Below are 49,958 nucleotides of genomic sequence, written 5' to 3'. Positions count from 1 at the left end.
CTGCAAGAACACCATTCTTCATAGCTTCTTGTAAACCTTGGTCAACTGAAGGAATGAATTCACGAGGAACAACACCACCAACGATGGCATCTTCGAATTCGTAACCCTTACCTTCTTCGTTAGGAGTAAAGTCAATCCAAACGTCACCGTATTGACCTTTACCACCTGATTGACGAACGAACTTACCTTGTGCCTTAGCTTCCTTGGTGAAGGTTTCACGGTAAGCAACTTGTGGTTCACCGATCTTAGCATCAACGTTAAATTCACGTCTCATACGGTCAACCATGATGTCCAAGTGAAGTTCACCCATACCTGAGATCAAAGTTTGACCAGTTTCTGGGTTAGTTTCAGCACGGAAAGTTGGGTCTTCTTCAGTAAGCTTTTGCAAAGCAACGTCCATCTTATCACGGTCAGCCTTTGACTTAGGTTCAACTGATACTTGGATAACTGGATCTGGAACTTTCAAGCTTTCCAAAATAAGTGGGTGATCTGGGTCAGTTAATGAGTCACCAGTAGTGGTGTTCTTCAAACCGATGGCACCAGCGATATCACCTGAGAATACTTCTGGAATTTCAGTACGTGAGTTGGCGTGCATTTGAAGCAAACGACCTACACGTTCACGACTGTTCTTTGAAGCGTTCAATACGTATGAACCTGATTCAAGAGAACCAGTGTAAACACGGATGAAAGTCAAACGACCTACGAATGGGTCAGTAGCGATCTTGAATGCAAGAGCTGCAAATGGCTTCTTGTCGTCAGCCATAAGTTCAACTTCGTCACCAGTCTTAGGATCATGAGCAACATAAGGCTTAACGTCAAGTGGTGATGGCAAGTAGTCAATAACACCGTCAAGCATCATTTGAACACCCTTGTTCTTGAATGCTGAACCAGCGTAAACTGGGAAGAACTTCAAGTCCAAAGTTGCCTTACGGATAGCAGCCTTCAATTCATCGTTAGAAATTTCTTCACCGCCAAGGAATTTTTCCATGATGCCGTCATCAACATCAGCAACAGCTTCAATTAAGTCGTTACGACGCTTTTCAGCTTCTTCCTTGTATTCGTCTGGAACTGGAACAGTGTCCCACTTAGAACCAAGCTTGTCTTCGTCGTAGATATCAGCAACCATGTTGATCAAGTCGATAACACCTTCAAAAGTGTCTGCTGAACCAATAGGCATTTGAACGGCATGTGCATTAGCGTTTAAACGTTCGTGCAATGACTTAACTGACTTATCGAAGTCAGCACCGATCTTGTCCATCTTGTTAACGAAAACAATACGAGGAACACCGTAAGTTTCAGCTTGACGCCATACGTTTTCAGTTTGTGGTTCAACACCAGCTTGGGCGTCAAGAACAGTTACGGCACCATCAAGAACACGAAGTGAACGTTCAACTTCGATAGTGAAGTCAACGTGTCCTGGGGTATCAATGATGTTAATTCTGTAGTCTTTCCATTGTGCAGTAGTGGCTGCAGAAGTAATAGTGATACCACGTTCCTTTTCTTCATCCATCCAGTCCATTTGTGAATCACCTTCGTGAGTTTCACCAATTTTGTGGATCTTACCAGTGTAGTAAAGGATACGTTCAGTAGTAGTAGTCTTACCCGCATCGATGTGGGCCATAATACCAATGTTACGTGTCTTTGCTAATGGAAATTCACGCTTGTTAGCCATAAATTATTCTCTCCTTAAATTAAAACGAACAAATTAGAAGCGGTAGTGTGCGAATGCACGGTTAGCTTCAGCCATACGGTGAACGTCTTCACGCTTCTTAACTGCTGAACCAGTGTTGTTTGAAGCGTCGATGATTTCGTTAGCTAAACGTTCATCCATAGTGTGTTCGTTACGTAAACGAGCGTATGAAACAAGCCATCTTAAACCTAAAGTAGTTCTTCTTTCAGGACGTACTTCAACTGGGATTTGGTAGTTTGAACCACCGATACGGCGAGCTCTAACTTCCAATACAGGCATAACGTTGTTCATAGCTTCTTCAAATACATCAAGTGGTTCCTTACCAGTCTTGTCTTGAACAATGTTGAAAGCATCGTAAAGGATTGAAGATGCCTTAGCTTTCTTACCATCAATCATTAAGTGGTTGATTAACTTAGTAACAAGCTTTGAGTTGTAAACTGGATCTGCTAAAACGTCTCTCTTAGTTACGTGACCTTTTCTAGGCATTATTTAACTCCTCCTTTAATCTTTCTTAGTACCGTACTTAGAACGGCTTTGCTTTCTGCCTTCAACACCAGCAGTATCGAGGGCACCACGAACGATGTGGTAACGTACACCAGGAAGGTCCTTTACACGACCACCACGGATTAATACAACTGAGTGTTCTTGCAAGTTGTGGCCTTCACCTGGGATGTAGGCAGTAACTTCGATCAAGTTTGAAAGACGAACACGAGCGTACTTACGTAAAGCTGAGTTAGGCTTCTTTGGAGTCATAGTACCAACACGAGTTGCAACACCACGCATTTGTGGAGCTGGGTTGAATACTGATTCCTTCTTCATACTGTTGTAGCTGTAATTCAAAGCAGGTGACTTTGATTTAGTAACCTTTGAATGACGGCCTTTTCTTACCAATTGATTAATGGTTGGCATTAATTTTTCCTCCTAAAAATTACTATTTTGTTCACACATCCGGGAGTTTCTTTTTTGACTCACGAATAAACTGTTCAAAACATACAAACACTATTGTACTCGGTTTTCTCCAGAAATCAAACTTTTTAAAAATAAAAAAAGAAAAATCAGCATTTTTTGCGTAATAAATATTGGAGGAACAAAAATGCTACAAATTTTATTTAACTTTTTTATTGGGGCAGCTCTTGCGTCTCACGCCGGCGTAATTTATGACAGATACAATCTTGAAGACTTCGCGTTTACCCGTTCAAAATGTGCCAGCTGCAAAATGCCCCTCTCACTTCTTGATGAAATTCCAATCATTTCTTTTCTATTATTAAAAGGAAAATGCAGAAACTGTAAACAAGAAATACCGCCGCATTTGTTCATCATCGAATTCATCGGCGGATTATCGTTCATTGATCTAAACTTCAATGTACCCAGTATATTTGAATTTTTATTCCGTTTCTTCCTATTAATAATTGCCATTTTTGATTATTACGAAAAAGAATTCCCTACAATCTTCTTAATTCCGTTAGTCATTATTTCGTTTGGCCAATTTGACGCCCAACTTTTATATAACTTAGTTTTATTACTGCCACTTGCAATTATCATGTTCATATTTGCTATTAAAGGAAAAATGGGCTTTGGCGATTTATACCTCTACCTCATTCTATCTATTCACTATGGTTCAATGTCTTCTAACATAGCCTTTCTTGTTGCATCAATTTTGTCCATCATCGTTTATCTATTAGAAAAACAAAACGATTCGATCCCATTTATTCCTTATATTTATGTAGGTGTATTATTTGCCAATCTCTTATAACACAAAAAAGAGTCCCTATCACTTAGATAGGAACTCTTTTTAAATCTATTTAACAGAAATTATTTACTTTTGTGGTTCAGCGTTATCTTTTTCCTTTAATTGCCTTTCGATGTCAGCAATTGAGTAAACTGAATCTGGCTTCTTAACGTCAGCTTCAGGTTCCATGCTGCGGTATACAGGCATACCAGTACCAGCTGGAATAATCTTACCAATAATAACGTTTTCCTTAAGACCAAGAAGTGGATCGTTCTTGCCTCTGATTGAAGCATCAGTAAGAACACGAGTAGTTTCCTGGAATGAAGCAGCTGACAAGAAACTGTTAGTTTCCAAAGCAGCCTTAGTAATACCTAAGATTACGCTTTGTGCAGTTGCTGGAATACCACCAGAAATAATTACTTCCTTGTTGCGGTCTCTAAATTGACCGATGTCCATTACTTCACCTGGCAAGATGTCAGTTTCACCTGGGTCAAGTACACGAACCTTTTGAAGCATTTGACGAGTCAATACTTCGACGTGTTTGTCAGAAATATCTACACCCTGCATTCTGTAGGCCTTTTGAACTTCAGCCAAGATGTACTCTTCAGTAGTCAAAGTATCAGTTACTTGGATCAATTCCTTAGGGTCAACAGAACCAAGAGTAAGCTTGTCACCACGGTGAACATAGTCGCCTTCAGCAACAGCTACTGAAGCAGTGTAAAGAACACTGTAGCTTCTAGTATCAATCTTACCCTTAACTGTGATTTCACGAGTATGTTCAGCTGGGTTTTCTTGAATTGAGTCAATTACACCATCTACTTCAGAAATGGTTGCACGACCCTTAGGGTTACGTGCTTCGAACAATTCTTGAACACGAGGCAAACCTTGAGTAATATCTTCAGCACCGGCAACACCACCGTTGTGGAAAGTTCTCAAAGTAAGCTGGGTACCTGGTTCACCAATTGATTGTGCGGCAACAGTACCAACTGCTTCACCGACTTCAACTTCTTCACCAGTAGCAAGGTTCATACCATAACACTTACGACATACACCGTGAGGAGTATCACAGGTAAGAATTGAACGGATTTTAACTTCAGTTACACCAGCATCACAAATCTTGCGAGCCATTGCTTCGTCCATCATGACGTCCTTACCAACGATTGCTTCGCCAGTCTTTGGATCCTTAACAGTTTCAGCAGTGAAACGACCAACCAAACGATCATATAATGGTTCAATCATTTCGTCGCCTTCCATAATGGCCTTAACTGTAATACCACGATCAGTACCACAATCGTCTTCACGAATGATAACATCCTGAGCAACGTCAACCAAACGACGAGTCAAGTAACCTGACTGAGCAGTCTTCAAGGCCGTATCAGTCATACCCTTACGAGCACCGTGAGTGGACATGAACAATTCAAGCACGGACAAACCTTCCTTGAAGTTTGAGGTAACTGGAATTTCGAACAAACCACCGTTTGGAGTAGCCATCAAACCACGCATACCAGCTAACTGAGTAAAGTTAGAAATGTTACCACGGGCACCTGAGTCGGCCATGATAGTGATTGGGTTACGTGGGTCGTAAATTTGAGCAATTTCGTTTTGGATTTCATCCTTACATGCATTCCAAATACTAATTACTCGATCGTGACGTTCTTGTTCAGTAATCAAACCACGTCTAAATTGCTTAGAAACAACGTCAACTTGCTTACGTGCCTTAGCTACCTTTTCATCCTTGTCTTGGATTTCAGGAACGTCGGTCATACCAATAGTGATACCTGAAGTAGTTGAACTAGTGTAACCTAACTTCTTCAAGTCGTCCAAGTATTCTGAAGTTCTTTGAACCTTGTAGTACTTGTAAATAGTGGCAATTGAGTCTGACAAGAAGCCACTCTTGAATGGACTAGCAACTAAATCGTCGCCAACTTCATCAATCTTCTTATGAATGTCTTCACCTTCGTTTAAGAAGTACTTGGCATCCAATGGATTGTTCAAGTTTTGTTCAGTTGGTTCGTTGATGTAGAAGTAGTCATCTGGGAACAATTGGTTGAAGACAAGCTTACCGTAAGTAGTGATGAAGATGCCGTGTTCATAACCCTTAGGCCATGGCTTCTTAGGCATAGCATCAGCTGACATACCAATAATAGTATGGTAGTGAATGTCACCATTTTCATAAGCTACAGTTGCTTCTGCTGGTGAACTGAAGATCATGCCTTCACCTTCACGACCACGTTCAGCTTGAGTCAACCAGTAGTTACCCAAAACGATATCCTGTGATGGAGTAACGATTGGCTTACCATCCTTAGGAGCCAAGATGTGGTGAGCAGCAAGCATTAACAAACGTGATTCAGCAACAGCTTCATCTGAAAGTGGTACGTGGATGGCCATCTGGTCACCGTCGAAGTCGGCGTTGTAAGCTTCACAAGCTAATGGGTGAAGTCTGATTGACTTACCTGGTACCAAAACTGGTTCGAAGGCTTGGATACTCAAACGGTGAAGAGTAGGTGCACGGTTCAAAAGAACTGGACGTTCCTTAATGACGTCTTCAAGTACATCCCAGATGTCATCGTCTTCACGATCGATCTTACGCTTAGCGTTCTTAATGTTAGAAGCAATACCACGCTTAACCAATTCGTGCATTACGAATGGCTTGAATAATTCCAAAGCCATTGGACGAGGAACACCACATTGATAGAACTTCAATTTTGGTGAAACATCGATAACTGAACGACCTGAGTAGTCAACACGCTTACCAAGCAAGTTTTGACGGAAACGACCTTGCTTACCTTTAAGCATGTGTGAAAGTGACTTAAGTGGACGGTTACCTGGTCCAACAACTGGACGGCCACGACGACCGTTATCAATTAAAGCATCAACAGCTTCTTGAAGCATACGCTTTTCGTTTTGAACAATGATGCTTGGAGCGTTCAAATCAAGCAATCTCTTCAAACGGTTGTTACGGTTAATAACACGTCTGTACAAATCGTTCAAATCTGAAGTTGCGAAACGTCCACCTTCAAGTTGAACCATTGGACGAAGATCTGGTGGGATAACTGGAACAGCATCCATAACCATCCATTCAGGCTTGTTGCCTGAGTTCTTGAATGCGTCCAAGATGTCCAAACGTCTAATTGCGCGAGTACGCTTTTGACCAGTTGCAGTTTGAAGTTCTTTCTTCAAATCCTTAACTTCTTTGTCAAGGTCAACCTTCTTAAGCAAATCACGGATAGCTTCTGCACCCATCTTAGCTACGAAGCGGTTGCCGTATTTTGCCTTTTGTTCACGGTATTCAGCTTCAGTTAATAATTGCTTAGGTTCAAGGTCAGTATCACCTGGGTCAATTACGATATATGCAGCAAAGTAAATTACTTCTTCAAGCAATCTTGGAGAAATATCCAATACCAAACCCATTCTTGATGGAATACCCTTGAAGTACCAAATATGAGTTACAGGAGCTGCTAATTCGATGTGACCCATACGTTCTCTTCTTACCTTTGAAGAGGTAACTTCAACGCCACAACGATCACAAACTATGCCGCGGTATCTAACACCCTTGTACTTACCACAAGCACATGACCAATCTTTAGTTGGTCCAAAAATTCTTTCATCAAACAAGCCATCTTTTTCAGGCTTTAAAGTACGGTAGTTGATGGTCTCTGGCTTCTTAACTTCACCATATGACCAGCTTCTGATCTTGTTAGGTGATGCAAGACCAATTTGCATACTTTCAAACTTATTTACGTCGATCAAAAGTTTAACCTCCTACTATTTAGAAACTTTACCGTCAGATTCATCTGCAGGAGCTACTGGCTTGTCTGCAGGCTTGTCATCATCTTTTTTATCTTCTGATTTTTCAGTTTCTTCGGCTAACTTCTTCTTTTCTTGTTCTTCTGCCATACGTGACAATATATCGATATTCAAGTGTTCACTTGATTCTTCATCCATATCACGAAGCTCGATTTCATTGTGGTTCATATCAAGAACACGAATGTCCAAACCTAATGATTGAAGTTCCTTTACAAGAACACGGAATGATTCAGGTACACCTGGCTTAGGAATTCTTTCACCCTTAACGATAGCTTCATATGCTCTTACACGACCAACAACGTCATCTGACTTGTAAGTCAAGATTTCTTGCAAGGTGTAAGCTGCACCGTAAGCTTCGAGGGCCCAAACTTCCATTTCACCAAAACGCTGACCACCGAATTGTGCTTTACCACCAAGTGGTTGTTGAGTAACCAATGAGTAAGGCCCAATTGAACGAGCGTGGATCTTATCGTCAACCATGTGAGTAAGTTTCAAGTAGTGCATGACACCAACTGATACACGGTTGTGGAATGGTTCACCGGTACGACCATCGTAGATAACAGTCTTACCATCTTTATCCATACCAGCTTGACGAACAGTGTCCCAAACATCGCTTTCGTTTGCACCATCAAATACTGGAGTTGCAACGTGAATACCTAATTGACGAGCAGCTGCACCCAAGTGCAATTCAAGAAGCTGTCCGATGTTCATACGTGATGGAACACCCATTGGGTTCAAACAAATGTCTACTGGAGTACCATCTGGAAGATATGGCATATCTTCTTCTGGTACAACTGCAGCAACAGTACCCTTGTTACCGTGACGACCAGACATCTTGTCCCCAACTTGAATCTTTCTCTTTTGTGCGATGTAAACACGAACCATTGTGTTAACACCTGGTGAAAGTTCATCGCCGGCTTCACGAGTGTAAACCTTAACGTCTTGAACGATACCGCCACCACCGTGTGGTACACGAAGTGAAGTATCACGAACTTCACGAGCCTTTTCACCAAAGATAGCGTGAAGTAATCTTTCTTCAGCAGATAATTCAGTTACACCCTTAGGAGTTACCTTACCTACCAAAATGTCGCCATCGTGAACTTCTGCACCGACACGAACGATACCATCAGCATCGAGATCCTTCAAAGCATCTTCACCGATGTTAGGAAGTTCTCTAGTGATTTCTTCAGGACCAAGTTTAGTATCACGAGCTTCTGATTCGTAGTCTTCGATACTAATTGAAGTGTAGACATCATCCTTAACCAAACGTTCTGAAAGCATGATGGCATCTTCGTAGTTGTACATGTTCCAAGTCATAAATGCGATAAGTGGGTTTTGACCTAAAGCAAGTTCACCGTGATCCATAGTTGGACCATTAGCAATTACATCACTTACGTCAACGTGGTCACCCAACTTAACGTTAGGAGTTTGGTTGTATGACTTAGAGTTGTTTGAACGACGGTACTTTTCAAGAGTGTACTTGTCTAAAGTACCATCTTCACGTCTAATACGGATTTCGTTAGCATCAACGTATTCAACAGTACCTGCTGCCTTAGCAATTAATGCAGCACCTGAATCGTGAGCTGCACGATATTCCATACCAGTACCAACAAGTGAACCGTGTGGGTTGATCAAAGGAGCAGCCTGACGTTGCTGGTTGGCACCCATCAAAGCACGGTTTGAGTCGTCGTTTTCAAGGAATGGAATACATGCTGAAGCAACTGAAACAACTTGCTTAGGAATAACGTCCATGTAGTCAATCTTGTCTGGAGTAACTTCGACGTTATCTTCCTTTTGACGAGCCAAAATAATCTTTTCCTTGAATGAACCATCTTCGTTCAAAGGAGTGTTGGCACCGGCAATGATGTAGTTATCTTCTTCATCAGCAGTTAAGTAGTCGATCTTGTCAGTTACCTTGTGAGTATCCCAAGAAACACGACGATATGGAGTTTCGATGAAACCATACTTGTTAATAATTGCGTATGAAGCAAGTGAGTTAATCAAACCAATGTTAGGTCCTTCAGGAGTTTCGATAGGACACAAACGACCATAGTGAGTATAGTGAACGTCACGAACTTCATATCCGGCACGGTCACGAGTCAAACCACCAGGCCCTAAGGCTGACATACGACGCTTGTGAGTCAATTCACCCAATGGGTTGTGTTGGTCCATGAACTGTGAAAGTTGTGATGAACCGAAGAATTCCTTGATACTTGCAACAATTGGACGAATGTTGATCAATTGTTGTGGAGTAACAGTTGATGGATCTTGGATTGACATTCTTTCACGAACAACACGTTCCATTCTTGCCAAACCAATTCTGAATTGGTTTTGAAGAAGTTCACCAACACGACGAATACGACGGTTACCCAAGTGGTCGATATCATCAGTTGTACCGATCTTGTCTTGAAGAGCGAAGAAGTAGTTAATTGAAGCTAAAACATCAGCTGGAGTCAAGTGCTTAACATCTGCATCGATGTGACCGTTTGACATTAACTTAACTTCACGTTCAGGATCAACCTTTGAGTAAACCTTAATTTCTTGAACAGTAATAGGATCTGGTAATACGCCTTCCTTTGAAGGTTGGTAAGTTACCATCTTGAAGTCATCACGATCAAGGTATGGAGCAAGTTTGTCCATTACTTCATGAGTAACAACTGTATCCTTCTTAACAATGATTTCACCAGTATCTGGATCAGCCAAAGTTTCAGCTAAAGTTTGACCGTACAAACGGTTCTTAAGTGAAAGCTTCTTGTTGATCTTGTAACGACCAACTGGTGCCAAGTCATAACGACGTGGATCAAAGAAACGAGCGTAGAGCAGTGAACGTGATGAATCAGTAGTCTTTGGTTCACCTGGACGAAGTCTTTCGTAAATGTCCTTCAAAGCTTCAGCTACACGTGAGTCAGCTGGGTTCTTGTGAACATCCTTGTCCAAAGTAAATTGCAAAGTATCACTTTGACCGAACATATCAATAATGTCACTGTCAGAACCAATACCCATAGCTCTAATCAAAACTGTAAGAGGCAACTTACGAGTACAGTCAACACGAACGTATGAAACGTTCTTAGCGTCAGTTTCATATTCAAGCCAAGCACCACGGTTAGGAATAACAGTAGTACCAAAGATTTGACGACCGTTCTTGTCATAATCGCCAGTGTAATATACACCAGGAGATCTTACTAATTGAGAAACGATAACTCTTTCGGCACCATTAACGATGAATGAACCTGATTCAGTCATCAATGGCAAATCGCCAAAGAATACATCTTGAGTCTTAATTTCACCAGTTTCTTGGTTAGTAAGCTTCAAAGTTACGTGCATTGGTGCAGCATAAGTTGCATCGTGATCACGAGCTTCGTCAACCGTGTACTTAGGCTTTTGAAGCTTGTAGCCAACATATTCTAATGAAAGCTTACCTGAGAAGTCACTAATAGGCATAATGTCGTCAAAGACTTCTTTAATGCCTTTATCAAGAAACCACTTATATGATTCGGTTTGAACATCGGTCAAGTTTGGCAGCTTCAAAACTTCTTTAATTCTTGAAAAACTGCGTCTAGTTCGATGCTTACCGTAGTTCACTACGTGTCCATTTAACAAGGAAAAAACATCCTTTCTGTCTAAGAAAGCAAATATTACATTTCTGTTACAAATTCAAAAAACCGCAATTTTAGGCATAAAAAAGACAAAAACAACGTGTGTCGTTTTTGTCATTATCATTTTGCTGGACAATAGATCAGCAAAATCCTGAATCTCAGTCTTTTTAAATCAGCAAAAATTATATGTTATTTTTGATATTTTGTCAAGGTAAAATGCCTATTACTACTTGACTTTTTCCAATTTTTTGGTAGATTTCTCAACTTCAAATTTTAATTTACCATGTTGACTACCAATCTTCAAAGTATCGCCCTTTTGAACTTCGCCAGTTATCAGCATTTCTGCCACTTTATCTTCAATATCATTTTGGATTGCTCTTCTTAATGGACGAGCTCCATTTTCTGGATCATAACCATCTTGAACGATCTTATCCAAAGCAGCGCGAGAAAGCTTAAGCGTAATACCTTTCTTTTGCAAACGTTCAACCAACTTATGAGTAAGCAAAGTAACAATGCTACGCAATTGCTTCTTGTTTAATTCGTCAAAGACAATTGTCTCATCAATTCTGTTCAAAAATTCTGGACGGAAGAATTGCTTAATTGCTTGTTCAACCTTGCTTTGTCTTTCCTTAGCTTGGTCTACGTTATCTGCATTAAAGCCGACTGCATTGGCATCAAACAATGAGCGTGAACCTAAGTTAGAAGTCATGATAATAATGGTGTTTCTAAAGTCGACTTTTCTACCCTTAGAATCAGTTAAGAAACCTTCATCAAGTACTTGCAAAAGCAAATTGAACACATCTGGATGGGCCTTTTCTACTTCATCAAGAAGTACTACTGAATATGGATGACGACGAACTTGTTCTGAAAGTTGGCCGCCTTCTTCATAGCCTACATAACCAGGAGCTGAACCAATCAACTTGCTTGAAGCAATTTGATCCATGTATTCAGACATATCGAGTCGAATCATGTTGTCTTCTGAACCAAACATTGCAGCTGCAACAGACTTAGCTAATTCAGTCTTACCAACACCTGTTGGGCCTAAGAATAAGAATGAACCGATTGGACGACGTTCATCCTTGATTCCACTTCTGCTTCTACGAATAGCACGAGCTACTGCAGAAACAGCCTTGTCTTGACCGATAACACGTTTATGAAGGACACTTTCAAGGTTAGCAAGTTGACGAGTTTCATTACGCTTCATTTGAGTAACTGGAACTCCGGTCCAATCTGAAACCACCTTAGCAATATCTTCTGGTTCAACAATTGCATTTGCGCTTATTTTAGTGTGCAAAGTTTCAACTAGCTTTTCACGCTTGGCTTGCAAAGCATTTTGCTTATCTTGCAACTGAGCAGCCTTAACAAAGTTTTGACTTGCGGCAGCTTCATTCTTTTGGTCAATCAATTTCTTGATTTCATCATTGATTTTGACCAACTTATCGTCAGAGCCAACATTATTGCGGATCTTTACTGCAGCACTAGCTTCATCGACCAAGTCGATTGCCTTATCTGGTAAAAATCTGTCAGAAATGTAGCGGCTTGATAAATCAACTGCGTCTTCAAGACTTGCTTCAGAAATAGTTACGTGGTGGAACTTTTCATATTTTGGCTTCAAGCCTTGTAAAATTGCCAAAGCTTCTTTTCTTGATGGTTCATTAAGACGAACTTGTTGGAAACGACGAGCCAAAGCTTGATCTTTTTCAATGTATTTTTGATATTCGTCAAATGTAGTTGCACCGATCATTTGAATATCGCCGCGAGCAAGTGAAGGCTTTAAAATGTTAGATGCATCAATTGCGCCTTCAGCACCACCAGCACCAATCAAAGTGTGCATTTCATCTACGAACAAAATAACTTTGCCGTCTTTAGCGATTTCATCCAAGATCTTCTTCATTCGATCTTCGAATTCACCACGGTATTTAGTACCGGCAACTAAATTACCCATGTTAAGTGCCATTACACGCTTATCGAGTAAGTCTTCTGGTACCTTTTTCTTAACAATTTCTGTAGCAATAGCTTCTGCTACAGCAGTTTTACCAACACCAGGTTCACCAACTAAGACTGGGTTGTTCTTAGTACGGCGAGAAAGAATTTGAATTACACGTTTAATTTCTTTAGAACGACCAATAACTGGATCAATTGCGCCTTCACGTGAGCGTTGATTCAAGTTAATTGCTACCTTGTCCAAAGTAGGAGTTGTGCTAGCCTTACGTTTCTTTTGTGCTGGGGCTGCTGATGCAGATGAATTATTATTACCTAACCAGTTAGCTGAGTCGCCAAAGTCTTGATCTTGTTCCAAGCTATCAATTGCATCTTGACGCAAGCGACCAATATCAACATTTAAGTTCTTTAAGATCATTGCTGATAAAACTTGTTCACTAGCAGTTATTCCTAGCAAAATATGGTTAGTTTGGATTTCTTTGTATCCACCTTGATCTGCTTGTCTTTTAGCATAATCTAGTGCCAAGCTCAATCTAGGAGACATTTCCATATAACTAGCTTTAGCAGCTGAGCCGTAGCCTGTGTAACGCTCAATTTCTTCACGCACAGCAGTAGGAGTAAGGCCCCATGAGCGAAGGATCTTTCCTGCTTCACCGTCTGTTTCAATTACTAAAGCCAATAAGACATGTTCTGTTCCAATCAAGCGATGATGGAAATTTTGTGCTTGTTCACGCGCAATTTCCAACACTTGATTAGCGCTTTTACTATATGAGTTTTCCATACAAACACCACCCTTTAAAATACGTTATGGTATTTTACTTTTATTTCGTTAGTAAGTAAAATAATTTAACTTGTCCCGTCATTATTATGACCATAATCATCCATTTAATCAAAAATTGCAGTAGCAATTTCAGTCAAATATTTTTTATCTGTTTCATCAAAATTATTTAGTTTAGTAGAATCAAAATCAAAAACGCCCCAAAGTTTCTTGTCTTTAAAAATAGGGACAACAATTTCTGAATTTGAAGCACTATCGCATGCAATATGGCCAGCAAATTCATGCACGTTAGGCACGATTTGTGTCCTTTTTTCTTGTGCAGCTGTTCCGCAGACGCCCTTGCCCATTTGAATATGCACACAAGCTGGCATCCCTTGAAATGGGCCTAAAATCAACTCTCCATTTTCAAAGCGATAAACTCCAGCAAAATTCACATTTTCAAGTGAATTAAATAAAAGCGCAGATAAATTGGCCGTATTAGCAATCCAATCTTCTTCGCCATCAATTAGTGCTTTAGCTTGTTTTACTAATAATTCATAATTTTCTTTCGTAGTAGCTGTCATCTTTATGTCCCCTATAGTTTTAGAGTGTATTATAACAAAAAGAAAAAAGCTGTCTATTGTGACAGCTTATGATTATCGGGAAAACGCGATTTGAACGCGCGACCTCTACGTCCCGAACGTAGCGCTCTACCAAACTGAGCTATTTCCCGCAAAAAAAGGCTCACCATTCGGTGAGCCTTCTATCTTGGAGCGGAAGACGGGATTCGAACCCGCGACCCCCACCATGGCAAGGTGATGTTCTACCACTGAACTACTTCCGCATAACAAATATTATTATAGCAAACTAATTTTTCATTGCAATACTTTTTATTCAAAAAAGTACAAAAGAATTTTAGGTACAAAAAAAGCTCACTTCCGTGAGCTTTTCATCCTAGAGCGGAAGACGGGATTCGAACCCGCGACCCCCACCATGGCAAGGTGATGTTCTACCACTGAACTACTTCCGCATAACAAATATTATTATAGCAAACTAATTTTTCATTGCAATACTTTTTATTCAAAAAAGTACAAAAGAATTTTAGGTACAAAAAAAGCTCACTTCCGTGAGCTTTTCATCCTAGAGCGGAAGACGGGATTCGAACCCGCGACCCCCACCATGGCAAGGTGATGTTCTACCACTGAACTACTTCCGCATAACAAATATTATTATAGCAAATTGTTTTTACATTGCAATACTTTTTAATAAAAAAATCTCATATCCATGCATTAAAACACAGATATGAGATCTTATTTATTATAACTTTGCTTTAAAAAAGTAATCATCAAAGGTTAAATTCAAGTCTAATTTGATAGTGCCACTACCATTTCTAGAATTCTTAGGCACATGAATTTCAGCAATAGTATCGCCGTCTCTATCTACCAAATCGTAAGTTCTATTTCTTTTACTTGGTTTAAAATTATTAACGCGTACATGAGCTTTAAAATCATAATCGTGAACAGGTAGTTTCCCCTTGTATGAAATCATTGACCGTTGAAAGTTCTTCCTGTACATCCAAGTAACTTCATCCTTAATTAAAGAAACATTGCTAAAACTAAATCTAGGTTTATTACCAATGAAGCTTGATTTCTTTATAGCTTTCCCATTAGATTCCAGAGTTAATTTCTTGAAGAAAATATTCTTAACTTGCTTAACTGAATATGGTGAAGATGGTGCTTTATCATAATCTTTTTGAGATAAGACCTTAATTTCATCTTTATCACATCTAACCTTAATTACCCAAAAAGCATATCCACTATCTTTACCCGCTGGTATATTCACAGAACCTTGAGTATTTGCTTGAATTTCTGCCATGGTCTTAGGATTATACAAAGTTGAATAAAATGTGACCTTTAAATTTTGATCGCTTGGCTTTTTCCAATCCGTTGCATATATTTCATTTCCAATTGTATAAGTCCCATAAGGCATATGGTCAAAATCATGATAATCTTTATCATAAATAAGAAATTGATGTTCACACCAGTGTCCAACTTGTGATTCATCTAAGATCTCTGCTTTGGCACCGTTTTTCAATATTCCCCGATTATCAAAAAATTCATTTATCAACTGTGCAGAACTTTCATCATCTGCCGCAACTTTTTGATTAGTAGTCATCCCTACAACTATTGCACTAAAAAAGAGCAATATTAAAGATAGAAAGGTAACCTTCTTTTTTAATTTCATATTTTCATTCCTCCCAACATGAAACCAATGTTATTTTACACCCTAAAAAACTACGCAGGCACAAAAAATAACCAAGCAAAATGCTTGGTTATTTTTATATATTAAAGACTAAATTTAGTTCTTCTTGTTCTTCTTTTCCATATCGGCCTTAACTTCAGCTTCAATTGAAGGAACTGCTTCAGGACGCATAGTTGGGAAGAGAAGTACGTCACGGATAGCTGGAGCATCAGTCAAAAGCATTACCAAACGGTCAATACCGATACCCAAACCACCTGTAGGTGGCATACCGTATTCCATAGCACGAAGGTAATCTTCATCGATCATATCAGCTTCGTCGTTACCAGCTTCACGTTCTTCCATTTGAGCTTCAAAACGTGCACGTTGGTCATCTGGGTCGTTCAATTCTGAGAATGCGTTACCGTATTCTTCACCCATGATGTAAATTTCGAAACGATCAGTAAATCTTGGATCGTCAGCGTTCTTCTTTGCAAGTGGTGAGATTTCTACTGGGTGGCCGTAAACAAATGTTGGGTCAACAATAGTTTCTTCACAGTATTTTTCAAAGAAGGCGTTAATAATGTGGCCAACTTTCCAGAACTTTTCAACGTGGATGTCATGGTCTTCAGCAATCTTAGTTGCTTCTTCAAGAGTCATTGGCTTCCAGAAGTCAACGCCAGTCTTTTCCTTGATAAGGTCAACCATGTGAACACGACGGAATGGCTTGCCTAAGTCAATATCAGTACCTTGGTAAGTAATCTTGCCATCGTCAGTAACAACCTTAGCTGCAGCACGGATAATACCTTCTGCTTCATCCATAACATCGTGGAAGTCCCAGTATGCTGCATAGGTTTCAAGTTCAGTAAATTCTGGGTTGTGGTGAGTGTCCAAACCTTCGTTTCTGAATACACGGCCGATTTCGTAAACACGTTCCATGTCACCAACAATCAAACGCTTAAGTGGAAGTTCCAAAGCAATTCTCATGTAAAGGTTAATGTCCAAAGCGTTGTGGTGAGTAATAAATGGACGAGCTTCAGCACCACCAGGAATGTTGTGAAGTACTGGAGTTTCAACTTCCATAAAGTCTAAGCCATTTAAGTAATCACGAATAGCTTGAATAATTTGAGTACGGTGAACAAAACGCATGTAGCTGTCACGGTTAGTAATCAAATCAAGGTAACGTTGACGGTAAATTGCTTCAACATCCTTCAAACCGTGGTACTTGTCTGGCAAAGGACGAAGAGCCTTTGACAAGAATGTTACGTGAAGAGCTCTAATGGTAAGTTCACCAGTATCAGTCTTCATAACTTCGCCTTCGATACCTAAGAAGTCACCAATATCTGATTTCTTGAAGATCTTGTAGTTGTCTTCACCAACGATGTCTTTACGTACGTAAATTTGGATCTTACCAGTACGGTCGTAAAGATCAGCAAAACCTACCTTACCCTTGCCACGTTTAGCAAGCATACGACCAGCAATCTTGGTCTTAGGCATGTCATTGTTTAATTCATCTTTATCTTCTTTGCCATACTTTTCTTCCAAAGTACGTGCTAAATCTTGACGATCAAATTTTCTTTGGCCAAATGGTTCAATTCCATTTTCGCGCATTTCGTCCATCTTTTGGCGACGAACTCTTAATTGGTCGTTCATTTCATTCTTTGCCAATTTATCTTTCCTCCATTTATTTGTTCATTGTCGCGCGTCGTGCTTCACGTGCTTTTTCTCTTTTTTCGTATTCATCTACAAAGTTATCAAGCAAGTCATACACTTCTTGACGCGTCCAGACCTCATTTATTTTAGCACGAGTACGGGCCGAACGGGGAATTCCCTTTAAATAGTATGCAGCTTGTTGACGAAATTCAGGAACTGCACGCTTTTCACCGTGAATTTTAACTAAAGCATTTAATTGGTGCTTAGCAGTTTCTACCTTTTCACGCACAGTTTGTGGCGGTAAGGTTTCACCAGTCTCTAAATAATGTACCATATCCTTCAAAATCCAAGGATTACCTAATGCGGCACGGCCAACCATCACTGCAGTACAGCCAATTTCATCCAAAGCTTTTTTAGCAAGCTCAGGAGTTCTAATGTCACCGTTAGCTACAAATGGAATATCCAAAACTTGGGCAACATCATGCAAAACTTCCCAATCAGCTTCGCCTTGATACATTTGTTTTCGAGTTCTACCGTGCATTGCAAGCATGCTGGCACCTGCTTCTTGAGCAGCCAATGCATTTTCTACAGCAAAAACATGCTTTTTATCCCAACCAGTTCTCATTTTAACAGAAACTGGCTTTTGGACATTCTGTACTACTGCATGAACCATTTGATAAATCTTGTTTGAATCAAGTAACCATTTGGATCCTGCATCAGTCTTAGTAACCTTAGGTACAGGGCAGCCCATATTAATATCAATAATATCGGCATCCGTATGTTGATCAACATATTGAGCAGCCTGAAGCAGAGTATCTTCGGTCCCTCCGAAAATTTGAATACTCATTGGATGTTCTCTTGGGTCAACATCCATCATGCTCAAAGTTTTCTTATTTCTATAAATAATCCCGTGATCCGAGATCATCTCGCAGACAACCAGCCCAGCTCCGAATTCCTTACATACAACGCGGAATGCTGAGTTTGAAACTCCCGCCATCGGCGCAACAACAACTCGGTTTGGAATGGTGATATCGCGAATTTTCCAGCTGTTATCCACCAAATCATCCTTTCAAATAACCCTATTATAATATCAAAAAAGCCCCGCAGGATAAAACCTTAGGACTTTTTAATTTAAATTAATAGTCTTTGTCGTCTTTTTTCTTAGCTAAGATATCTTTTAATTCATCTTCACTGTAGTGATATTTGTTACCACAGAAGTTGCAAGTAAGTTCTGCGCCGTGATCTTCATCAATCATGGCCTTTAATTGTGAATTCTTCAATGTTTCAAGAATTCCAGCATACTTTTCTTTTGAACAGTCACAGCTAAATGCGACATCTTCTTTTTCTAAGATCTTGCAATCAGTACCCAAGATCTTGCGAGCTAAATCTTCTGGTGTCATTCCATCTAAGAATGATGAAGAAAGTGCAGGCAAAGCTTCAATGCGCTTAATTGTCTTAGTAATAAGTTCATCACTTGCGCCAGGTAAAGCTTGAAGCATGAATCCACCAGCTTCGCCGATTGTATTATTTGGATTTACGAAAACTGATAAACCAACAGCTGATGGGATTTGTTCAGACTTAGTAAGGTAATATGCAAAGTCTTCAGCAATTTCACCAGATACAATTGGCACTTGACCAGTATAAGGAGTCTTTAAGCCAAGATCCTTAGTAACTTCAAGCATCCCTTGACCCACAGCCTTTTTCACATCAATATGACCATTCTTCTTAGGTGGCAAAGCAATATGTGGATTTCGTACATATCCTTTAACCTTCAAATTAGCTGTTGCAGTTACAACTGTTGGGCCAACTGGACCATTACCCATTAATCTAACAGTTAATTCTTCTTTATCTGTTAATTCAGCACCAGCAAGAAGAAGTGAACCTACCAAGGTACGTCCAAGTACTGCTGCTGAAGCTGACCACAAGTCGTGACGCTTTTGTGCTTCAGCTACTACGTCTTTAGCGGTGATTGTAAGCAAACGCAAATTCTTTGTTTTATCGATTGCTTTAATTAAATAATCACTCATTTTTGTCCTTCTTTCTTTTCTAAAAAAATAGAGCCTTATTCAGGCCCTACTTTTATTTAATTATCTTTGTGCTCATCGTCTGCAGATGAATCATTAGTAGTTTCATCCTTTTCAGGATTTTCAGCATTGTGCTCTTCAACTTCATGATTCTTTTCTGAAGGAGTTTCCAAAGCAGTCTTTTCTTGATCAGCTAGTACCTGATCTGAATCTTTCTTTTCTGCCTTTTCTACTTCACGCTTTTCTGCAGCGGCTTTAGCTTCTTCATAAGTTGAAGCCTTTGATTCACTTGGATATTCGCTTTCGTCCTTTTCAGGCATCTTACCAGTCTTATACAAAGACATGATTTGCTTTTCGTCCAAAGTTTCGTATTTAAGCAAAGCTTCCGCAATAATTCTATGCTTTTCTTTGTTTTCTTTTACGATTTCTAAGGCCTTAGCATGAGCTTCATCCAAGATCTTCTTAACAGCTTCATCAATCTTAGCAGAAGTTGCTTCACTGTATGGCTTAAAGCCGTAAGGATTGGTTTCGCCTTCTTTTTCAAGTTCAACCATACCTAATTCATCAGTCATACCATAGTTAACAACCATGCTGTGAGCAATTTGAGTTGCTTGTTCAAAGTCGTTTGAAGCACCAGTTGATTTATCACCAATGGTTGCTTCTTCACCAGCACGACCACCCATTAAACCAACAATTTGTTCAAATAATTGTTTCTTAGTCAAAATGAATTGATCGTCTTTTGGAAGCATGATGTTGTAACCACCGGCACGGCCACGTGGCACGATAGTTACCTTACGTACAGTTCTTGAATCACTTAAAACTAAACCACAGATTGAGTGACCAGCTTCGTGGAAAGCCACTCTACGTCTTTCAGGCTCTGCAATTAAACGGTCCTTCTTAGCAGGTCCGGCAATTACACGGTCTTCAGCTTCATCAATATCAGAAGCAGTAATTTCAGTACCGTTTCTACGAGCGGCTACCAAAGCAGCTTCGTTTAAAACGTTAGCCAAATCAGCACCTACAAAGCCAGGTGTTTGACGAGCTACTTCCTTCAAGTCAACATCTGGAGCAAGTGGCTTGTTCTTAGCGTGAACCTTCAAAATAGCTTCACGACCACGAACGTCAGGACGACCAACTAATACCTTACGGTCGAAACGACCAGGACGAAGTAAGGCTGGGTCCAAAACATCTGAACGGTTAGTTGCGGCAATAACGATTACGCCTTCGTCGCCTTCGAAACCATCCATTTCAACCAACAATTGGTTCAAAGTCTGTTCACGTTCATCGTTGCCACCGCCGGTGCCATTACCACGACGACGACCAATGGCATCAATTTCATCGATAAAGATGATACTTGGAGCATTCTTCTTGGCATTGTTGAACAAGTCACGTACACGACTAGCACCAACACCAACAAACATTTCAACGAAGTCTGAACCTGAAATTGAATAAAATGGTACGTTAGCTTCACCAGCTACGGCACGAGCAAGTAAAGTTTTACCAGTACCAGGAGGACCCTCAAGTAAAACACCAGATGGGATTCTTGCACCTAACTTAGTGTATTTTGATGGATCTTTTAAGAATTCAACAACTTCGACTAATTCTTGCTTTTCTTCTTCTTCACCGGCTACGTCAGAGAAACGAACCTTGTTCTTAGAAGGATCCTCTGGTTTAACGTGTGAGCGGCCGAAGTTCATAATTCCGCCGCTGCCACCACGACCAGCACCGCTTTGATTCATCATCATCCAAAGCATGACAATAAACAAAACAGTTGGCACAAGCATGACAATGGTTGAGATCCAATTGCCTGATTGTGATTCTCCTTGAGTAGTCATCCGAGCGTTACTCTTTTGTGCCAAGTTTTGCACGTTAGAAACTGTTGAATCGTTTTGTAACATGGTGGTAGAGAAGCGTGATACTTTTCTACTTGAACTATTACTAAAGAAATCAAAACTACTATTTGATTGATTCTTTGTTGTTTGTGCAGTCTTGTAACTACCTGAAACAGTGTAGACACCATTAGCAGGTTGAACACTAAAGTTTTTAACTTTGCCTTGGCGTAAATCCTTAACAAATTGGGAGTAGCTAATGTTTTCGCTGCTGCTTCCATTGTTAGAACCGCCGAGTGCCCAGTTGATTCCCCATAGGAGTAGAAGGAACACAACTATATAGAAAAGGCCATTCGAAAGTAGCCTATTCCGGTTATTCTTCATAAAAAACCTCCGCAAAGTCTTTAAGTTATACGTTTAAAATTCTATCACAAAATATGTTGCGACCACTAATATTTTCAACTATTTTGAAGACTTTTAATATTTATACAGAAAATATTGGTTACCGTTTTCAATCCAATTTTGATTTTGGTAAGTTTGCTCTACAAAAATTGGCTCATCATTGGCATAAATAGTTAAACATAATGATCTCAAAGGCAAAGGAATGGCATGCTCCGCAAATTTCTTCTTAGCCTTCGTTCTCTTGCCATCTTGAAGCAATAATTTAGCTCCAGGCATTAACGAGCCGGCTTTAAAATCTGCTTTTTCTTTAAACCAAAAATTGCCTATCTCTACTTTATCCTTTTCTGGTCTATCAGTTAAAACAAACGCCTCGTTTTGAAACTTAAACGGGAGATTTAATTTTATTGGTTGTACATCTGCATTAAGCTGACCATTTTTAAATAGATAAAAGTAGCCTTGATATTCAAGCACAGTGAAATTGCCCAAATTTTGATTAACACGGCGATGGAACTTATCCCAGATATTTTTCTGCCAAAAAATGATCTGTTCTTCTTTTGATAATTTCGCTAATTTTTCACTTTTAATTCGATATGCTCGCCGCAAAAATGGCTCTAGCTGCCCAATTTCTGTTACTTTTTGATTTACAAAATCATCCAGCTTAGTCATTTTTTGACTATAATTCAAGGCATTGGCAATTAAATCAGGATTTTCTTTTTTCAGTAGCGGTACCACATGATGCCGCAGACGATTGCGCATCGTCTCATCTTCGTTATTGGTTGAATCAGTTATAAATTCAATACCGTTTTGCTCATCATAATTTAAAAGCTCCCGCTTGCTATAAGCCAAAAGCGGTCTAAGCAGTGGTACACCATACATCTTTCCCACTGCCTGCAGGCTATTCATTTCTTCGGGGTTGCCTGAGCGAATAAATTTAAGCAAAATATTTTCCAGCAAATCATCACCATGGTGCGCCGTTAATAAATAATCTGCTTTTTCTTTTTTAGCTACTTTAGTCAAAAAATCATATCGTGCATTCCTCGCCGCCGCTTCAATTCCCTTAGCCGGCTTTTCTTCAGTCCACATCGCCGTAAACAGCGGGATATCATACTTTTGGCAATATCTTTTTAAAAGCGCAGTTTCGTCTTTGCTATCAGCGCGCAGTTGATGATCAAAGTGTGCCGCCATTACTTTTACATTCATCTTACGAAGCATATCCAGTAAGGCCATTGAATCTGGTCCTGCACTTGCCGCTACTAAAAACGTTTTATCTAAATCAATATTATTGTCTTTAAAAAAATCAGTAATTTTCATATTTTACCTAACAAAAAATGGCCCACTACAGGCCATTTTCTAATTTTCAGTTAACACTTGCTTCAACTGATCAATTTCTTTTTTGGCATCTTTCGCCGTCTTATTCAGAACTTGATCAAACTCAGCAGGTTTCACATCTGAAAATTGATTATCATGATCAACTAACTTCGGATCATTCACCCGAGAAATTGACAGATTAAATCTGCCTTTATGGATATGAACAACAACTACGCGGACTTCTTGTCCTACCTTGTAATTCCGTCTTTCTCTTGGCCAGTTATTGCCAAAATCACTGTGGTGAACTAATCCTGAATGTCTATTTGGCAAAGTAACAAAAATTCCTAAGTCAGTAATATTATTAATGACTCCTGTCACTCGATTGCCAGCTTGATATTTTTTCATTAATTATCGTTTCTTTCGTGAACGTTATAAACCTTCTCATTAGATTTAGAGTAATAGAATTTAGAACGAATCAGTTTTGCAACATAATTTGGATCTTTAAGATCTTGCTTCTTTGTCGATAACTCATTGTCTTGAGCTTTTACTTTAGCTAAAGTTTGTTTTTCAGCCTCTACTTGTTTATTTATTCGTCCAGTTTGAGAAATCTTAATTGCAATTTGCACACCCAATAAAACAAAAATAATCGCAAAAACAGCAATTATTCTGTTAAATCGAACTCGATGCACTTCTTTTTCTCTTTTAGCCTGTTTACGTTTTAAACGCGCCCTTTGCTCTTCCGGACTCATCGAATTATAAATACGTGGACCTTGCATTTTTTTAATCCCCTGTTACGTATACTTACAATAAATGCATTTAAGTTAAGTATAGCAACGATTTATACAAAAGTCATTAATCAACTAATTCGTATAGATCGCTTGCTTCTGCCTTCTTAGTAGTCTCACGAATATTTAAAACCTTAGCCTTAATTACTCGAGCACCGTAGCCAATTTCAATAATGTCATCAATTTTAACGTCATAGCTTGATTTAACTACACGGCCGTTAACTTTAATTCTACCTTGATCAGCCATTTCCTTAGCTACTGTTCTTCTTTTAACTAATCTAGAAACCTTTAAAAATTTATCAATTCTCATTTTTATTCCTCATTATCTTTGAACTATATCGCTTGCTGCCTGCAAGAATGTTGTCAGTTCATTAAACAAAACGCGATTCTTCATTTCATCAGGCATTAAAAGCAATACTACCATTCGTTTTTCTTGATTCATGCTAATGCGTGCCTTCATGTTCACGTGCTCTAATGCCTTAAAAATATTTGGCCCTTCTAATTCACGTGAAGCCGCATTATTGAATTCAACCTTAATTTTATCGCCAACTTTGATTACAGTCAGAGCTTGTGCTAAATCTGCATTTACTTTTAGTCCAGCACTCGCTAACAGATTTTCTACTGCTGCAGGATAATCACCGAAACGATCAATTAATTCGTCTTCAATTTTATCAAGTTCTTCTTGATCTGTGGCAGCTTTAATCTTCTTGTAAAATTCGATCTTTTCTTCTTGGTCGCCAATATATGAATCAGGAATGTAAGATTCAAGCTTAAGATCAATTTCAGCATTCGACTTCTTAACTGCCTTTTTACCTTTACGCTCTTTAATCGCATCACTCAACATTTGTGAGTACAGATCATAACCAACACTATCAATGAAGCCGTGCTGTTCAGCGCCCAGCATGTTGCCAGCACCTCTAATTGATAAGTCACGCATGGCAATCTTGAAGCCTGATCCTAATTCTGTAAAATCACGAATTGCATCTAGCCGCTTTTCTCCAACTTCTGTCAAAACCTTATTTGGCTGGTAAAGGAAATATGCATAAGCAAGACGAGCACTACGACCAATTCGACCACGAAGCTGATAAAGCTGACTTAACCCATAGTGATCAGCATCTTCGATGATCATCGTGTTAACGTTGGGCATATCAATCCCAGTTTCAATAATCGTGGTTGTTACTAAGATATCAAATTCACGATTCAAAATATCTTCCAGTTGATTTTGACTCATTCTGCCGTGTGCACTAGCAATTCGTGCATTTGGAATGAGTTGCTGCAGTTTTTCAACCGTTTCATCAATATCACTAATTCGGTTGTGTAAATAAAAGACTTGGCCGCCACGTTGCATTTCTCTTAAACAGGCATCCTTAATTACGCTAGGAATTTGTTCCATTACATAAGTTTGAATTGGGTATCTGTTCTGTGGTGGAGTTTCCATAACTGACAAATCACGTACTCCAACCATCGACATATGCAATGTACGTGGAATTGGCGTAGCAGTAAGCGTTAAAACATCAATATTGGCTTTTAACTGCTTTAACTTTTCCTTGTGCTTAACGCCAAAACGCTGCTCTTCGTCAACAATTAATAAGCCTAAGTCCTTGAAGTGAACATCTTTAGATAAAAGACGGTGCGTCCCAACTACTAAATCAATTTTGCCATCTTCAAGCCCCTCTATAATCTCTTTAGATTCTGCAGGAGTTTGAAAACGTGACAGCATTGCTGTATTTACTGGAAAATCTTTGAAGCGATCTTGAATCGTTTCATAGTGCTGCTGAGCCAAGATAGTCGTCGGTACTAAAAAGGCAACCTGCTTGTTATCTTGAATAGCCTTAAATGCAGCACGCAAAGCAACTTCAGTTTTACCAAAACCTACGTCACCGACAAGCAAACGATCCATTGGCTTAGGCTTTTCCATGTCTTCCTTTATTTCCTTAATTGACCGCAATTGGTCAGGTGTTTCAGGGTATGGAAAGGCATCATCGAACTGTCTTTGCAAATCATCATCTGGTGAAAAAGCAAAGCCTTTTTCAGATTCATGTTTTGCATAAAGCTCAATTAAATCATCCGCAATATCTTCAACCTTAGATTGAACTTTGCGCTTGGTCTTAGCCCATTCGCTGCCACCTAATTTGTTGATATGTGGTGTCTTACCTTCTGAACCAACATATTTTTGCACCAAGCTCAATTGATCTGCTGGAACAAAAAGTTGGTCGCCATGCTGGTAAGTAATCGTAATGTAGTCACGCTTTACGCCATTATTCTCCAGGGTTTTAATTCCTTCAAAACGGCCAATACCGTGATTAACGTGGACAACATAATCGCCTGGCTTAAGTTCAGTGTAATTACGCAGTCTTTGGGCGTTTTCCAAGGTCTTAATCCGCTTCTTGCGTTGCGGACGTTTATTGAATAATTCTCGCTCAGTTAAGTAAACTAAATTAACCGTTGGCAAAGAAAATCCACTCGCATATCCGCCAACAACGATTTGAGTACGGCCTTCTACTAGTTCATCTTCGCCAACGATCGGTAAATTCAAGCCAAAATCTACCATTGTTTGGTCAATTTGCTTAGCTCTTTTTTCATTATCAGCTTGCAAAATAACTGTTTGACCAGACTTTTGATAAGAATCAAGTTCTGACTTGATCAATGGCATTTGACTGAAGAATTGTTCAGGCTCACGCGTTTGCCAATTAAGCATCTGACCTAAACGAAGACGTCCCATACTTCTTTGGAAGAGTGAGAAGTAAATGCGATGGTGCTTATCTTTAGACAAAACATCATCAAAATCGGAATGCAGTTCTTGATGTGGTAACATCGCACCAGTCTTTAGCTCATCATCAATAAACGCAGCATTTTGCTTATCTACATCTTCAACAGATTGCTTAATTAGTGGCAAATCATCTAATAAAATTTCTCCATTTTTAGGCAAGTATTCAAGTAAACTACTTGGCTTTTCAATTAGATAATCAACTAAAAAGGCATAGCCACTTGGCAAGCCACCATCTTCAAGATTATCTAGTGATGCTGTGAAGTGATCTTTAACAGCCTTTGTTGGTGCAGGTGCATCTGCCATATCCTTTTTAATTTTTTCTGCTGCATTTAAAATTGCATCTTTAGAAAAAACACGGTCTTGAGCAGCAGCTACTGTTACCTGGTCGATCTCTTTTTGACTGCGCTGACTTGCTAGATCAAATTCCTTAATCGTGTCAATTTCATCGCCAAAGAATTCTATTCTAACTGGATTTTCACGATCTAGTGGATAAATATCCAAGATATCCCCACGAATGGCAAATTCACCTGGACGAGCTACCAAGGCCTCTTTTTTATAGCCGGCTCCAACTAGCCAATTATTCAATTCGGTTAATTCGTATTCTTTTTCGGGTGCAAATTCACGTCGTGCTTTTGCAAAATCATCTGGCGATGATAACTTATACTGCAATCCCTGAGGCGTAGTTACTACTATGCCCGGCTTACCACTCAATAAAAAGTTGAGTGCTTGAATTCGGCTACTTAATTCATCTGGAGAACTAACCGCAGTTTGAGTAGCGATTGTCGCATCTACTGGAAAATAATGTGCAGTATCATTTTTCAAAATTGAATTTAATTCACCATATAAATTTTGTGCCTTACTTTCGTTTTCTTCGATCAGTACTAAAGGCGCATTTAACTCAGAGATAATCTGTTTTAAGAGTAGACTAAAAGCACCGGCATTAGCGCCAGTGATTAGTGAGTTCTTTACTTGTTTTGTTTTTGCAATAAAATTATTTAAATCTTGATCTTTTTTAAGTATTTCTGTTAAACGCATTTTAATTATATTTATTCATCAAATATTGACTATCGCGCCCTGAAATAAAGTCATCGATAATCTTTACGCTTGTATCAAATGCATCATCCATCAACTTTTGTTGTTCCCCATTAAATGGTGTAAGTACCCATGAAACAACGGTAGTATTCTTAGGGTGACGAATACCTATCTTTAAACGATTGAATTTTTCAGTACCTAAATCACGGATGATGCTCTTAATTCCATTATGACCACCGGATTTACCATTGGCTCTAATTCTAATTTTGCCAATTGGCATATCCATATCATCTTGAATAATCAAAACATCTTCAGGATCTACCTTAAAGAAATTAGCAATTTGAGCAACTGAACGACCAGATTCATTCATATAAGTTTGTGGTTCAAGGAAAATTACATCTTCACCATTAATCTTTTGCTTAGTCCAATGTCCTTCAAATTTATCCTTATCAAGTGACAAACCTTTTTCGTCAAGATAATGGTCCATTGCCATAAATCCTGTGTTGTGTTTTGTTTTATCGTATTTTTGACCTGGATTACCTAAACCCGCAATTATTTTCATTATTAATACCCCTTATACATAATCCTACATATCATAGCACAATCGTTAAATAATAATTTTATTAATGCTTATGATCATGGTATAATTTCATTGTTAAAATTATCACTAATAAAAAGGAGACTTATTGTTATGGCAAGAGTTGAAAAACCTCGTAAAGTTATTTTAGTTGGTGACGGTGCCGTAGGTTCTACCTTTGCATTCTCAATGGTGCAACAAGGTATCGCTGAAGAATTGGGTATTATTGATATTGCTAAGGAACACGTTGAAGGTGACGCAATCGACTTAGCAGATGCTACTCCATGGACTTACCCAAAGAACATCTACGCAGCTGACTACCCAGACTGCAAGGACGCAGACTTAGTAGTTATCACTGCTGGTGCTCCACAAAAGCCAGGTGAAACTCGTCTTGACCTTGTAAACAAGAACTTGAAGATTTTATCATCAATCGTTGAACCAGTTGTTGAATCAGGTTTCGAAGGTATCTTCTTAGTAGTTGCTAACCCAGTTGACATCTTGACTCACGCAACTTGGAAGATGTCAGGCTTCCCTAAGGATCGTGTTATCGGTTCAGGTACTTCACTTGATACTGGTCGTCTTCAAAAGGTTATCGGTAAGATGGAAAAGGTTGACCCACGTTCAGTTAACGCATACATGCTTGGTGAACACGGTGATACTGAATTCCCAGCTTGGAGCTACAACAATGTTGGTGGCGTAAAGGTTAGCGACTGGGTTAAGGCTCACGGCATGGATGAATCTAAGCTTGAAGACATCCACAAGGAAGTTGCTGACATGGCTTACGACATCATCAACAAGAAGGGTGCTACCTTCTACGGTATCGGTACTGCTTCAGCAATGATCGCTAAGGCTATCTTGAACGACGAACACCGTGTACTTCCACTTTCAGTACCTATGGATGGTGAATACGGTTTACACGACCTTCACATTGGTACTCCTGCAGTTGTTGGCCGCAAGGGTCTTGAACAAGTTATTGAATTACCATTAACTGCTCACGAACAAGAATTAATGGAAGCTTCTGCAAAGCAATTGAAGGAAGTTATGGACAAGGCCTTCAAGGAAACTGGCGTTAAGGTTCATCAATAATTCCATAAAATTCAGTCTAAAAAAAGCATCTCCAATTAAGAAGATGCTTTTTTATTTGCCTGACTATTGTTAAAATATATTTGATTAATTAGTTGGTCTTTAATTAACATATTGATTTATGCTATAATTACTTGTAACATTTTTCCCTTTGGAGGCGAACTCATGCTTATTAAATCTTTGGTTATTAAGAAAGATTATTTAACAACAGTTAATGAAAAAGCCACGCTAGCAGAAGCACTAAAAATCTTAGAAGACTCCGGTTACAGATGTGTGCCTATCGTAGATGACACTGGCACAATTTTCCGCGGCAACATTTACAAGATGCACATTTACCGTCATAAGTCACAAGGCGGCGATATGAATCTACCTGTAACTTACTTGCTTAAGAATGCCACTAAGACAATCAAGGTTAACTCACCTTTCTTTAGGGTATTCTTCAACATCAAGGACTTGCCATACATCGCTGTTTTGGATGAAGAAAACCACTTCTACGGTATTCTTACCCACTCAAGATTGCTTGATATGTTATCAGATGCTTGGGACATCAAGAATGGTTCATACGTTTTGACTGTTTTGTCAGATAACGCTCGTGGTAACTTAATTAAAATGTCTAAGATTGTATCTAAACACACCAATATGTCTAGTGTAATGACACTTGATGCCGCAGCTGGTGAACTTCAAGGTGACTTCGTAAGAAGAACTTTATTCACCTTACCTGCTGGTGTTTCAGAAATCACTATGAAAACTATTGTTGATAAGTTGCAAAAGAAAGGTTTCGTTGTTTCAGAAATCGAAGATTTGCAAGCTGGTATGACAATTATGAGTGATGAAAATCCTGGCGTATTTATTGAACGACCTGAAAAAGACTAAAACAAAAGCTTCTAGAAGTTAATTCTAGAAGCTCTTTTTATTTGTTCAAAATTACTTTTCGTAGTAAACACGTGGCAAACGATCATTTAATAAGCAAGCTACTTCATAGTGAATAGTATCAACATAATCAGCAGCAGCCTTAATGTTGTTTGGATCATCAGGATTATTAGAAATAAGCACTACCTCAGTACCAACTGGCATCTTTTCTGGCAATTCAACCATGAATTGATCCATGCAGACACGGCCAACAATTGGACAATACTTGTCGCCAACCTTAACCTTGAAACCTTGGAATTTTCTAATCCAGCCGTCAGCGTAGCCAACTGGAACAGTACCAATAATAGTATCCTTATCTGCTACAAATGTTGAACCATAACCAACACCATCACCCTTGTGAATAGTCTTAACATGAGTTAATTCACTTTCAAATGACAATGCAGGTTCAAGCTTAAAAGCAGGTTCCAAATCAGCTGAATTAGGATTAGAAGATGGGTTCAAGCCATAAATTCCAATTCCGAATCTAACCAAATCACTCTTGATATTCTTATGGAAAATACTTGCGGCAGTATTAGATACATGAATCCATTTTGGCTTTACAGTTAATAAGCTCTTCATATGGTTGAACTTCTTAAGTTGATGTTCAAAGTAAGATTCGTCGCTGCTATCAGCAGAAGCAAAGTGAGCAAACATGCCTTCCACAAAGAAGTTATCGTTATTTTCTAAGAACTTGTTGGCAGCGATAAATTCATCGTCTTCGTTAAAGCCGATTCTACCCATACCTGAGTCGATACCTAAGTGAATCTTGAGTTGCAAGTTTTCTTTTGCTAAATACTTTTCAGCATCCTTAAGCCATTCCAAGTTTGGAACAGTTAATGAAACATCGTTTGCGGCTGCAATTGGTGCATATTCAGGAGAAACAACACCCAAAACCAAAATTGGCTTAACAATGTCATTGCGACGCAATTGCAAAGCTTCATCCAAAATAGCAACACAGAAACCAGCAGCACCGACTTCGTCAGCTACTCTAGCAACCTCAACTGCACCATGACCATAACCGTTAGCTTTAACAACTGCTAACATCTTTTGACCTGGTTCAAGATGCTTCATTTCATTTTCAAGATTTCTTCTAATTGCACCCAAATTTACTTTTACTACTGCTGGGCGATGATAGCCTGGAACCATTATTCCTTTTCCTCCAAAACTACAAATGTAATAATTTCATGATTATCATGTGTGATACTTGGAAAAATATTTCCGTCAAACTTGGTTGAGGTCATTACGGGATGACCTAAATCATCCCACAAGGTTTCTACATCTTGAAAACCGACATATTTACCAAGACCTGTTCCCATTGCTTTAGAAAAAGATTCTTTCAGTGAAAAACGACCACCAAGATATTCAACTTTTCGCTTGCCCTTCATCTTTTGATATTGGGCAAATTCATTAGGAGTCAGTACTTTTTTAGCAAAAAGATCGCCTTTTTCGACAATTTTCTTAACTCGCTCAACTTCAATTGAGTCGATTCCTACACCTTTAATCATTATTTTCACCTCACACAATGACATAATTATAATACAAAAAAGAAGCTGTAATAGTTACAACTTCTTTTTTAGGATAAAAATTAATCTTTTTTATTCTTGATGACAAATTCATGTCCATTGCCGCGACCGCGCTTGCCACGATTACCATTGTGGCGATAATTATGGTTGTTGCGACGGTGATTGCCATTACCACGTCCACGATTATCACGACGCTTGCCGCGACCTCCGCGATGACGACGGCCGTCTCCCTTATATGGAAGTGGCTTTTCTGGTGTGATTTTAACCTTAATATCAGTAGAATCCTTTGAAAGGTTCTTCAAAAATGCGGCAACTAAATCAAGAGCTGAGTAATTATCAAGTAATTCACTAGCATCTTGAGTGTACTTACCTAAGTCACCATTCATCAAGTCTTCAATTTCGGCTTTAGCTTGCTTCAATTGACCACGAAGTGCTTGATCATCTGTAGGTGGACGAAGTGGTGACATCTTCTTTTTGGTCAATTGTTCAATAGTTCTCATGTAGCCAATTTCATTTGGCGTTACAAAAGTTACTGAAATTCCGTTTTGACCGGCACGACCAGTTCTACCAATACGGTGAACATAAGAATCAGGGTCTTGTGGAATATCGTAATTGTAAACGTGAGTTACGCCTGAAATATCAAGTCCACGAGCAGCCACATCAGTAGCAACTAAAATATCAAGCTTTCCTTCACGGAATCGCTTCAAAACTGCCATTCTGCGAGCTTGTGACAAGTCACCGTGAATTCCTGCAGCATTATAGCCACGAGCTTGTAAACCACGTGTAAGTTCATCTACACGACGCTTAGTTCTACCAAAGACTAAGGCTAAGTCTGGACCTTGTACGTCAATCAAACGACACATAATATCGAATTTTTCTGATTCCTTAGCACGTACAAAGTATTGATCGATTAAATCGGCAGTTAATTCTTTAGCCTTAATTTGAACAATTTCAGGATTGTTCATGAATTTTTCGCCAATACGCAAGATTGGCTTAGGCATGGTAGCACTGAAAAGCAAAGTTTGCTTGCGATTCTTAGCATATTTCAAGATGCTTTCGATATCTTGAATAAAGCCCATATCAAGCATTTCATCTGCTTCATCTAAGACAACTGTCTTGACCTTGTCTAAATCGATTGTGCCACGCTTTAAGTGATCTAATAAACGTCCTGGAGTACCTACCAAAATTGATGGCACATGGTGCTTCAAAGAACGAATTTGGCGACCAATATCAGCTCCGCCGTAAACCACTTGTACATGTGCATGTTCATCGCGACCTAAACGGAATAGTTCTTCTTGAGTTTGAATAGCTAATTCACGTGTTGGCTCGATGATGATTGCTTGGATTGCTTTTTCTTTTTTATCAATAGTTTGTAAAATTGGTAAACCAAAAGCAGCAGTTTTACCAGTACCAGTTTGGGCTTGACCAATTACGTCCTTGCCTTGCAAAGCAAGTGGAATAGTTTGTTCCTGGATTGGAGTTGCTTCTTCAAAACCTGAGCGTTTTATCGCCTTAAGAAGCGCATCGTTTAATCCTAATTCTGAAAATTTCAAAAAAATTATTCTCCTATCTTAGTCGGGCTAAGACATTTTCAAGGTGCATCCCGTGCGAACCCTTTAACACAACAATATCGTCCGACTTAATATCATTCTTAAGATCGTCAATCATACGATCCATTTGTTCTTGTGTATAATAATGCAAATGTTCTGGCTCGTACTTATCTTGAAGAGCATCGTACAAGTTCTTCATTTCTGGGCCGTATAAATATACTTCGTTAATGATTTGTGGATCTAATGTATCACTTAAACCAGCATGAAGTGCAGGAGAGTTCTTACCTAATTCAAGCATATCGCCCAATACTGCAATTCGGCGACCGCCATCTTTAACTTCAACTTGACCAAAACTAGTAACAACGGCTCTAACGGCAGTTGGATTAGAATTATAAACGTCGCTCATAATTGCTTCACCAGCGTCGCCTTTTTCCCATTCCATTCTGTTAGCAGTTGGCTTGAAGTTAGATAATGATGAAGCAATTTCTTCATCGCTTTCGCCAAAGTGACGACCAACACTAATAGCAGCCATAGCGTTTGAAACGTTGTGCTTACCAATCATTGGAATTGAGAACTTTTGCTCTGAATCGTTAATAGTAAAGGTAGCATGGTGCATGTAGCTCTTAAAACCAGTTGCATGTACTGTATCTTCTTCTCTAAAGCCAAAAGTAGCCTTAGCTTGATCAAGCTTCTTAGCACGTTCTTGCAATAATGGTTCGTCACCGTTAAAGATAAATTCACCATCTTCACGCAAGAAGTCAGTGATTTCCATCTTGGCATCTGCAATCTTGTCACGTGTACCGAAGAATTCAATGTGAGCTTCACCGATCATTGTAATTACACATACATCAGGATGAGTCAATTCACTTAAGTGATGCAATTGACCTGGTCTGTCCATTCCCATTTCAAGTACCAAAATTTCAGTATTTGGCTTCATTTCAAGAATGGTCATTGGCACACCAATTTCATTATTAAAGTTGGCTTGTGTCTTATGAACGTTAAAACGCTTGGATAAAACTGCTGCTACCATATCTTTAGTAGTAGTCTTACCATTTGAACCAGTAATTCCAACAACAGTTGGGTTAACCTTGCGTAAGTAGTAGCGAGCTAAATCTTGCATTGCACTAAGAGGATCGTCTACTTCGATTACTGCAATATTTTCTGGTTTATTAGGGTGACCCTTTTTCCAAAGTGTAGCAGAAGCACCATTACTAATAGCACCAGCTACAAAATCATGTCCATCACGTTCACCTTCAAGTGGTACAAACAAACCACCATTTGTGATCTTTCTGGAGTCAAAGGCAACAGAAGTAATAACTGTTTGATCGTCACCTTCACAAGTTGTATTTAAAGCCTTGGCAATTTCCGCCATTTGCATTTTCATTGAATCTTTACTCCCATAAAAACAATTTTATACAGACACCATTATACTGTCTTTCAAGTATTCTGCCAAATATTCTATAACAAAAAAAGCAGCCCCAATGGGACTGCTTCCACCAGATAAAGCCTTACTTCTTCAAGCCGTACTTCTTGTTGAACTTTTCGATTCGACCATCTGCTTGAGCAAACTTTTGCTTGCCAGTGTAGAATGGGTGTGAATCTGATGAAACTTCAACACGTACTAATGGGTAAGTCTTACCTTCGTAGTCAATAGTTTCTTGTGGCTTCAAAGTTGAACCAGCTAAGAACTTAGCACCAGTAGCTGAGTCCATGAAAACTACTTCTTGATAATCTGGATGAATACCTTGTTTCATAATTTATTACTCCTTTGCCATGACCATATTACAGATCATAGATTAATCGATTAACGTAGACTAGAATAACATCTTCAAGTTAATAATTCAAGCAATTTTTTAATTACTACTTATTATTACCTCACCTGCGAATGCTTCATATGGTTTAAGAGTAATATTATTCAAATTATCTCTTTCTTCATAGTTGCTGATTAGTGGATTAATCTTATCATCTAAATTAAATTTCTGCTCTTCACCTGATAAGTTAGCTACTACTAACCACTTCTTACCATCTAAGACGCGGTAATATGCTAAAACTGCATCCCCAGTATCAGGTACAAGTTCAAAATCACCATCGACTACGATTGGATTTTCATGACGCAATTTAATCAATTTTTGATAAGTGTAAAAAATTGAATCAGGATCTGCCAATGCCTTTTCTACATTAATATCCTTATAGTTAGGATTTACTTTGAGCCATGGTTTAGCACTAGAAAAGCCGGCGTTCTTGTCATCATTCCACTGCATTGGTCTTCTTGCATTGTCGCGGCCCTTCACGTTGATTGCGTGAATTAATTCATCCTTATCATATCCTTCAGCTAAGCGCTCATTATACATATTGATACTTTCGATATCTTCAACTTCACTGATATCTTTTACAGGACGATTAGTCATTCCAATTTCTTCACCATTAAAGATATATGGTGTGCCGTGCATCATATGCAAAACAACCGCAAACATCTTAGCACATTGAACTCTATATTCCTTATCATTGCCCCAGCGAGAAATGACACGTGGAATATCATGGTTTTCCCAGAATAAACTGTTCCAGGCATGATCAAAATCAATTTCTGTTTGCCATTTAACTAGAACTTTTTTAAGTTCGCCTAAGTTAAGTGGTCTTAAATCCCACTTTTCTTTACCAAGTTGTTGGTCTAAAGCTTGATTTTCAAATTGGAAGACCATTGATAACTCGTGGCGACTAGGATCTGAATATTCTTCCGCAATTTTAGGTGTCGCATTCCAGGTTTCACCAACCGTCATTACGTCGCGATTACCAAAAGTAGCCTTATTCATCTCTTGCAAGTATGGGTGAAGCATTGGACCATTTTCACGGATCTTTTTATCAGGATCTTTACCAATCAATTCGATTACGTCCATACGGAAACCGCCGATACCCTTGTCTAGCCAGAAATTCATCATGTCATAAATCTTGTGACGTAATTCTGGATTCTTCCAATTTAAATCTGGTTGTTGATCGGCAAAAAAGTGTAAGTAATATTGACCGCTTTTTTCATCATATTTCCAAGCGGAACCTGAAAAGGCTGATTTCAAATCATTAGGTTCATGTCCATCAACTGGATCACGCCAAATATAATAATCACGATATGGATTGTCTTTTCCTTTTTTAGCTTCAATAAACCATTTATGTTGATCAGAAGTATGGTTAACTACTAAATCCATCACGATTTTAATATGGTGCTCTTTAGCCTTTTTAATCAATTCATCCATATCTTCCATCGTGCCGTATTGTGGATCAATTGCTTCGTAGTCTGAAATGTCATAACCATTATCTACGCCAGGAGATTGATAAACTGGAGAAAGCCAAATAGCATCAATGCCTAATTTTTCTAAGTAATCTAATCTTGAGATAATTCCTTTTAAGTCACCTACGCTATCGTTGTTACTGTCTTGAAAAGACTTAGGATAAACTTGATAAACGACAGCTTTTTTCCACCATGGAGTCATAATTTATACCTCTAGTTCTAATATTCTTTTAGTATTAATATAAAGAATATATGTAAGCACTTGCAAGAAATGGTAAACTGTTAACGGTATCAAAATTTTTAGAGGTAATTAAATGAAACAACTTCCTTTTAAAGCCGTCGCTGTGGATGTCGACGGTACTTTTGAAAATGATCAAAAAGAATACGATCATGAAATGTTTGGCGAAATTCTCTATCGTCTACACAAACACGGCGCACACTTCATTATTGCAAGTGGCCGCCCTGCAGGACGACTTAATGATGACTTCAAAGACTTCATCGACTCAGTCGACTTTGTAGCAGATAACGGTGCTGTTCTTGTTCGCGATGGCAAGATTATTCGTACAACCACGTTTTCTAAAAAAGGCATCTTGCACTTGATCGACTACATGAAATTGCGCTACCCCGGCTCAGTTGACACGCTTTTAGTCAGCGGCGCTAAACACTCATACTTTTTAAAGAGTACGCCAGCAGAATTCAAAAGATCTCACCACTACTTCTACCCTAACAGCATTGAAATCGATGATTTTGCTCAAATCCCAGAAAATGATCAATATACTAAGATTACTGTCGACTACCCTAGCAAGGTTAGACATGAATTAGAATATGGTTTTAACAGCCGTAGTATTGAAAAAATTCATGTCACAACTAGTGGATGGAATTATATGGATATCATCCCTCAAGGCGTTAACAAAGCTACTGGCTTAAAAGAATTCTTAGCTTACCTTGATGTGCCAAGAAGCGAATTGATTGCCTTTGGTGATGGTGAAAATGATATTGAAATGCTGAAACTGGCCGGCTTTAGCTACGCAATGGAAAATGGCCAAGACAGCGTTAAAAAAATAGCTAAATATATTGCTCCAAGTAACAACGACAGTGGCGTATTCAAGGTGCTTAATCGCTATTTAAATGAAGCCAATAAATAAAAAAGTTGCTGAGAAAATTTTCTCAACAACTTTTTATTTTTGATTATTTTTTGTTTTTAGCGATATTTTCTGCATAAGGATCAAGCTTTTCTAAACTTGAATGAATTCCCCAGTAGTAAAAGCCAAGTGAAACGATGATAATCACCACAAAATCAAATGGATATTTAATAAAATCTTGTCCGCCAAAACCGCTACTGCCAATGTATGACATAATCGACATAAAGATCAAATAAACAATCATCCACCAGCAATGCTTTAATTGAGCCTTTAAGTTTGAATGTTGGTAGCGAATTTCATAATAAATATAAACTGGTAAGCCCAAAGCAATTACTAAAATAACCTGAATAGTCGTTGGCCACATTGACCAATAGATTGCCAGACTGGTTAAAACAAAAGCAATTGGTGCAAGCCATGGCATGTAGCGTGGCTTAAATGGACGATCAAGATTTGGAGCAATTTTTCTCAAAGTCATTACAGTAACTGGACCGGTTAAATAAGCAATTAACGTAGCGGCAGTAATTACTGTTGCAAGCAAGTTCCAGTTTCTAAATAAACTAACCAAAATCGCAGCTAAAATCAGGTCCAAGACCATCGCATAACGAGGAATTAAGTACTTTTGATTAAGTCGTCCTAACCATTTTGGCAAATGGCGCGTATGAGTCATCGCAGCAAGTGCTCTTGAAGCAGTAGCTACAAATGCGACACCTGTACCAAATGGCGAGACAAACGCATCAAGGTAAAGCAAAATTACTAGCCAATTGATTCCTAAAATAATTGCCAAATCCGCAAATGGTGAAGTAAAGTCAATTCCATGCCAGCCCACTTTAGCAAGCATGCTTGGTTCCACTGCACCAATAAAGGTAACTTGAAGCATGATATAGATTGCAGCCGTAATCAGCATTGAAATCAGTACCCCACGCACAATATTTTTACGTGGATTCTTCAATTCGCCACCCATGTTAATCACAGTTTGAAAGGCATCATAAGACATAATGATTCCTGAAACTGAGGTCGCTTCAAAAATTGACCGTGTACCATATGGCATAAATTCATGAATATTTGAACCGAAGTTTTGTGCATGGAAGCCGCTACAGATTAAGACAATAATCGTTAACGTTGGTAGCAAAATCTTAAAAATTGAAATCAAATTAGTGAAGTGCGTCATAATTTTTACCGACCAGAAGTTGATCATGGTAAAAATGAGCATAAAAATAAATACAACACCAATTCCTTCAAAAGTAATGTCGCCATGCTTGATAAAGTTCTTAGTCCAATTAGCCCACGACCATGGCCATGAACTCATATATTGCACGGCAGCCACAGCTTCCATAGGTACCAGCGTGACCAAAGAAATCCAATTAGCCCACGCTGCAATAAAACCTAAGAGTGGCCCGTGGCTATATTGTGCGTATCGACTCATTCCTCCACTTTCAGGAAACATCGAACCAAGTTCTACATACGTTAACGCAATTGCAATGATAATTACGGCACCTAAAATCCACGAAAGAATGGCAGCTGGACCAGCTATTTTGGCAGCCGAACCTGAACCAAATAACCAGCCTGAACCAATCAGTGAATTAAGTGCCAGCATAATGGCTGAAAACAGCCCTATTTTATGTCGTTTTATTTTTTCCAAATAATCACTTATCCTATTCTTACCCTCTTGTTTTAGCTTTAAATTATAACAAAAAGAGCCCCGGTCGAAAACCGGGGCTAGTCTATTTTTTAGTCAATAGGATGTTTTTGCGTTAAAGCGTGAACTTCTTCTTTTACATGTTCAATCGTTTTTTCATCTTCTGGATTAGATAAAATCTCAATAATTAATGAAGCAGTCTTCTTAGCATCATCTTCATCAAAACCACGGCTAGTAACAGCTGGTGTACCTATTCTTAAACCGCTAGTGATGAATGGGCTACGCTTATCGCCTGGGATAGATTCCTTATTAGTAGTGATATTTACAGAATCAAGCAACTTTTGTGCATCTTTTCCAGTTAAACCAGTATCTGTAATATCAATAATCATCAAGTGATTATCAGTGCCGCCAGATACAACGCGAATATTTTCTGATTCATTAAAGACTTCAGCCATTGCCTTAGCATTCTTAATCACTTGCTTAATGTAATCAGTAAATTGTGGTTGCAAATCTTCGTATAAAGCTTGCGCTTTACCAGCAATAACGTGTTCAAGTGGTCCACCTTGAATACCTGGGAACAATGCGGAGTTGATCTTTTTACCAATTTCAAGATTATTAGATAAGATCATTCCTCCACGAGGACCACGTAAAGTCTTATGTGTAGTAGTTGTTACAACATCGGCAACTGGAATTGGACTTGGATGTTGTCCTGTAGCAACTAATCCAGCAATATGAGCCATATCTACCATTAAATATGCGCCAACTTCGTCGGCAATCTCACGGAACTTTTGCCAGTCAATAATACGGCTGTATGCAGAAGCACCCGCTACGATCAACTTAGGCTTAACTTCTAGTGCAATCTTGCGAATTTGATCAAAATCAAGTTCTTCTGTTTCAATGTTTAAGCCATATGAATAAGATTTATATTCTTTACCACTGAAGTTAACTTTAGCACCGTGAGTAAGGTGACCACCGGCATCCATGCCCATTCCTAAAATTACGTCACCTGGTTTTAAAAGTGCTTGGTAAACAGCCATGTTAGCTTGAGAACCAGAGTGAGGTTGAACGTTAGCAAATTTTGCATTAAATAGCTTCTTAGCATAATCAATTGCTAGTTGTTCTACTTCATCGATATATTGACAGCCGCCGTAATAACGTCGACCAGGGTAGCCTTCAGCGTATTTATTGGTCAAAACTGAACCTTGGGCTTCTCTAACTGCATCAGAAACAATATTTTCTGAAGCGATTAATTCAATCGTATCTTGTTGTCGTTTTTCTTCTTTGTGAATTGCATCCCACAATGCTGGTGATTTTTCTGCGTATTTCAAAGAAAGGCCTCCTTTTTTAACTTTGCTCATCTATATCTAAAATTATACTATTTGCCATTTTTCACTGCATTAAATAGGCCCGATTACTACGTGGAAATTCTTTTTTAAAAGCAGCAAGTAATGCATGCCGGCACTCAGCGGGATCATCTAGTGAATAGCTCTTATTTAAATGCAAATAACCATCTTCAATTAAAGTCAGACTTTTACCATCATTTTTAACTGTAATTGAGCGATCTTTCTTAGCCGTTAATAACTTTATTTCTTGATACGTGCTTTTCGGACTGCACATTTTCTTAAGTATAGTCGTTGCCTGTTTAACAGGAATCAAACGCATAATTATGTCCTTTCAATTACTTTTCCAAAAAAATGCCAAAATACCCTTTTCTTTTTGGAAAATTTTTTCTAAAATAAAACCGTTCGCAGTACTGCGAACGGATATATTATGGGACATCATGCTTAGCTATTTAACTAGCTAAGCATGTTTTTTATACAACAAATTATAGAAACATAATTATCTTTATATAACGTCCAGCTTCACAGTAACACCGTTTTCATAATAATTAAACGCCGTTTTTATAATATTACGCTTTCTTTCCTTATTAAACAGTAAAAAAACTACTCTTAGATAAAATCTTGTAAGTTCTTTTATAAAAAAAGTAAAATTATAATATAGAAAGAAGTGGTGTTGTTGATTGACCTTAATTTTGATAAAAATGGTTGCAAGGCCTTTTTTAAAAAACATCCTCAAACTAAAAAATTAGCTCAAAATAAAATCGGCTCTGCTATTGAAAAAGAAACTCAAACTGGCATGAGTAAGGTGAAGTTAGCTACCAGAAGAAAAATCAATGATCTTCCCTGCTATGAAATGCGGCTTAATTTAGGCAATACTGGATCTGTCAGAATAGCTTTTACCGTTCACGATAAGCAAGCTACTGTCTATTATTTAACAACTACTTTACAAAAAAGTGAGTTTAGTAAAGAGTTAGAAAACGTTTTGAGATGATTTAATCAAAAATTTGTGTTATTCTGCTATACATCCACTAAAAATATGTTTATAATTTTTAGGTTGAATAGGGGTGAAATTCTGATCATGAGAAAAGTTAATTATACTAAAAAACATCACATGTATTTAATGAATCACGTTAATGGTGATGTTATCGAAGTTAAAATGGATAAAAAGAACAAATCGTTCAAGAAATTAAGACTTTATCGGCAAGATGGTTTAGGAAACTATTATCTAGATCCACATGCAGAGTTAAGAGATCAGAATAGTTTGGCCACTAAGAAGAATATTGTAGAAGCTGGTAAAAAGGTCAGCCAACACATTTCCGACATCAAGAACTGGCACCACAGAGTTACACCAGTTTTCAATGCTGATCATAAAATTATCGACTTCGAGCCTAGACTCGCATTAAAGCATCATACTCATATTCAAAATGCTAAGAGATATTTGCGACACCTAGACAATCACCATGCAGATTTCCTTTTCCGTAAAAATAGTAAGGACCGCTTAATGGCACCTTGGAACTATGTCAAAGATGCTATTTATGAGGATCGTAACAAGGAAATGGTCATCGCTCATAAGGTACATAAGTTAACTAAATAATGAAAAAAGCTAGAAGAATCATCTTCTAGCTTTTTTGTTTAACTATTCTTTTTTGAACTAAAGCCATCACTAGTGACACAGCAATCACTATTGGCGCTAATTGAATTGAAATTAACAATGACAGCAAAATTATTACTAGTGGTGCGTTTTTTAGAATCACCATCAAACTAGTAGTTAACACAATTGAAATGGCAATTCGGGGATCACCTGGAAGCATTTGAGCAAGGGCACCGCCAACTGCAACACTGCAAAAGATTGCTGGGAAAATCGTTCCTCCGCGCCAGCCCATCACGAAGCCCAAATTAGTAATGATCGCTTTACCTACACCAATAATTAACAAATATAGAACGGAGAATTGAAGCATCTTATCACTAAAAGGAACAATTCTAAATTCTCCTGAAAAAAGCATATCGATACTAAATAATGAACTTAAGGCTAAGATGATGCCAAAAATACCACCTTGCCAGATTTTAGGGATTCGAACATTGATTAAAGTTGAGAACCAATTTTCTAAATGAACAAAGAAATAGCCAAAAATCAGTCCTACAACTAACGCTGGCACTACATTAACTAAACTTATCCAGGACCAGTGAATTGCACGATTATGGATGCCAAATACGCCATTTTCTGGGAATAACTTAAAAATAACTGCGGCACCCATGATACCAATTATTACCAGTAGCGAAATAATCAATTTTTCTAGCTTTTTATTTTTAAACAGTGATCCAAATCGCTGACTATCTTCTAGTTCTTGGTCTGGCATTCTAGCAAGCCAAATATTCTTATTAAATTGTCTAGCCCAGCGCAATCGATCGCCTAGCCAATTGATCATCCCACTCACAATAACAGTGGTTGAAGCTTCAGGACCAATACTGCCGCCAGCGCCTAATGAGGACAGTCCTAAAACGGCAGTTTTCCACCAATCATGATAATTGACCTTGCCATTCTTTTTTACTGAAAATAATACTTCCTTAATGGTTAAAGGATACGAACCTAGACGATTATTTAAGAAGCCAATTAAAAAGCCGAACGGAATACAAATAATAAATGGATACCAAAGATTCTTAGATGGAGCAGCCATATATTGTCCCCAGATCATTTGAATAATCCAGTTAATTAAGTTTAAATAGCCGGCTGTAATCATGCCAATAATAGCACTCCAAACAACTGCATATATTGCATTACTTATTCTTCGCACAACTAGTATCATCCCCTTGTTGAAATATACTAATTGTATCAAAGAATCTTTTTAATTAATAATCAAGACTTTTTAGAACTAAATCAATATCGCCCTTAATTGCGACAGTGCGATCAGCTATTTCTTTAGGATAGATCACTCTCTTAGCATCAATAGTGGCAAAACTTGCTTCAGAATTTGCCAAAGTCCAACTCCAAAATGGATACTTAATAATCACAGGAGTATTCATCCCTACCCCGAGTTCTAAAAATACCACATTTTTACCTTTGCAGTTCTGAATAAAAGTATTGAATCGACTAGCTGCACGATGCCAGCCTTGATCTTCTACAAAATCATCATCAATTCGCAGATTAAGGACATAATCCTTAGCCTTCTCAGCTAATTCTGGTGTGATTTCTGTTTTTATATCTTCCTTTTTGAAAGATAAGCTATTATCGTCGTTAATTTTAAACCCTTGTGACTCAATCATTGCTCTTACTAAAGCATAATTATCAAAAGTGTGGTCTTGATCATCCTTCTTTTGGAATAAACCATAGTCACCTTGAGTATAAAATAAGCGCTGTTTATCAAAGCCAGCTAATTGAAATTGATGGTCGACATTAGTGGTAATGACAAAGTAATCTTTATCTTTAACTAGTGATAATAAATCCTCGTACGTATTCTTAGGTGCTGCCATATAACGATTAATCCAAATATTTCTACTCCAAAAAGCCCAGTATGCTTCTGGAGTTGGAAAATCGTAAAATCCACCAGTGTACATATCTTGGATGCCAAATTTTTCTTTAAAATCGAAGAAGTATTTATCAAATCTTGCTCCGTCATAAGTCATGCCAGCTGATGTAGATAATCCTGAACCAGCACCAACTACAACATAATCTGCTTCTTCAATTTTATTCTTTAATTCATCAATTTGTCTTAAGTAAGGATTCGTAAATTCTTCGATCTTTTTCTTTAAAAACATTGAATATCACCTTTTGTACGTTACTCTTCTTTTGTAAAAATTCTTGCACAGTCTTAACTGCGATCTCAGCTGCTAATTCATTTGGAAAACTGAAAACGCCAGTTGAAATACATGGAAATGCGATACTTCTGACTTTATTTTCATCCGCAATTTTTAGGCAGTTTAAATAGCTATCTCTCAGTTGCTCTTTTTCAAGATCTGTAACTTGATCCTGCACAATTGGACCTACAGTATGAATTACATACTTACTAGGCAAGTTGTAGGCTGGTGTGATTTTTGCTTTACCAGTTTCTTCTAAATGACCTTGTTTTTGCATTAATTCATCACACTTATTGCGTAATTCAATTCCGGCATAAGTATGGATTGCATTATCAATACATGCGTGATTTGGTTGATAACATCCCGTCATACCACTATTAGCTGCATTAACAATTGCATCTACGCCTAAACGAGTAATATCGCCTTGCCAAATTGAAATTCCAGGTTTAAATGAATCACATTTAACAACGCCCTTATTAAAATTCTCAATCCGCAAATATTGATCTTGAATAAGCTTGAATTTAAAATCCATCTTTTTAGGCTCACGTACGTTAAACAAAGCACGGAGTAGCATCTTCTGCATCTTTTCATGCTTAGGAATTTTAATCTCTCGATATTCTGGCTTTTCTGCCAAAAGCTTCTTTATTAAGTAAACTCTACGTTTTTCTTGATCCATACTATCCCTCTTCTCTCTTTCATAATTTGTGGTGAATTAAAGACTGATTGCCACTAGCATAATGTCCCCATGCACTAAAAACAGTTACTACATTCTTTACTTGATCGACTGAATACACAATTCGATTATTTTGACTTATTCTTTTTGAATAAAGATTAGGCTTGGGACTACGTTTTTCTAGGATTTCAAAGTGATGAGTTCTCTTTAATGGATCAGTTTGTAATTCATTAATAATCTTGCCGTAGGTTTTAAACAAACTTGCGGTCTTTAAATTTTTAATGTGCTTCTTCAATAAATGTCGCTCTATTACTTGATACATTTTTCGCTCCATCATGTCAATTTATTTTTAACATATATAGTATATATTTCTACCTGTATTCTTGTCAATAATAAATTAACATGATAACCTATAGTTGAATATTTTGATGTTAAAAGAAAGGCGATAATTATGCGTAAATCAATTCCAATGTTAGATAACTCAATAACTAATGATGAATTTTTATCATTAATAGTAGATTCATTTCAATCAGTAATTTTTGGCACAGTAGATCAAAATGGTGATCCTCACACTAATGTAGCTGATATTGAAATCAAAGATAATGACAAATTAATTTTTGCCACCACTTATCAAAAAGCCTTCTATAATCGGCTTAAGAACCATCCACGTATTTCAATTACTGGCTTAAAAGGTGAAGAAACTTTATCAAGTGTCGGCTTTACTTTAGACGGAATTGCTGAGGAAGTTGATCAAAAATACTTGGATGAAATTTTTGCCACAAGACCAGAAATGAAGCAAATTTCTGCTAATCATTCTGAACGTCGCAGTATCTTGCGTCCCTTCGCTATTACTCCAATTAACGGATCAATTTACGATTTGCGTCAGCAACCAATTTTCAAAAAGAGCCTCGATTTTCAAAAATAATTCCAAATACGTGTTGACAATAAATAAACATGTGCTATTATAATTCATGTAAGTTTTAAAAATACATGTTTTTGAAAGGGAGTTTTTATTCATGACAACAAAATATGCAATTACTGCTGCAACTGGTAACTTTGGTCAAGCTGCTGTAAAGAAATTAAACGAATTAGTTGGTGCTGACAATGTGGTAGTTGTCGCACGTAATCAAGAAAAAGCAGAAAAACTTTTCCCTAACAATGAAGTTCGCCATGGTGACTATGAAGATTTAGATTCAATGAATGATGCCTTAAAGGGTATTGATCGTGTACTCTTCATCTCTTCACAACCTGGCGGTAAGATCAGTCGTGCTGAGGAACATCAAAATGTTGTAGACGCTATGAAAAATAATGGCGTTAAGTTTGTAGCTTACACAAGTTTCCCAGACGCACAAAATTCAACAACACCATTGGCTGAAGACCACAAACTTACTGAAAATGCTATTAAAGATGCTGGCATTGATCATTCATTCTTGCGTGACAACTGGTACCTTGAAAACGAAATTGGCTTTTTGCAAAGTGGTGCTGCTAACCGTCCTGCTCTTTACTGGGCTAACAACCACGCTGGCTGGGCACTTGAACGTGAATATGCAGAAGCTGCTGCTAAAGTTGTAGCAAGTGAAAATCCTAAGGAAGTTTACGAATTCGCTGGAAAGGCTCGCACTTACGAAGACTTAGGTCATGCTCTTCAAAAGGCAACTGGAAACGACTTTGAAATCAAGCAAGTTTCAAGCGATGAATACACTTCTTACCTTGAATCTGCTGGTTCAGATCATGCAACTGCTGCACTCTTCTCTTCATTCCAATCACCAATTGATACTGGTGCACTTGATGAAAATAGCGATGATCTAGAAAAAGTATTAGGTCATTTAACACCTATTGAAGATGCAATTAAGGAAATCCTTGCTCGTTAGAAAATAACAAGTTACAATAGCCATATGAAATATTCTTACAAATTAAGTGACGCCATCCACTTACTCAGCTATTTAGATATTTATAAAGATGGCGATCTTTCAAGCAAAGCAATTGCCGCAAGTATTGAATCAAATCCTAGTATTGTACGTCAGTTAATGTCTGATTTGCGTAATGCTGGCATTATTGAAACTAAAAAAGGTAAAGCTGCCCCTACTTTGAAGAAAGATCCAAAAGACATTAGTTTATATGATGTGTACCAAGCAATCAACATGGATCATACTCTTCTTCACATTGATCCGAAGACAAATCCCAAATGTGTTGTTGGTGGTAATATTCAAGCATCTCTTGATCATTTTTATGATGAAATTCAAGAATTTGCTTATATGCGAATGAAGCAGATTAGTCTGGCTGACGTTATTGGCGATATTCTTGAAAGACAGAAGAATAAAGAGAATTAACAAAAAAAGACTTCAACTAAAAAAGTTGAAGCCTTTTTTGATGTTTTTACTAAAAATATTTTTGCCATTTAGTGGACAAAGTCCACTAAATGAATTATTATATTTTTAATTCATCTAGAAAAAGAGACACCAACATGCTATCTAAAGAGCAAATATTCCAAATCAGAGAATTCAATCGCCACTACACCCAAGCTTTAGGTATATTGAACAAAAATATTTTCAATATGAACTTAACTTGGCCTGAAGGCCGCATATTAATTGAAATTGGATTAAACAAGTATGCCACTCCTATGGCTATCGCAAATAATCTGCAGATGGATAAAAGCTACACTAGTCGAATTATCAACAACCTAGTTAAAAAAGATATTGTTACTAAAAGACCATCCCCAGAAGATAAACGTTCTGTTCAGATTCAATTAACAGATCATGGAACCCAAGTTTTTAATGAAGTTAACGAAAACTCAAATAAACAAGTAAACAATCTATTGGATCACTTGTCAGCTAGTCAAAAAGAAAAATACTTTAATGACATTATGGAGATCAATCAATTGATTTTTGGAGGGACTAAGAATGACATGGAAGACTAAGAAGTTTGATGAATTAACTACCACTGAACTATACAAAATACTGTATTTGCGCACTGCTACCTTTGTCGTAGAGCAAAATCGAATTTATCAAGAAGTTGATGACAAAGATCCTAAAGCAATTCACGTATTTGATATGGATGAAAACAATAATGTCCTAGCTTATGCTCGAATCTATTTAATCGAAGACGGTGCTAAAGTTTCTTTTGGTAGAGTCGTCACCAGTAAACAAGCTCGCGGGAAAGGCTTGGGTCGCCAGTTAATAAAGCAAATAATGGCTGCTATTAACCAATACTTTCCAAATAAGACAATTGAAATTGAAGCTCAAAAGCAAGTTGAAGGATATTATCAAAAATTCGGCTTTGTCAGTCATGGAAAACCATTTATTTTCGAATCAACTCCGCACGTTATCATGACGCATGCCGCAGTATAGAAAAAAAGCCTGCTAATCTTGGTCCATAGACCTGAATTAGCAGGATTTATAATTCATACAAATAGATATTCTAATGTTGACTAGCGCCTGTAGTAGCATCAGTCATATTTTCTTCTTTTTCATCTAGCTTCAAATCGCCAGGACTTGCAACATGATCTGGCCTTTGTGGATTTGGATCTTTTACAGCCTTCAAACCATTTGTTTTAAGATAGTAGTCAACGATAGGTTTTAAATCGACTGAGTACTCCAAAATACCACGGAAATTTCCTTCATCATCTTCTACACGCTTGTAACACTGATAATGTTGAATTGGTGCACCATGATATTTAGCAACCGGAGTCCAGATTTCATCATGACCTCTAAATTTATTACGCAATCCATACCATACTTGCTTGGCATATCTAATCACATTGCCAACATGAGGATGAACATCATTCATAGTATGTCCCAATTGATTAGGGCGTCTCTTAGATAGCATCTTATAATTGGGATCTGGGTTGCGGTTATACCACTTCAATTGATGATTATCATCACAAAAAGTCATTTCACCAATGCTGTTGCGCAACATCCAATTAATTTGATTTACTGTTAAAAGCCCTGAATCTAATTGAACATAATCATCACCTTTAGCAGCATTAACTTTTTTACTAGCTTTTTTTAGCCAATTATCATCATTAGGATCAATACCTTTAACTGTATATTTACCGCCTTTTTCTGCGTCGAAGTCTTCCTTCATCACTTCACTTTGATCCATATCAGCTAGCCATTGTAAACCAGGATGTTTCTCAATCATTTTTCTTACCTATCTTTCTTTTATACCAAACACTAAAAGCCCTCTAATTTATCTTAGTAGGGCTTTTTAGATTAATTAATTTTTAGAACTTGCCGTTTTCGTTCTTCCAAGTAGACTTGTCAGGAATAGTTGCCATAATGTCCCAGTGTTCTGCGATCTTACCGTCTTCAATACGGAACAAGTCGTAGTAAGCAGTTGGCTTGTCGGCAAAAGTACCCTCACTCATTGCAAGAACAAAGTTACCTTGTGCAAGAACTTGGTAAACCTTGGTATAAACCATTTGAATACCTTGCTTACCCATTTCTTCAAGAGCAGCACTTAAGCCGGATAAACCATCAGCAATACCAGTGTTGTGTTGAATGTAGTTGTCACCGTCAAAGTAATCTGGAGTCTTTTGAGGATTATTACCTTCTAAGACATCGTATAAGAAACCTTCCACTACCTTACGGTTAGCTTCAGTCTTATCAAGATCCTTAATTTCAGTAGTACCATCAATTTGAGTTCTACCAGATGGATTTGGAGCCGCCTTATCAGCGATGTTGTCCCAGTGTTCTGCGATCAAACCATCATCATTAAAGCGGAAGACATCGAAAGCAACTTGGTCACCTGCACCAGCAAAGTTGTAAGCATTTTGCAAGAATACCTTGTCGCCATCTTCAAAGGCACGAATATTCTTTACAGCAGTCTTAACAGGAGCTTCTTATAGGAAGTCAAATATTTTATTCATAGAAAAAAGAGTATACTAAACATAT

At 38.2% G+C, this 49,958-nt stretch carries 44 protein-coding genes and 4 tRNA genes; 11 read left to right on the top strand and 37 right to left on the bottom strand.

Annotated elements, in window-relative coordinates; translation table 11 throughout:
• The 3 genes from fusA to rpsL form a co-directional block, all read right to left on the bottom strand.
• On the bottom strand, nt 1-1,672 hold a 1,672-nt coding region (gene fusA / locus RDN22_RS03510; protein WP_308555957.1), incomplete at its 3' end, for an elongation factor G.
• 33 nt (nt 1,673-1,705) lie between these two features.
• Nucleotides 1,706-2,176 carry a 30S ribosomal protein S7 gene (rpsG, locus tag RDN22_RS03505; RefSeq protein WP_308555955.1) on the bottom strand — a complete coding sequence of 157 codons (471 nt, stop codon included), beginning with the start codon at nt 2,174-2,176 and terminating at the stop codon, nt 1,706-1,708.
• Between the two features lie 15 nt (nt 2,177-2,191).
• A complete protein-coding gene (rpsL, locus tag RDN22_RS03500) occupies nt 2,192-2,599 on the bottom strand; it encodes a 30S ribosomal protein S12 (RefSeq protein WP_003549020.1) in 408 nt (135 codons plus the stop codon).
• 184 nt (nt 2,600-2,783) lie between these two features.
• On the opposite strand from rpsL, the gene RDN22_RS03495 reads away from it, so the two are divergent.
• Nucleotides 2,784-3,443 (top strand): prepilin peptidase, encoded by a 660-nt coding sequence (locus RDN22_RS03495; protein ID WP_308555949.1) that lies wholly within the window; start codon nt 2,784-2,786, stop codon nt 3,441-3,443.
• Nucleotides 3,444-3,506: 63 nt separating this feature from the next.
• On the opposite strand, the gene rpoC is transcribed toward RDN22_RS03495, so the two are convergent.
• The 19 genes from rpoC to pth all read right to left on the bottom strand — a co-directional run bounded on the left by rpoC (nt 3,507) and on the right by pth (nt 28,123).
• Complete coding sequence (gene rpoC, locus RDN22_RS03490) at nt 3,507-7,169, bottom strand: DNA-directed RNA polymerase subunit beta' (protein ID WP_308555947.1); 3,663 nt, start codon at nt 7,167-7,169, stop codon at nt 3,507-3,509.
• A gap of 15 nt (nt 7,170-7,184) precedes the next feature.
• Nucleotides 7,185-10,826 carry a DNA-directed RNA polymerase subunit beta gene (locus RDN22_RS03485; RefSeq protein WP_308555945.1) on the bottom strand — a complete coding sequence of 1,214 codons (3,642 nt, stop codon included), beginning with the start codon at nt 10,824-10,826 and terminating at the stop codon, nt 7,185-7,187.
• Nucleotides 10,827-11,048: 222 nt separating this feature from the next.
• Nucleotides 11,049-13,544: an ATP-dependent Clp protease ATP-binding subunit gene (locus RDN22_RS03480; protein WP_308555943.1), complete on the bottom strand. Its 2,496-nt coding sequence runs from the start codon at nt 13,542-13,544 to the stop codon at nt 11,049-11,051.
• A gap of 104 nt (nt 13,545-13,648) precedes the next feature.
• On the bottom strand, nt 13,649-14,104 hold the full coding sequence (locus RDN22_RS03475; RefSeq protein ID WP_308555941.1) for a GAF domain-containing protein: 456 nt from the start codon (nt 14,102-14,104) through the stop codon (nt 13,649-13,651).
• Between the two features lie 75 nt (nt 14,105-14,179).
• Nucleotides 14,180-14,253 (bottom strand) — tRNA-Pro (locus tag RDN22_RS03470).
• A 36-nt stretch (nt 14,254-14,289) separates the two neighbouring features.
• Nucleotides 14,290-14,364: transfer RNA gene (locus tag RDN22_RS03465), tRNA-Gly, on the bottom strand.
• A 114-nt stretch (nt 14,365-14,478) separates the two neighbouring features.
• Nucleotides 14,479-14,550: transfer RNA gene (locus RDN22_RS03460), tRNA-Gly, on the bottom strand.
• A 114-nt stretch (nt 14,551-14,664) separates the two neighbouring features.
• Nucleotides 14,665-14,736, bottom strand: a tRNA-Gly gene (locus RDN22_RS03455).
• A 101-nt stretch (nt 14,737-14,837) separates the two neighbouring features.
• The gene (locus tag RDN22_RS03450) at nt 14,838-15,764 is read right to left on the bottom strand and encodes a hypothetical protein (protein ID WP_308555939.1); all 927 of its coding nucleotides are present in this window, start codon (nt 15,762-15,764) and stop codon (nt 14,838-14,840) included.
• Nucleotides 15,765-15,878: 114 nt separating this feature from the next.
• On the bottom strand, nt 15,879-17,426 hold the full coding sequence (gene lysS / locus RDN22_RS03445) for a lysine--tRNA ligase (protein WP_308555937.1): 1,548 nt from the start codon (nt 17,424-17,426) through the stop codon (nt 15,879-15,881).
• Nucleotides 17,427-17,442: 16 nt separating this feature from the next.
• The gene (gene dusB / locus RDN22_RS03440; protein ID WP_308555935.1) at nt 17,443-18,468 is read right to left on the bottom strand and encodes a tRNA dihydrouridine synthase DusB; all 1,026 of its coding nucleotides are present in this window, start codon (nt 18,466-18,468) and stop codon (nt 17,443-17,445) included.
• 79 nt (nt 18,469-18,547) lie between these two features.
• Nucleotides 18,548-19,438 carry an Hsp33 family molecular chaperone HslO gene (gene hslO / locus RDN22_RS03435; RefSeq protein ID WP_308555933.1) on the bottom strand — a complete coding sequence of 297 codons (891 nt, stop codon included), beginning with the start codon at nt 19,436-19,438 and terminating at the stop codon, nt 18,548-18,550.
• A 56-nt stretch (nt 19,439-19,494) separates the two neighbouring features.
• The gene (ftsH, locus tag RDN22_RS03430; protein ID WP_308555931.1) at nt 19,495-21,648 is read right to left on the bottom strand and encodes an ATP-dependent zinc metalloprotease FtsH; all 2,154 of its coding nucleotides are present in this window, start codon (nt 21,646-21,648) and stop codon (nt 19,495-19,497) included.
• Between the two features lie 93 nt (nt 21,649-21,741).
• Nucleotides 21,742-22,977: a tRNA lysidine(34) synthetase TilS gene (tilS, locus tag RDN22_RS03425; protein ID WP_308555929.1), complete on the bottom strand. Its 1,236-nt coding sequence runs from the start codon at nt 22,975-22,977 to the stop codon at nt 21,742-21,744.
• Between the two features lie 39 nt (nt 22,978-23,016).
• Entirely contained in the window at nt 23,017-23,379 is a 363-nt protein-coding gene (locus RDN22_RS03420; protein WP_308555927.1) for a S1 RNA-binding domain-containing protein, read from the bottom strand.
• Nucleotides 23,379-23,750, bottom strand: a complete 372-nt coding sequence (locus tag RDN22_RS03415; RefSeq protein ID WP_308555925.1) for a septum formation initiator family protein — start codon at nt 23,748-23,750, stop codon at nt 23,379-23,381. Before RDN22_RS03415 ends, RDN22_RS03420 begins: the two co-directional genes overlap by 1 nt.
• 76 nt (nt 23,751-23,826) lie before the next feature.
• Nucleotides 23,827-24,069, bottom strand: a complete 243-nt coding sequence (locus RDN22_RS03410; protein ID WP_308555923.1) for an RNA-binding S4 domain-containing protein — start codon at nt 24,067-24,069, stop codon at nt 23,827-23,829.
• A 12-nt stretch (nt 24,070-24,081) separates the two neighbouring features.
• Complete coding sequence (mfd, locus tag RDN22_RS03405) at nt 24,082-27,564, bottom strand: transcription-repair coupling factor (RefSeq protein ID WP_308555921.1); 3,483 nt, start codon at nt 27,562-27,564, stop codon at nt 24,082-24,084.
• Nucleotide 27,565: 1 nt separating this feature from the next.
• Nucleotides 27,566-28,123, bottom strand: a complete 558-nt coding sequence (gene pth, locus RDN22_RS03400) for an aminoacyl-tRNA hydrolase (RefSeq protein WP_308555919.1) — start codon at nt 28,121-28,123, stop codon at nt 27,566-27,568.
• A 129-nt stretch (nt 28,124-28,252) separates the two neighbouring features.
• Here pth and RDN22_RS03395 point away from each other — a divergent pair, with 129 nt between their 5' ends.
• Together RDN22_RS03395 and cbpA are read left to right on the top strand one after the other, a co-directional pair.
• Nucleotides 28,253-29,224 (top strand): L-lactate dehydrogenase, encoded by a 972-nt coding sequence (locus RDN22_RS03395; protein WP_308555917.1) that lies wholly within the window; start codon nt 28,253-28,255, stop codon nt 29,222-29,224.
• Between the two features lie 162 nt (nt 29,225-29,386).
• Nucleotides 29,387-30,094: a cyclic di-AMP binding protein CbpA gene (cbpA, locus tag RDN22_RS03390; RefSeq protein ID WP_308555915.1), complete on the top strand. Its 708-nt coding sequence runs from the start codon at nt 29,387-29,389 to the stop codon at nt 30,092-30,094.
• A 51-nt stretch (nt 30,095-30,145) separates the two neighbouring features.
• Here the strand turns inward: cbpA and alr are convergent, their stop codons facing one another.
• The 6 genes from alr to RDN22_RS03360 form a co-directional block, all read right to left on the bottom strand.
• Nucleotides 30,146-31,276 (bottom strand): alanine racemase, encoded by a 1,131-nt coding sequence (alr, locus tag RDN22_RS03385; RefSeq protein ID WP_308555913.1) that lies wholly within the window; start codon nt 31,274-31,276, stop codon nt 30,146-30,148.
• Nucleotides 31,276-31,635 carry a holo-ACP synthase gene (gene acpS, locus RDN22_RS03380; RefSeq protein ID WP_308555912.1) on the bottom strand — a complete coding sequence of 120 codons (360 nt, stop codon included), beginning with the start codon at nt 31,633-31,635 and terminating at the stop codon, nt 31,276-31,278. The genes alr and acpS overlap by 1 nt, the downstream gene beginning before the upstream one ends.
• 80 nt (nt 31,636-31,715) lie before the next feature.
• Entirely contained in the window at nt 31,716-33,206 is a 1,491-nt protein-coding gene (locus tag RDN22_RS03375; RefSeq protein ID WP_308555910.1) for a DEAD/DEAH box helicase, read from the bottom strand.
• Nucleotides 33,207-33,219: 13 nt separating this feature from the next.
• Entirely contained in the window at nt 33,220-34,587 is a 1,368-nt protein-coding gene (gene murF, locus RDN22_RS03370; RefSeq protein WP_308555909.1) for a UDP-N-acetylmuramoyl-tripeptide--D-alanyl-D-alanine ligase, read from the bottom strand.
• Nucleotides 34,588-34,711: 124 nt separating this feature from the next.
• The gene (locus tag RDN22_RS03365) at nt 34,712-34,957 is read right to left on the bottom strand and encodes a type B 50S ribosomal protein L31 (RefSeq protein ID WP_308555907.1); all 246 of its coding nucleotides are present in this window, start codon (nt 34,955-34,957) and stop codon (nt 34,712-34,714) included.
• 99 nt (nt 34,958-35,056) lie between these two features.
• Nucleotides 35,057-36,685 carry an alpha-glucosidase gene (locus tag RDN22_RS03360; protein WP_308555905.1) on the bottom strand — a complete coding sequence of 543 codons (1,629 nt, stop codon included), beginning with the start codon at nt 36,683-36,685 and terminating at the stop codon, nt 35,057-35,059.
• Between the two features lie 112 nt (nt 36,686-36,797).
• On the opposite strand from RDN22_RS03360, the gene RDN22_RS03355 reads away from it, so the two are divergent.
• Nucleotides 36,798-37,628, top strand: coding sequence for a Cof-type HAD-IIB family hydrolase (locus RDN22_RS03355; protein WP_308555903.1), 831 nt, complete (start codon nt 36,798-36,800; stop codon nt 37,626-37,628).
• A 43-nt stretch (nt 37,629-37,671) separates the two neighbouring features.
• Here the strand turns inward: RDN22_RS03355 and RDN22_RS03350 are convergent, their stop codons facing one another.
• The 3 genes from RDN22_RS03350 to RDN22_RS03340 form a co-directional block, all read right to left on the bottom strand.
• Entirely contained in the window at nt 37,672-39,264 is a 1,593-nt protein-coding gene (locus RDN22_RS03350; RefSeq protein ID WP_308555901.1) for an APC family permease, read from the bottom strand.
• Between the two features lie 89 nt (nt 39,265-39,353).
• On the bottom strand, nt 39,354-40,589 hold the full coding sequence (gene glyA / locus RDN22_RS03345) for a serine hydroxymethyltransferase (RefSeq protein WP_308555899.1): 1,236 nt from the start codon (nt 40,587-40,589) through the stop codon (nt 39,354-39,356).
• A 61-nt stretch (nt 40,590-40,650) separates the two neighbouring features.
• Nucleotides 40,651-40,923, bottom strand: a complete 273-nt coding sequence (locus RDN22_RS03340; RefSeq protein WP_308555897.1) for a hypothetical protein — start codon at nt 40,921-40,923, stop codon at nt 40,651-40,653.
• 354 nt (nt 40,924-41,277) lie between these two features.
• Here RDN22_RS03340 and RDN22_RS03335 point away from each other — a divergent pair, with 354 nt between their 5' ends.
• Entirely contained in the window at nt 41,278-41,592 is a 315-nt protein-coding gene (locus RDN22_RS03335) for a hypothetical protein (RefSeq protein ID WP_308555895.1), read from the top strand.
• Nucleotides 41,593-41,679: 87 nt separating this feature from the next.
• Entirely contained in the window at nt 41,680-42,195 is a 516-nt protein-coding gene (locus RDN22_RS03330) for a hypothetical protein (RefSeq protein ID WP_308555893.1), read from the top strand.
• A 25-nt stretch (nt 42,196-42,220) separates the two neighbouring features.
• On the opposite strand, the gene RDN22_RS03325 is transcribed toward RDN22_RS03330, so the two are convergent.
• The 4 genes from RDN22_RS03325 to RDN22_RS03310 are packed head-to-tail and all read right to left on the bottom strand — an operon-like array spanning nt 42,221 to nt 45,388.
• Nucleotides 42,221-43,393: a chloride channel protein gene (locus RDN22_RS03325; protein ID WP_308555891.1), complete on the bottom strand. Its 1,173-nt coding sequence runs from the start codon at nt 43,391-43,393 to the stop codon at nt 42,221-42,223.
• 55 nt (nt 43,394-43,448) lie between these two features.
• Nucleotides 43,449-44,354, bottom strand: coding sequence for a Sir2 silent information regulator family NAD-dependent deacetylase (locus tag RDN22_RS03320; RefSeq protein ID WP_308555889.1), 906 nt, complete (start codon nt 44,352-44,354; stop codon nt 43,449-43,451).
• Nucleotides 44,299-45,069 carry a protein-ADP-ribose hydrolase gene (locus tag RDN22_RS03315; protein WP_308555887.1) on the bottom strand — a complete coding sequence of 257 codons (771 nt, stop codon included), beginning with the start codon at nt 45,067-45,069 and terminating at the stop codon, nt 44,299-44,301. The genes RDN22_RS03320 and RDN22_RS03315 overlap by 56 nt, the downstream gene beginning before the upstream one ends.
• Before the next feature lie 19 nt (nt 45,070-45,088).
• Nucleotides 45,089-45,388 (bottom strand): hypothetical protein, encoded by a 300-nt coding sequence (locus tag RDN22_RS03310; RefSeq protein ID WP_308555885.1) that lies wholly within the window; start codon nt 45,386-45,388, stop codon nt 45,089-45,091.
• Nucleotides 45,389-45,517: 129 nt separating this feature from the next.
• On the opposite strand from RDN22_RS03310, the gene RDN22_RS03305 reads away from it, so the two are divergent.
• The 5 genes from RDN22_RS03305 (at nt 45,518) to RDN22_RS03285 (ending at nt 48,413) form a co-directional block, all read left to right on the top strand.
• A complete protein-coding gene (locus RDN22_RS03305; protein WP_308555883.1) occupies nt 45,518-45,991 on the top strand; it encodes a pyridoxamine 5'-phosphate oxidase family protein in 474 nt (157 codons plus the stop codon).
• A 91-nt stretch (nt 45,992-46,082) separates the two neighbouring features.
• Entirely contained in the window at nt 46,083-46,937 is an 855-nt protein-coding gene (locus RDN22_RS03300; RefSeq protein ID WP_308555881.1) for an NAD(P)H-binding protein, read from the top strand.
• 24 nt (nt 46,938-46,961) lie between these two features.
• On the top strand, nt 46,962-47,396 hold the full coding sequence (locus RDN22_RS03295) for an Rrf2 family transcriptional regulator (RefSeq protein ID WP_308555879.1): 435 nt from the start codon (nt 46,962-46,964) through the stop codon (nt 47,394-47,396).
• A gap of 134 nt (nt 47,397-47,530) precedes the next feature.
• Entirely contained in the window at nt 47,531-47,983 is a 453-nt protein-coding gene (locus RDN22_RS03290) for a MarR family winged helix-turn-helix transcriptional regulator (RefSeq protein WP_308555877.1), read from the top strand.
• On the top strand, nt 47,967-48,413 hold the full coding sequence (locus tag RDN22_RS03285; RefSeq protein WP_308555875.1) for a GNAT family N-acetyltransferase: 447 nt from the start codon (nt 47,967-47,969) through the stop codon (nt 48,411-48,413). The genes RDN22_RS03290 and RDN22_RS03285 overlap by 17 nt, the downstream gene beginning before the upstream one ends.
• Nucleotides 48,414-48,483: 70 nt before the next feature.
• On the opposite strand, the gene RDN22_RS03280 is transcribed toward RDN22_RS03285, so the two are convergent.
• Both RDN22_RS03280 and RDN22_RS03275 read right to left on the bottom strand, forming a co-directional pair.
• Nucleotides 48,484-49,206, bottom strand: coding sequence for a PAS domain-containing protein (locus RDN22_RS03280; protein WP_308555873.1), 723 nt, complete (start codon nt 49,204-49,206; stop codon nt 48,484-48,486).
• 82 nt (nt 49,207-49,288) lie between these two features.
• The gene (locus RDN22_RS03275) at nt 49,289-49,843 is read right to left on the bottom strand and encodes a nuclear transport factor 2 family protein (RefSeq protein WP_308555871.1); all 555 of its coding nucleotides are present in this window, start codon (nt 49,841-49,843) and stop codon (nt 49,289-49,291) included.
• Between the last annotated feature and the right edge of the window lie 115 nt (nt 49,844-49,958).

The organism is uncultured Lactobacillus sp. (assembly GCF_902491705.1).
Classification (GTDB): Bacteria; Bacillota; Bacilli; order Lactobacillales; family Lactobacillaceae; genus Lactobacillus.
Note: the sequence above shows the minus strand (reverse complement) of the source record. Positions and strands in the feature narration are given on the sequence as shown.

Coding starts and splice junctions, on each gene's coding strand:
- RDN22_RS03285 (WP_308555875.1), top strand. CDS start 47,967: ATGACATGGAAGACTAAGAAGTTTGATGAATTAACTACCACTGAACTA.
- RDN22_RS03395 (WP_308555917.1), top strand. CDS start 28,253: ATGGCAAGAGTTGAAAAACCTCGTAAAGTTATTTTAGTTGGTGACGGT.
- ftsH (WP_308555931.1), bottom strand. CDS start 21,648: ATGAAGAATAACCGGAATAGGCTACTTTCGAATGGCCTTTTCTATATA.
- RDN22_RS03355 (WP_308555903.1), top strand. CDS start 36,798: ATGAAACAACTTCCTTTTAAAGCCGTCGCTGTGGATGTCGACGGTACT.
- RDN22_RS03365 (WP_308555907.1), bottom strand. CDS start 34,957: ATGAAACAAGGTATTCATCCAGATTATCAAGAAGTAGTTTTCATGGAC.
- cbpA (WP_308555915.1), top strand. CDS start 29,387: ATGCTTATTAAATCTTTGGTTATTAAGAAAGATTATTTAACAACAGTT.
- RDN22_RS03295 (WP_308555879.1), top strand. CDS start 46,962: ATGAAATATTCTTACAAATTAAGTGACGCCATCCACTTACTCAGCTAT.
- RDN22_RS03310 (WP_308555885.1), bottom strand. CDS start 45,388: ATGTATCAAGTAATAGAGCGACATTTATTGAAGAAGCACATTAAAAAT.
- alr (WP_308555913.1), bottom strand. CDS start 31,276: ATGGTTCCAGGCTATCATCGCCCAGCAGTAGTAAAAGTAAATTTGGGT.
- rpsG (WP_308555955.1), bottom strand. CDS start 2,176: ATGCCTAGAAAAGGTCACGTAACTAAGAGAGACGTTTTAGCAGATCCA.
- tilS (WP_308555929.1), bottom strand. CDS start 22,977: ATGAAAATTACTGATTTTTTTAAAGACAATAATATTGATTTAGATAAA.
- RDN22_RS03360 (WP_308555905.1), bottom strand. CDS start 36,685: ATGACTCCATGGTGGAAAAAAGCTGTCGTTTATCAAGTTTATCCTAAG.
- rpsL (WP_003549020.1), bottom strand. CDS start 2,599: ATGCCAACCATTAATCAATTGGTAAGAAAAGGCCGTCATTCAAAGGTT.
- hslO (WP_308555933.1), bottom strand. CDS start 19,438: ATGAGTGATTATTTAATTAAAGCAATCGATAAAACAAAGAATTTGCGT.
- RDN22_RS03410 (WP_308555923.1), bottom strand. CDS start 24,069: ATGAGAATTGATAAATTTTTAAAGGTTTCTAGATTAGTTAAAAGAAGA.
- RDN22_RS03495 (WP_308555949.1), top strand. CDS start 2,784: ATGCTACAAATTTTATTTAACTTTTTTATTGGGGCAGCTCTTGCGTCT.
- RDN22_RS03315 (WP_308555887.1), bottom strand. CDS start 45,069: ATGGATCAAGAAAAACGTAGAGTTTACTTAATAAAGAAGCTTTTGGCA.
- acpS (WP_308555912.1), bottom strand. CDS start 31,635: ATGATTAAAGGTGTAGGAATCGACTCAATTGAAGTTGAGCGAGTTAAG.
- RDN22_RS03305 (WP_308555883.1), top strand. CDS start 45,518: ATGCGTAAATCAATTCCAATGTTAGATAACTCAATAACTAATGATGAA.
- RDN22_RS03480 (WP_308555943.1), bottom strand. CDS start 13,544: ATGGAAAACTCATATAGTAAAAGCGCTAATCAAGTGTTGGAAATTGCG.
- RDN22_RS03415 (WP_308555925.1), bottom strand. CDS start 23,750: ATGCAAGGTCCACGTATTTATAATTCGATGAGTCCGGAAGAGCAAAGG.
- RDN22_RS03340 (WP_308555897.1), bottom strand. CDS start 40,923: ATGCGTTTGATTCCTGTTAAACAGGCAACGACTATACTTAAGAAAATG.
- RDN22_RS03420 (WP_308555927.1), bottom strand. CDS start 23,379: ATGAAAAAATATCAAGCTGGCAATCGAGTGACAGGAGTCATTAATAAT.
- RDN22_RS03280 (WP_308555873.1), bottom strand. CDS start 49,206: ATGATTGAGAAACATCCTGGTTTACAATGGCTAGCTGATATGGATCAA.
- mfd (WP_308555921.1), bottom strand. CDS start 27,564: ATGCGTTTAACAGAAATACTTAAAAAAGATCAAGATTTAAATAATTTT.
- RDN22_RS03290 (WP_308555877.1), top strand. CDS start 47,531: ATGCTATCTAAAGAGCAAATATTCCAAATCAGAGAATTCAATCGCCAC.
- murF (WP_308555909.1), bottom strand. CDS start 34,587: ATGAAAATGCAAATGGCGGAAATTGCCAAGGCTTTAAATACAACTTGT.
- RDN22_RS03300 (WP_308555881.1), top strand. CDS start 46,083: ATGACAACAAAATATGCAATTACTGCTGCAACTGGTAACTTTGGTCAA.
- RDN22_RS03320 (WP_308555889.1), bottom strand. CDS start 44,354: ATGTTTTTAAAGAAAAAGATCGAAGAATTTACGAATCCTTACTTAAGA.
- RDN22_RS03475 (WP_308555941.1), bottom strand. CDS start 14,104: ATGACAGCTACTACGAAAGAAAATTATGAATTATTAGTAAAACAAGCT.
- RDN22_RS03330 (WP_308555893.1), top strand. CDS start 41,680: ATGAGAAAAGTTAATTATACTAAAAAACATCACATGTATTTAATGAAT.
- RDN22_RS03450 (WP_308555939.1), bottom strand. CDS start 15,764: ATGAAATTAAAAAAGAAGGTTACCTTTCTATCTTTAATATTGCTCTTT.
- pth (WP_308555919.1), bottom strand. CDS start 28,123: ATGAAAATAATTGCGGGTTTAGGTAATCCAGGTCAAAAATACGATAAA.